Source organism: Brumimicrobium aurantiacum, assembly GCF_003402975.1.
GTDB classification, from domain to species: domain Bacteria; phylum Bacteroidota; class Bacteroidia; order Flavobacteriales_D; family Crocinitomicaceae; genus Brumimicrobium; species Brumimicrobium aurantiacum.
The window spans coordinates 222,732-280,402 of record NZ_QURB01000002.1; the positions used below are offsets into that span (position 1 = coordinate 222,732).

Consider the following 57,671-nt stretch of genomic DNA (forward strand, 5'->3'; position numbering starts at 1 on the left):
ACAGTTTTAAAATTTCGCTCAGGATAATCATGTTTTGTATTTGAGGAAATCCCCCAAACCTGAATGTTTTTTCCCGCTTTGACCTGCTCTGTAGCCATGTTATAAACCACTTTATTCACGCCATTTAAACGATTTGGATTCACTTTTCCTAAAACGATATGAATGATTTCCATAAGTGTATTTTTTTCTTTTGTAATATGATTGTCCAGTAGGTGATCAAAAGTATTTGAGAGATCGAAAGTCCTAGAATTGCACCCATCAATCCATAAGATGATAATAGTGTATGTGCAAATATTAAGGAAAAACTCAAACTGATTAAATAACCATAGAAAAAGTGATTATTGAGTAACATCGCTCGAATGAATAAACGAATAGGTTGACTTAAAAAGATGATGAAATATAAAATAGTCATACCTTTCAACGTAAATGCATAGCTAGCGTATTCAGACCCTCCAGCAAGTACAATTAAGGGTTCTGCAAAAAGAAATACCACAACCAAGACAGGTATAAAAAGTAAGCCAGCTTTTCTACTTATTCCAACAACATAGTTTAAACCTTCTTCGGGATGGTCATTAAGCTTTTTAGCTGTGAGAGGTAAAATATAATTTTCAAAAGTTTGTAAAAGAATATTTAAAACTCCCATTAAAGACTGAGCTAATCTTAATGCGCCAAGTGCTGCTGTTCCAAGATATATGCCTGAAGCCACAACAAATAAATTACTTGCCCACCATTGAGAAATTACAGTAAAGAAATACCATTTTCCTTCACGCCAATGTTTTAATAATCCTTGAAATACAAAGCTTTGTGTAAGCATCGATGGACGTATAATATTAATCAATAGGATGAAAGAACTTAGGTAGGAAAAAGAGAGTACAGCAAATAAGCTATCAAGATTTTGAACTGATAATGAACTAAATAAATATATCGCGATTAGTGATAATAAGGCCGAAACACCATCGAATAGGAGAGTAGCCATTGGTTTATTGAGTACTAATAATAATCGTCTTCCGAAGTCATGAATTAGAAAACCAGTTCCGTAAGCGATAAGGAAAATAGGGAATAATGAAGGGAAAATTAAATGAATGCAAAATGACAATAAAGCCACGCAAGTAATAGCTAAAATTTGAAACCAAAATACAAAAGTGGTGTATTGTTGATGATTATTTTCTTTCGCAAATAGGACTTGAAAAGGTTGGATGATAAAAGCACCAATACCACTTACTAATAGATGTATTCCTAGAATAAACATAGCAAACTGACCAAAATTTTCCATGCTAAGTATCTGTGCCAATAAAATTGTCAAAATAAAGCTAGTTCCACTAAAAATAGCTTGATCAAGTAAAATGACAACTTTTGAGTTTTTAAGAAGCTTCATCATCACTTTTTCAATTTGAATTTTTTGAGTCTTCTGCTGATGCATTTTATAGCTTCTTGAATAAAGTTTGGATTGTAGCCAACACGATTCAATGCAAAAAACATGTTGGGAAGTTGATATTCTTGTTGTAAGATGTTTACTTCATTAATATGTTTTGCAGGTGTTAAACGTGTGTCTAAACAAATAATATTTAAGTCAGAAGCCGCCATTCCCGCTAAGGTATGTGAATCACCAAATACACTATTAATTAAAAATGTGAAATCGTATTGTTGTGCCTTTTCATTTAATAATTCTTGCCATTTCCTAGTGGTTAAGGATTTTATTTGATGTCTTGAGACTTTTATGATATCCGTTGAATCATTGAATGGTCGAACAATAATCTCGTGATTTTTATGAATAGATGAAGTTTCGTCAAATTCAATTAAAAGTGTCTTTCGGTTTTGAATTGACATTACATTATTCATTTCATTGGCGATAAATCGTATACCGTGATTTTGATTAAAACCTGTTAAACAAAGTATGCTCTTTTCTTTAATAAGTCCTTTTACTTCCCATTCACTTAGCGTTTTTATGAAGAATTGTTCCTTTTCTGTGTATGATTTTAGCTTAGGAATTGTCGTTAAAATTGGAATCATACTTTGTGATTCAAGGGTGGATACATTGTTTACTCTTCCTTTTAAAGCATGAACAATGAAAATAAGAATAATCGCTCCCATCATTCCTAATAGTGCAGAAACGACTTTAATAATTATTCGATTCGGTGAAACAGGTTGCTTACTTATAGAAGCAGGAGTGATAATACGGTGAAAGGCTATTTTAGCAGCTTTGGCAATTTCAGCTTCAATTTTTTTCTGATTAAGGAAATTGTAAGATTGTTGGAAAATCTCAAATTCACGATTTAATATCGTCATCATTCTTTCTTTCTCCGGAACATCAATAAATACTTTTTCCGCTTGTTCAATGTCAGCTTCTAATTTCTCATATTTAGTTTGTAAATTTTTACGTGTATTTGAAATACTTTCAATTAAATATGACGTTAAATCATTCAATTTTGCGTCGATCACCTTCACTTTTTCATCGTTTTCGGTATATTCTAGTAAAAGGTCTTTTCTTTCTGCCTGAAGTTGCTTAATATTTTTAATGATTTCTGTGGAAAGTAAATCTGTAAAGGCTTCAAAATTTGGAGCAAGGTCTAAAAAGTTGTCTTTTCCTGATTGCACATAATTTTCTAAATTACGGATAGCTTCTAAACTCATCTCTAGATTGGTAAGCTGAATTTTTAACTGTGATATTTTTCTTAATTCTGTTTCTGTTTCCTGCCTAATATTCGTGATGCTTTTTTGATCGCGATATTTCAAAATCATTTGCTCTGATTTATTCAGCTTTTTACTGATTTCAGCTATGCGCTCATTCAGAAATTCAACCGTAATATTTGCAGCACCGTATTTGTTTTCGATGTAATCATCAATATAGGCTTCCGCCAATGCATTTGGAAATAATGCCGCTTTTCCTGGGTGACTAGATTTATAACTAATACGAATAACCGGGACATCTTTATCCACAGCGATAATGTCAATTTGACTGTTGATTAGACTGATTTGTTTAGTTTCACTTAAAACAGAAAAAAGATAATTATCTGTGATTTTAAGGTCTTCTTTTTTGGCTATAAAAGCGTCGTTCAATTCAAATACGGTAAGGGCATTTTCGATTAAAATAGTATCTCCTAAACTCCCTTTAAAGATTTTTCCATCTTGACTTTTCACCGCAAATGATTTATCCTTAAAAACTTGAAGAGAAAAAGTTTTATCCTTTAAATTTTCTGGCCAATTGATTGGTGAAATTAATATTGGTTTATCATCAAATAATTCTGTTTTTCGTAGGTTCCCTTCACGGTACATTTGAACATCAAATGGAACTTTCTCAAGGGCTTTTGAAATCAGTGTATGTGATTTGAGCAATTCAATCTCAGCATTTATTTTTTGAGTTGTCGCAAATACATCTAAATCACTAAATAAATTACTATTGGGAACACCTTCATTCATATCTGCTAGCCTTAATTTAGCAGTGCTTTCATACATTGGAGTCACATAATTAAGGTATTTACTAGCAACTAAGAAGGCGATAATCATTGCTCCAATGATGATAGGCCAACCACGTAAATAAGGTCTAAGAAAATTCAAAGTATCAGACATAGAATTAGAATTAAAATGCTCCCATAAAAATGGCCGCTGCTGTAAGTGTTGTTGTAAATGGAATTATGGTAGAAATTCTTCTGTCAAATTCCTTATATTTTTTCGAAGGAACAATTACTACATCTCCTGGATATAAGTTGATATTTTTCATCAGGTGATTCTCTTTTTCTTCTAGGTTAATATTGGCTACATAAACATCTTCATTTACTTGACGTAAAACTTTAATGTATTTTAAGTTGGCGTAAGCATCGAAGCCTTTACATCTTGCTACCATATCTAATAAAGTATTACGTTCTTTATCTATATTGATGACTTGAGGATTGATGACTTCTCCCAAAACTGTTATTTCTCTGTTCAAAACTTTAATGTCAATCACTGGGTTTTTAATCCATTCTTCGTAACGTTCTTTTAGAGTATCTTTTAATGAAATAATTGTCATTTTTTCAACATTGAAAGTACCTATTTTAGGGATTTCAATATTTCCATTTGCATCAACCATGAGCCACTTTCCATATACTTCATTTGAGTTGTAAATACCATATGTTGAACCTACACTCAATTCATCCTGTCCCCAAAGACTGATTGTGATTTTATCATCCTTACGAATGTGATATTCATAATCATTGTTATTGTAAAATACACTGTCCAAATCTTCAATTGAATTACTCGCTTTTTTATCGATAAAAAGATTAGATGTTCTACAAGATGTCAACATCAATAAACTGGTCATTACGAAAAGGAATAGCTTCTTCATGATTTCCTATTTTTTAAAAAGTGACTTTATACCGAATGATTTTCTCTTCTTTAATACTTGTTTAACTTCAGTAATTTTTTGCATCACTTCAAGAACTTTATGTTCCAAATTTTCATCTTTTTGAAGGTAGTCAAATGCTCCGTATTTAAGGGCATCAATGGCTGTTTGCATTTCTTCTTGTGCCGAAACCATAACCACAAAAATATTAGGATTATGTCTTTTGATTTTCTTCAATGTTTCAAATCCTGTGTAAATATCCATTTGGTGATCGAGAAATACAATTTTTGGATTTTGGTGAATTTCTAATAAACACTCCATGCCATTTTCAAAGGTGATTACTTCTTCATCTCCATTTGAATTTAATATTTGTTGCATTGCTCCTAAGTGGAATAGATCATCATCTACTACGAAAATTTTATTGTTCAATGTATTCATAATTATAATTTTTAGTAATTACGAACAAACCAAAGCTGTGCCGTAAGCTAAACCTCTTGTTTTACAGGGTTTTGAGTTTTTGGCCTCAAAAGAATAATTCCAAAAATCAGTCTAATTCCAAAATATGGAAATAAAAAAGGGATAAAATTTTACATTTATCCCTGCTATTGATTCTCCTTATTGTTTTAATTGAAGAATTACTCTTCGAGTTCATTCACAATTCTTGATAAAGTAGCGGAAAGTTGATTCACCATGTCTTTTACCTCTTGTTGACTAATTTGTAAGTTTTCTATTTTCTCTAGTTTTCTCACTACGTCTTTCAATGAAGTAATTCCCATTTGATCTATACTTGGTTTTATTTTATGCGCTGTTTTTTCAATTGTTAATACATCATTTTCTTCAAGTGCTTTCTTCAGGATTTCAGTATTTTCTTTAGCAATTGAGATGAAAATAGTAATCATTTTCTTAACAAATTCTTGATTTCCTCGACTCATTTTTTCAATGGTACTCAAATCATATAATTGTGGAGTAGATTCCCTAAAAGTACTTGAATTTTTCTCAAGGTTTTTTCTATTGCTAAATTTATTAGTAAAGGCTAAGTTTAGCACATGTTCGATCTTAATAAAAAAATCTTTCTCATCATAAGGTTTAGTAATGAAGTCATTCATACCTTTACTTAGATATAATTCAATATCGTGTTTAAATGCATTCGCCGTTAATGCTATGATAGGAGTGTCAATTTTTAATTCCTCTCGAATATAAGTTGTAGCTTCAACACCATCCATTATCGGCATTTGAATATCCATCAAAACCAAATCAAAGTTTTCATTTTTAATTTTATCAATGGCGATTTGTCCGTTTTCAGCTTCTGTTGTTTCAAAACCAAGATAATCTAAACTTTGCATTGCAATAAAACGATTCATTTCATTGTCTTCAACCAACAATGCTTTCATTCCTTTAAAGGAATTAGCTTCAATTTGTTTACTTTTTGATACTAAAAGTTCTTGATTTCCAATAGGTAAGGAGAGGGTGAAACTACAAGTCGTACCTACATTTTTAGTACTTTGAACTTCCATTTTTCCACCCATTAATTTTATCAAGTCATTGGAAATAGCCATCCCTAATCCTGTACCTTCATATCGTCTTACTGCCGTATTCTGTTCTTGTGAGAATTTATCAAATATTCTTGTGACAAAATCCTCTGACATTCCAATTCCTGTATCTGTAATGTCGAATTTTAAACTTTGTGTGTTTTCATTTTCTTCAATTAAATCCACAGAAAGAACAATGCTTCCTTTGTCGGTAAACTTAATTGCATTCCCCAATAAGTTAATCAGGACTTGTCTTAAGCGTGTTTCATCTCCTTCTAAAACTGGTTTTATAGCTGAATTAATATTAATTTTAAAATCTAGGTTCTTTTCAATGGCTTGAGAATACATGATAGAGTGGACGTTGTATGCCAGTGCACTTGGACTAAATGGATTTTTCACAATTTCCATGTCTCCAGATTCTATCTTTGCTATATCGAGTACATTATTTAAAATAGTGAGAAGGTGTTTTGCCGAACTTTCAGATTGCTTGACATAAAAGATTTGCTCAATGGTTAAATTTTCTTTTGCCAATTGTCGAATCATTCCTATGATCACATTTAATGGAGTTCTGATTTCATGACTCATATTTGCTAAGAAAAGTTCTTTCGCTTTTGCAGCAGCTTCAGCAAAATTCTTGGCTTTGGCTAATTCTTGTTCGAGAACTTTTTGTTCTGTAATATCAAGATGAATCCCAATATTTCCAACCATTTGACCTTTATCATTGTAGTTTGGTGCCCCAGAAACAAACCACCAATGTGGATTTCCATTTTTAGCAGTAACCTCAACTTCATAGCTATCATATAAAGTAAGGCCTTTATTCTCTCTATTCGCTTTAAGAATCTTTTGTTGCTTTTCATTTAAGAATACAGCTTGTGCTCTTCTTCCCTTTAATTCATCAAGTGTGTAACCAGACATGTCACAAAAACTTTGATTTGCATAAATGATTACTCCATCTAAATCTACCTCTAACAAACCTAAGTTCATATTTGTGATAATATTCCTATATTTTTCTTCTTGAATTCTAAGCTTATTTTCCCATTTCTGTCGGTTGCGAATATTGATAAGCATTTCTCCGAATAATTGAAGTAATCGTTGTTCTTTGTCGCTGTAATTATGTAATTTTTTTACAGAATCGAAACCAACAAAACCAACGAGTTCTTGATCGTCAAACATCGGAATAGCTATTAGACTTTTAATTCCTTGAGAATCTAAAATTTCTTTCAAACCTCGGTCTTTTTCCTCTGTCAGATCCTTGACATTTGGTACATAAAAGGCTTCTCCTTGTTGGTGCGATTCAACCCATTGAGGAAAAAATTCAATAGGCATTTCTTGTAAATTTTCAATTTCAGGATCTACTCCATCGTTACACCATTCATAGGTGTTGGAGGTCGTTTTCTTAATAAAATCATAATCAAAAATATAGGCTCTATCTGCTGAAACAAAAAGTCCCATTTTCTTCAAGGAATTATTGATTGTATTTTCAACATCCTTTGGATCTAAATTAATGTAGGTTGAAGCTATATCAATTAAGGATTCTTGTAAGGCTAATTCTTGATCGAGCGTTTCCATTGTTAAACTTTGCTGTGTTCTATCAATTATAACACCATCTATTCGACAGGGATTATTGTTTTCATCCCTTATGATTTTCCCTTTGTTTCTTAAACACTTTTCTTCTCCGCTTGAGGTTGTAATTTTATAATTAACATTGAAACTTCCGGTTTTTTCAATTTGATCGTAAATGTAACTTACTAATTTTTCATCTTTAGGAAGAATCACTTTCTTCCAATATTCCTTTTTATCTAAATTGGACTTAAAATCATTTTCATAGAAAGATTTATAGGAAGGAGTGATGAATATTAGTTCATAGTCTGGTAGGTTAATAGACCATACCACGTCAGTCATTTCGTTAAAAATACTTTCTAACTTTTGGTTGGAAACATTAAGCGCTTTCTCTTGTTTAATGCTTTTACTTATGTCGCGGATATTCGCAATCACAAAACCTTTAGAATTAACCTCTGTATAATTCACTGTAGCTTCAACAGGGTATTTTTTACCGTTAATCTGATTAACATTTTCCCCTCTGATTATCACTTGGCCTTTGTTCTTTAATTCATTAACATGGTTTTGCCATTTTATTGGATCTTTTAAGGAGGCCTCAAAATCACTGACATAATAGTCCCTGACATTTCGAGGGTCAATTCCTAATCTATCACTCGCCACTTGATTGAGGTAATACATTCTACCATCTTCCTCTGCTATTTGAATGGCGTCTGAATATTGGTCAATCATTTGTTGCTGTAACTGAAGACGACTTTCTTCTTGAATGTGATAAATTTCCCTTCCCAGTTGATAAACAACCTTATTTAATTCAAAAAACATCTCTTTGTTAAGTTGCTTTTTCCTTACTAAAACCAACCATCCGTAATTGTCTAATGAGTAACCATAGCAATGTATATCATCAACGCATTTATATATTGGGTCATTTTTTTTAGGATCGATTGTATTCGAAAATGAATCTAAACTTGACATCCAATCTGTCCTTGATTTGAAATCTTTCGGTACAACAAAAGGCCATTCCTCATCTCTATAAATTGCAACACCGAAACAGTCGAGCTTGCTTAAATACAAATTTAAAACTGAGGGTAGACTATTCGCTAAATTCTTTTCAATTTTCTGATTAAGTGAGATCTCTAATAAAACCTGTATTTCTAATTTCTCTTTTTCCATTGTCCTGCAACTATTGTATATATCAAGCACTGAATTGTTTTGAATTGATTCAATCCTTTGACGGAGTAAATTTTTATCCGTTAAATATCGTGTTTCTATTTACGATTAATCTCTCCACTTTTAATAAGGTTATATATTTTCGATTTTCCTATATCGAGTTTTTCTGCAACTACAAGCACATTATCGTCGTATTTCTCTAGATAATGCGAGATAATTTCAACTTCGTAGGCTTTTAGTGTTTTTTCTTTATCAGAATAAGGGGAGGAATTAGTGACTTCATAAAAGGTTAAATCTTTTTCTTCAATAATGTTTTCATCAGCCATCACACAGGCTAAATCAAGGGCAGCCTTCAATTCTCTTACATTTCCAGGCCATTCGTATTTTTGTAATTTTGTTTTCGCTTCGCTGCTTAATTTTATTGGTTTAACCTTGTTGATTGAAACATATTCATCGATGAAATACTTTGCCAAAATAATAATATCCTGATCTCTCTTTCTTAATGGGGGAAGTTCAATGGGTAAACCTACTGTCCTAAAAAACAAATCTTCTCTAAAATTTCCTTCTTTAACTTCTTCAGGTAAGTTTCTATGGGTTGCTGAAATCAGTCGAATATCAACTTTTATAGGTTTATTTCCACCTACACGAACAACTTCTCTTTCTTGTAAAACCCTAAGTAATTTACTCTGTAGCGTTAAGTCCATTTCGCCAATTTCATCTAAGAATAGCGTACCGCCCTGTGCTTGTTCAAATTTTCCAATTTTAGTTCCTGTAGCTCCAGTAAATGCTCCTTTTTCATGACCAAATAATTCAGACTCAGCAAGTTCTTTTGGAATTGCTCCCATATTCACTGCTACAAATGGCTTTTTCTTTCGATTACTATTGAAATGAATGGCTTTGGCGTAAACTTCTTTCCCCGTTCCTGTTTCACCAGAAATGGAAACATTTATGTTAGAGTTAATGGCTTTTTGAAGTAATTTAAAAGTCTTTTTAATGGCATCACTTTGGCCTATTATGGTATTCTCAAAACTGTATTTTTGACCTAACTGTTCTTTAAGTTCCTCAACTTCTTGGCGTAAATTTAAATTCTCACGAATGTTTATGATTGATTTCCAGAGTATTTCTTTCGTGTTATCATTCTTTATAATATAATCTTTTGCACCTGCTTTGAGTAATTCTACAGCAACACTTATTTCTTCTTGGGCACTAATTACAATAACGGGAATGTTGTTGTTAAATGCATTTATTTCCTTAATTAGTTTGTTACCACTAATATCAGGTAAACCAAAATCCATACAGATCAAATCAGGTTTTTTATATAGATTACGAATGAGATCCTTCCCTGAAGTATAAAGTTCAAGATCGTAATCTGGGTTCATACTTAGGTGGTGTTGTAGAATTTGACCATACCAAGGGTCATCTTCTACAATGTATATTTTGAAATTTTGTTTCATAAAGTAGGTGTATTTCAATTTGTAAGACAGTTTTTAGATCTATTCTTAAAACTGCTTAAAAATTCTATGGTTAAAGATAATAAAAATTGTAGTTGAAGTCTACTTTTTCTCAAACTAATCCATTCAATAGGTCATCATAAATGGACAATAGTAGTGTTTTACAGTTACAAGTTTTAAATATTTTGATTTCAAATAATTGTATATCTGCCCAAAATAAGGTATTGCTTTATAAAATTTGCGATCACCTTTTATTTTTATTCAGTGATGTGTGAGAAGAGCCCCAATTATATGAATGAGTGCAATGATCATTTAAATGAAATCATCAAATTTGAGAGTAATGCCAAAACACTTTTAATGCTATTACTTAAAGTTATTGTATCACAACTCGTAATTAAAATATTCGTGAATATTTATTTTACCTTAAACTCACTTGTCTTATGGAAAGTGATTTCAGGATAATCTCTCTCCGCCATTTCAAGTAAGAAAGAAGTTTCGGCTAAGAAAACTAAATTCCCGTCTTTATCTTTGGCGATGTTCCCGACTTTTGCTTTTTGGAATTTTTCAAGTTCAGCTGGAATGTCTGAAGTTATCCAACATGCTTTGTGGTAATTCATTGGAGTGAATGAACACTTTGCACCATATTCGTGGAGTAAACGGTATAAAATGACATCAAACTGTAGTTGACCTACCGTACCAATTATCTTACGACTACCAGGTTCTTGAATAAACATTTGCGCAACTCCTTCATCCATCAACTGACGAATTCCTTTGTCTAATTGCTTAGATTTCATAGGGTCGTTATTTCGCAGTTCTTGGAAGAACTCAGGAGAGAAAGAAGGAATACCTACAAAGTTAAAGTCTTTTCCTTCTGTTAATGTATCTCCAATTTTGAAATTACCTGTATCGTATAAACCAATAACATCTCCTGGATAAGCCTCGTCAACAATACTCTTATCCTGGGCCATAAATGAGGTAGGATTGGCAAATTTTATCTTTTTAGAATTTCTTACGTGTTTGTAAAAAGTATTTCTTTGGAATTTACCAGAAACGATTCTTAAAAAGGCAATTCTATCTCTGTGGTTAGGATCTAAATTGGCATGTATTTTAAATACAAATCCTGAAAATTTAGAATTTTCTGGTTCTATGAATTGATCATCAGTATCACGTCCACGTGGAGAAGGGGAGATCTCAACAAAGGCTTCTAAAAGTTCCCTAACTCCAAAGTTGTTTACCGCACTTCCAAAGAATACTGGAGCAACTTTTCCACTTAAATAATCCTCTTGATTGAATGAATCGTAAACACCATCAACTAATTCAACTTCTTCACGTAATTCATTGGCCGATTTATCTCCGATAATCTCATCTAATTCTGGATCACTTAAATCTTTAAATTTCACCAACTCTTCACTAATTCCTGTTTTGTTGGCGTTGAATAAACTCAATTCATTTTGGTACATATTATACACCCCTTTGAATTCATCTCCCATCCCGATTGGCCAAGCTAGAGGTCGAACTTTGATGTCTAGTTTTTCTTCTATTTCATCTAAAACGTCAAAGGCATCCATACCATATCGGTCCATTTTATTAATGAATACAATAACTGGAGTGTTTCTCATTCGACAAACTTCCATTAGTTTCTCCGTTTGACTTTCCACACCGCTTGCATTGTCAATTACCAAAATGACACTATCAACAGCCGTTAATGTTCTGTAGGTATCTTCAGCAAAATCCTTGTGACCAGGAGTATCCAGAATATTTATGTGTTTTTCGCGGTAATCAAAAGCCATAACAGAAGTCGCAACAGAAATACCACGTTGCTTTTCAATTTCCATAAAATCGGAAGTAGCAGTTTTCTTAATCTTGTTACTCTTTACAGCACCTGCTGTTTGAATCGCTCCACCAAAAAGTAATAGTTTTTCAGTCAAAGTGGTCTTACCCGCATCAGGGTGAGCAATAATTCCAAACGTTCGTCTTTTTTCTATTTCTTTTTGATTTGTCATAAATATCGGGGCATTAGTCGAATAGCTGAAAATACTATCCAATTTCTTGGGCAAATGTAGTGACAATTTCTTATTTTTGCCCCGCTATGCTCAATAAAATACCCCTTCAATTTATAGTATTGCTTAGTGCTGTTGTACTATTATTTGGATTTACAAATGAAAAGCACAATAAAATTGTTAGTTCGTCATTCTTGCATTCAGAAGAATTGAAAGATACCATGACAGTCAAAAACATGGGTGGTGGAGATCATAATTGGGAGCAAAGTATCTATGAAAATTACCAAAGCTTGAACGATACAACACTCGATTTTAATGCTTTTTATTATGGTCTAAAAGGATTTTATCGTTTAAAAGAACAAGAAGACTTCTATAATGACTCTATTTTAACCATTGTAGATTTTACCCAACATTCATCTCAAAAACGCATGTATATTATCAATGTCAATACTTTTGAGTTGAAATTAAAAACCCTTTGTGCACATGGAAAGAATACTGGAGGAGCTATGGCAAGAAAGTTTTCTAATATAAGCGGTAGTTTACAGAGTAGTCTAGGATTTTTTAGAACTGCTGAAACATATAGAGGTAAATTCGATTATGCGTTAAGGTTAGACGGTTTAGAAGAGTCTAATTCAAAAGCACGTGCTAGGGGAATAGTTATTCATGGAGCTGATTATGCAACAGAGGATTTTATTCAAAGAAACAATGGTGTTCTTGGTCGTAGTTTTGGATGTCCAGCTTTACCAAAGGAAAGTGCTTCAACTATTATTGATATCATCAAGAATGGTTCTTGTTTCTTTATTTATTCAGATAACCTAAATTATTTAGGAAGTTCGGAGCTCATCAATAATGAAGACAGTCTAAATGGATAGTCAATTAATTGATTTTAGAGATGTAAGTTTTACATTTTTCATCCAAAATCTATATTTTTCTTCAAAACCTGTGTGTACATAGTATTCATCGGTGAGCCAATGAGAATAGGGGGTGGATCGTTTTATTACTGAAAATCAATATGAAGAGAGTGTTAATTTATTCTCTATATCGGAATTAAATAGATGTATTCCTTGCATAGTAGAAAGTCTAGATGTATATTTGTACTTTATTTTTAATTATTTATTATGCCACAAGGAACAGTTAAGTTTTTTAACACAGAGAAAGGGTTCGGATTTATCGTACCAGAAGAAGGAAATGATGTATTCGTACACGCAAACGGTCTAATTGACGAAATTCGTGAAGACGATAAAGTTGAATTCGACGTTGAAGAGGGAAGAAAAGGATTAAACGCTGTTAACGTTAAAGTTATCGGTTAGTATATAATTTATTTTAAGTACTCTAAAAGGCTATCGTTTTACGGTAGCCTTTTATTTTTGTCTAAACTTTAATATTACGGTCAATAGTTTTTAACTTTTTATTTAAAATCATTCTAATTAAGAAGAATAATATCTTATATTTGCCCCTATGAAAGTAATCATAGCAGATAGTAATGATATTGTTCGTGCAGGATTGAACGCTATTCTTTCTTCCGATCCATTGATACAAGTTGTTGATGAAGCAGTAAGTGGAGAAGAATTGCTTAAAGATTTGAAAGCGAAAAGTGCTGATGTGATTTTACTTGATTATACAGCACCTAACTTTTCAATTGATATTATTCCAAAGATTCTTTCTTCAGATAAACGATTAAAGATTGTTGCCATTACTCCAGAACAAAATCCATCTGTTATTTTAGATGCACTGAAATCAGGTGTGATGAGTTATATTAAGAAAGACTGTGATATTCCAGAAATATTGTCTTCTGTTAAAGAGACTTCTAATGGGAATAAGTTTTTCTGTGGTCAAATTTTAGATTCTATTCGCAAAGCATCTATTGACGTTGATGACCTTAATCATGAAGGTTTTTCTTGTGAACCAGTTTTACTTTCAGAAAGAGAATTGGAAATCATTAAGTATATCGCAGAAGGGAATACCAATGCTCAAATTGCTGATGTACTGTGTTTGAGTCCGCATACCATTACGACACACCGTAAAAACATTATGGCAAAATTAGGGACTAAAAATACTGCCGGTATTGTGATGTATGCAGTGAAATCGAACTTGGTGAGTCCAAATAAGTTCTTGTTTACAAGAGATGTTTAACGAATCATTCCCTTTTTTCATTGCTTTTCAATTTTTGTATTTGATTAGTTATGTCTTCATTATATTTACTTCTAGGTTTTAAATTTTTGATAATATTGAGTCATGAAGATTTTACTTATTTTTATTCTAGTGACAATAAATGTAATGGCACAAAAAGCTGGTTCACACCCGTATTATGAATTACCAGAATACTCAGAATCATTTACTGCTGGAACTGTTGCTTCTCGGCTAATTGATGGATTAAGAAAAGAAGACTTGGAATATAGACCAACTCTAGAATCACGTAGTGTAGCAGAAACAATTGACCACATTCATGGAATGACATCAATGGTGTTGAAGTCGGTGTGTAAAATCGATATAAATCCAACAGAGGATCACAACTTTGAAGAAAAAAGAGCTAAAATTTTAATGAATTTAAAATCTGTTAGTGCTATTTTAAAAACAGCAAAAGCAGAGGAGTTTGAAAATTTCAATATAAACTTGAGAAACCATGAATCTGTTCCTTTTTGGTTTTTTATCAATGGTCAAATCACAGATAGTATCTGGCACTGCGGACAAATATCATCATTTAGAAGAATTACGGGAAACCCAATTAGTTCTAAAGTGAGCTTTTTTAGAGGAGAGGTGAAGGATTAAAAAATTGATAATTCATAATTATTTAACTAGAAAGATTTCTCAGTCACTGCGTTCCATCGAAATGACATTTTTATTCGGATCATATCGTCGCGCGTAGCGCGACGACTAATCACCTAAAGCCACGTCATTCCGATGGAGTAGAACGACGAGGAATCTCGATTGCCTAACTCAACCCTGTTGTTTTTAGTGTGAAACGGAAATACCCAGTCACAACATTTCAAACAACCTGCAATGCTGGAGAAATCTGAGGGCTTTAAAAAAGAATCCAAACGTTACTCTTCTTGGATGCGCATAAGAAAACCACGTTTGTGCCCCACATGGCTTCATCCTTTCTGAAAAAAGATTTCTCAGTCACTGCGTTTCATCGAAATGACATTTTTATTCGGATCATATCGTCGCGCTTCACGCGACGACTAAACATCCCAAACGGCGGTCATTCCGATGGAGTAGAACGACGAGGAAACTCTATTGACCAACTCAACCCTGTTGTTTTTAGTGTGAAACGGAAATTCCCAGTCACAACATTTCAAACAACCTGCAATGCTGGAGAAATCTGAGGGCTTTAAAAAAGAATCCAAACGTTACTCTTTTTGGATGCGCATGGCTTCAGTCTTTTTGCGGCAACCGACCGAAGGGAGCTCATGAATACAAATAAAACAGACAAGGATGAATAATGGGGAAAAGTAAATAGAACACTTTAAAAAGTTAGACCTTAAAAGAAAAGTTTGTGTGATTTCGCTTTTCCTTCAGCAAACAGAGAAACAGCGGAAGAAAAAGCAGTACTGTAAAAGAGTTTAGAGTATTAAAACTTTGAAAATGAAAAATACATTAATTTTTCATTTTTCATTATTCTTTTTTCACTTCTCATATTCTACTTACAATTCATTATAATCAATTCCATCGAAATTTCCAGAGCTCATCATTAGTAATACCATATTATCCGTACTTTCTTGTTCGATGAAATCTAAAACATTTTGAGTTTCTGTTTCCACTTGAACATTTTCCCCAAAGGCCTCAAAAACATCTTTCTTGGTTATTGGATCTAGCTTTTTATGTGCTACAACTTTTGGACTGAAATAAACCAATGCTTTATCTGCCGTTTCCATGGCATTTAAATAATGTGGCAAAAATTCCTTCTTTAACGATGAAAAGGTGTGTAACTCCATGCAAGCCACTAGTTTTCTGTCAGGATATTGCTCCTTAACAGCAGCGGTTGTCGCTTTTAATTTACTCGGAGAATGTGCAAAATCTTTGTAAAGTACACGTTCTGGTGTTTCACTGACTTTCTCTAATCTTTTTCCTGCGCCTGTGAAATCTTTCATAGCGTTTAAGAAATCAGTAGGAGTGATGCCTAATGCCTCAACAACTTTTAGAGCTCCATGTAAATTCTGTAAATTATGTGCTCCAAAAATCTTTAAATGAAATTCTTGACCGTCATAGTGAAACAGTGTTCCGTTTTCCTGAACTTCATATTTAGGCGTATTGTAAGATTTTAATTGGAGTCTTTTACTTTGCTTCAAGGCTACTTTTTGAACATCTTCATCTTCTTCATTGTAAACCAAAACACCATTTTCTTCAATGATGTTACAGAATTGATCAAACTGACCAACATAATTATCGTAAGTCGGAAAAACATTAATGTGATCCCAGGCAATTCCTGTAATCATGGCTATATGTGGTTTATATAAATGAAATTTTGGTCTTCGGTCAATTGGCGAACTTAAATATTCATCACCTTCAAGAATGATGACATCGTTTTCTTCGGTTAATTTAACCATGCAATCATAACCTTCTAATTGCGCACCTACCATATAATCTACAGGGAAATCGAGAATTTGCAAAGCATGTAAAATCATAGAGGTCGTTGTGGTTTTACCATGTGAACCACCAATTACAACACGCTTTTTGTTTTTGGATTGCTCATAAATGTATTCAGGATAAGAGAAAATCTCTAATCCTAATTCTTTTGCCTTAGCTAATTCAGGATTATCTGGTCTGGCATGCATTCCCAAAATCACAGCATCTAAATCCGAGGTGATGTTGCTTACATTCCATCCAATGTTTTCTGGCAAAATTCCTTCTTTTTTCAATCGCCCTTTTGAAGGTTCAAAAATTTCATCATCAGACCCCGTAACTTCGAATCCTTTTCTTGATAATGCAATGGCTAAATTATGCATAGCGCTTCCTCCAATGGCGATAAAATGAACTTTCATGAATTGTATATTTTTGGTTTGATAAAATTACTTAAGTTTCATCACAGATTGAATGGGTAAACACTTTTCTATTAACTTTTAAGTGTTGATAGGTAGGGAACGAAGTATAAATAAAATGGTTAAACAAAAGAGGTCAAATTAACTCCAACCTCTTTTTATGATTGTAAAATCTATCTTTTTATCATTTTCTTTGTATTTACAGCTTTGCCATCAGCTATCAAAGTATAGGTATAAAGACCTGAAGATAAATCAGCACCGTAAACAGTTAAACTTCCTTTTCCACGGTCTATAATTTCAACCGATTTAATCAGTTTACCCATATTATTATAGAAATGTAATTGTGCCTTTTGAACAGATTCTGGTATTGAAAAATCGATAACCGTTTTTTCAGCAAAAGGGTTAGGCACATTTTGATCAAGAATGATTGTCTCTCGATTGTTCAAAATAACAGATAATTGAGATTCTAATTCATTTTGGTCTTCTTCACTATTCGTATTTATGGCTTGTTGATTTAGTTGACATAGAATAGGTAGGATATTACTCAAACAACTTTCAAGATGAGTTAAACGATTGTTTAAGTCATATAACAAAGAATCCTTAGAATTTATTACTTCATTTAAACTATCAATTTCTGTTTGTTGTTCTTGGAAGCCTTTAGTAAGAATAGGGATAAAAGACTGATAGTTTAATGATTTAAAATTAACTTGTTGATTAATTACGTTTCCTAGAGAATCATACGAGGCAGGGAAAATAGATTCCGATACTATATCTGGTAGGATTTGTTCAACATCTTGGGCAATAAAACCATATTGAGTACCATCTGCCAAATTCATTTGAGGAAAGGCAGTATGTTTAAATTCAAAATTAACAGGGTTTAATTGATTGATAACCTGTGTTGCATTGGTTATGTTATGAATGTTATCTTTTAATATAGAGTCTGATGAAAAGTTATCGCTACCAGTTCTAACTACATCACCATCGAAAAAGCCAGCATAACTTGTTGCTGAACCACCAAAGCTATTTGCTGAACCATAGACACCATAATTAACACCAGTAGAATTAGATGCGATTGCACGAATTCCGTAATTTTGACTACCGCCAACAGCTAATGCATCAACACCATAATTTACATCTCCATAACCAGCTGAAACATCAATACCATAATTTGTCAAACCTACATTTACTCCGTCAAATAAGGTAGAAGAATGGAACCTTCCTCCAAAATTGTTTGAAGCATTTTCTCCAATACCCCAAACACCGATGTTTTCTCTATTATCCTTTAGAGATTCACTATGAACACCTACTCCAATACCTAAGTAAGGCTGTGAAAAACCAATATCAGTATTGACAACCTGTAACCCCATTACTAGTAATGGATTGTTAATCCCCAATTCTCTATAAACATTTAATTTTGCTGGAGCTTGAGCATTGCAATCTCGTCCAATAACTACTCTATTTTCATCTTGATCCAATGAGGTTGAAGGATCTGAAAAATAGAAATTATGACTTTCTAGTGGAATTTCATAATTATTAGCTAATGGGTTCTGCGTTGTACCACAGTTATTACCTAAGTTTCCCCCAGCAGTTCCTCCATCAACATAGATTACATCTCCATTATTATCTACAGACAAAACACCGTTTCCTGGATTTAAAATAGGTTGTTGAGAAGATGTTAAGTTTGTAAATCGAAGTCCGCTTGATCCCCCAGGTGCTCCCCAATAAGGTGAGCCAGACGATGACATTATTTCTAGTGTATTACTTGGAATAGTTCCTGCTGAATTAAAATCACCAATACCCATTCTACCATTATCTTGACCGTCTGCCCACATTCTAGCAATTTCAAAACCATTCTGTGTAGATGCAATACCGTTATTTGGAGCAGCAGTAAAAACAAATCTAAGGTTATCCCCATTTGCTGGATTTGAAGAGGGGTTATTACCAAAGTTTATTATCGCTTCATTTCTGTCATTTGCTATTTCTCTGAGACCAATATACATATTATCAAAACCTCCATCACTACCGTAGAAAGTTCCAATATCCATCCATTGTCTCCATCCGGCTCCAGATGCTCCATCATCACCAATATGTAACATTGTTAAAGGATGAGCAGTACCGATTCCTACGTTTCCTGCTCGTGCTGTTGCAAACCAAGGCCCAGTCATACTTAGGTTATGATCTTGACCTAGAATACGCATGCGTTCATTATTGCCACCTGCGTTAAAAATCATATCGCGTTGAGAAGCTTGTAATGTTATGTTTTGATTACTAACTTCTTGTCCATTGGCTATAGGGCTATTTAAGGTCGTAAATATTTGAAATTTTTCGGTTGATGTTCCTGAAGTTGCCCCTGTAAATAATTGCCATCGGTTTACTATATTATTTGCCCCATCCGTTCTAATTAAATTTCCACGTTGGTAGTCAATAGGAGCACCTAACAAGAAATCATGTAGATGAATCCGGGCAAGTGGGGTAACTCCCGTTGCAGTATTGAAGTTTCCAAATCCCCAACTCTTCCAGTCGTTGTTGCCGATGCCGTTTGTGCCTACTCCGTAGAGATTATTAAGATTGCCTTGTTGATGCCATTGTGATTGTCCATAACTTACACTTGTTAACGCAACATTTAAAAAAAAGTGTTATTGATAATTTTAAATTTTTCATTGTTCTAGATATTATCACCTAAACAAATGAATAAACCCGTGTTTTGGTTCACCATTGATATATGCTTTATAAAAATACACCCCTTCTGTGCATGGTTTTCCTTTACAGTTGCCGTCCCACTTGGGGCTGTTTTTGTTTAATTCTGTCACTTTATTTCCCCATCGGTTGAGTATTAAAACATAGTCTGAAGCGTTTTTAAAATCGATACTCCAAAAGTCATTACTTCCATCGTTGTTGGGGGTGAAGGTATTTGGAAAAACAATAGTTTTATCTACTTCCTCCCCTTTACAAGGACAATTCTTACTGCCAAGCCTAGCAACCCAAACATCATCTATAAAATAATAAGCAGTATATGAATTGCTGTCCAACACAGTGCTGTTTTGGTTACTATAAAAACTACCTATGGTGAGAAATTTTTCACCTCCCTTGGCTACATATTCTACATTAATTTCAGTCCAATTATTTGTATCTGAAATAAAATTAGCAACAGGGTTTTCAACTGATGGAGTTGTATAATAACCAAAATTTTGAATTAGACTATCTTTTGTAAAAAGAAAATGTAGATTAGAAGTGGCTGTACCAATTGTATTTGTAGTTTTATTCACAACATACATACTGACACAATAAGTAGAATCTTTTAAAAGAGAATCATTCAATTCCACTTCAATTCTTTCTCTACTGGATGAGGATTGCCAAAATCCAATCCCCGCATATCCTTTTCCAGTTCTTGCAAATTGATAACCTGCCCAGCTTAAAGGTACTCCAGATTCACCTTGTGGAGCACACTCATGAAATAAATCAGAGCTGCTACTTGTTTCAAAATCGGTAGAATCCCAAAACCAAGGAGTCGGTTGAAACCAAGGTTTTGCAAGATGTATTTGTCCCGGGTCAGGCATTTCAGGACACTGAACTATTTCTTCAAAACTAGGATTTGGAACTAAATTTTGTGCATTTAATATATCGATGTAAAAGTTTGATATAAATAAAACTATGTATAAAACGAGTTTATTCAAAATGAATAGTTGTTTTTTAATATTTAATTAATTACTCCATCACGCAGGAGTTCAGCGTGTAGTTGGCTACAATACTATTTCTTGCTTCCAAAACCGTCATGGGGGATGAGCGAAAATTAATGATTGTTTCATAAGTTCTGAATTGTTTTAATAACTATTGATTTTAGATTACTTGTTTATTTAAAGAGATGGAAAAAACCACTCTTGTTTTCCTTTTTTTTATTTGGATGGGTTAACTCTATTTTATAATAGTAAACTCCATCTGTAACAGTTTTTCCTTTATAATTCCCATCCCATAAAGGAACTTTCTTAACCTCATTGTTATTTACAGAAAGAGTATCAGTATTTATTTCATTGCCCCACCTATTAAAAATCGAATAACATATCTTTTAGTAGCCATATATATTGACAGTAAAAACATCATTATCTCCATCATTGTTTGGGGTGAATACATTCGGAATTCTTACAGAAGGCTCTATTACATATTCATTTGGATTGTTTTCACACCCATCACCCTCATTAAAAATATAATCCATAAAGTTTGGTAAACTTTCTCCTGATAAATTTCCGTCCAAGTCTATAGTATGATAACTAAGATAGGCATCTCCATTTTCTTCGTTTGGATTTTCAATAACACTTATTGAAGGATGAGTCATATAACTCGCACCAATATAAATTTTGCCGTCATTACCTAGTTGTAAACCCTTAAGTGCAGAATTATCAGTTCCTTGATCATCAATCATTTTAAAGCTACTTTGAATAGTCAAAGTATCGGAACTGCATAAATCGTATTGATAGAGCTGGTATCCGCTTGAAGTAAAGTATATTTTTGAGCTATTTGGAGAAAAACTAAAATACAACCCACCGTAAGCGTTATCCAAAAAACAAAAATGATCTATATTTCCTGTAGAATTATCAAAGGAAAACAATTCTGAATATAAAAAAGTATATGTTGAATCGTAAATATGATTGGCTAAACTCATATATTTTGAATTGGGAGAGATTTTCACACTACTATTATATCTATCTAGAGGATAACCAACATGTTGAATGTCAGGTGTAGTATTTAACCCATTGTTATTTAAACTATATACCCTAAAATTGCTATTATCAAATTCGTGTGTTACAATCCAAAAGTCATTTCCGTTGGCGTGAATAGTTGCTGTTTGTGCCTCTGTTGAAGGAGCAAAAAGTAATACTCTTTTTTGCCCATTTACAACATCTCCATACCCTCCATTCAAGGACATGTCAATAAGATTATAGCGATATCCATCTGCTCCAAAGTTTTCTGCGCAATCAGTGGTGAAAAGATAATATTGGTCATTATCACCTGGGTGCGGAACGATTAATGCCCCTTGTGTGCTGCTGTTTTGCCCAAGACCTGTGGCACAAGCGGTTGAGGCTAAACCTGTTCCGTTGGGCATTGGATTATGGTTTCTGTCCCATATAGTATCACCATCAGTATAAAAGAGTAGGTTCCCATTGATATCACTCATAGTGGCACAGCCTTCTTTAGCGTGAAGTTGTCCATCATTAATTGCAACAAGATTTCCACTGCTAAAATCTAACCCAGCACCATGTCCAAAGTACCATTTATCGGCACGTTTAGCTTCTGGATTTTGTTGTCCGAATAGTAAAAAGCTACTTCCTAAAATAATAAGTAGAAATGCTAATTTATTCATTATGAATGTTTTTAATTAATCTAAATTACTAAATTTAAGTTAAATTGTAAAATTTGTTAAGAGTTTAACATCTAATGTACTGTTTAGCCTCTAATGTACTGGTTTAAGTATTGAAACGGTCTTTTTGGACATTTAAAACCGATAATTTAGTAATTTTGCGGCATGAAAAAGCGATTATTTTTTCGATGTGCCTATGACGGTACTCATTATTCTGGATGGCAAAAGCAACCCAATGCAAAAACAATTCAAGGAGAAATAGAGGAGAAGCTCTCTCGTTTGTTTGGAAATCAAAGTGTTGATATTGTTGGTTGCGGAAGAACTGATGCTGGGGTACATGCGAGTCAGTCTTATTTTCATGCTGATTTACCAACAAATTTTGCCCCTGATCAACTTAGATACAAGTTGAATAATATGTTACCTCTGGATATCGCAATTAACGAAATTGTTGAAGTTGCAGAAGATGCGCATGCAAGATTCGATGCAACACGTAGAACTTATTATTATTTCTTGCATCAACATAAATTGCCTTTTCACCAAAATGATAGCTGGTATTATCCTCGAAAATTGGATGTAGAGAAGATGAATGAAGCCACCCAATTTTTATTGGGAAGACAAGATTTTACTTCTTTTTCAAAATTACATACTGATGTCAATAATAATTTTTGTGATATTTCTTTTGCAGAATGGAAGCATGTAGGTGATCAATTACGCTTTGAAATAAGAGCCAATCGTTTTTTAAGAAATATGGTTCGTGCCATAGTAGGAACTTTGTTGGAAGTTGGAAATGGCAGTATTGCTCCAGAAGAAGTGAGGAATATCATAGCAAAAGAAGATAGGGGAGCTGCCGGTTGTTCTGTTCCTGCTAAAGGATTGTTTTTACAGAAAATAAAGTATCCTTATTTATAACTGGGTTTTGGTTGAGGACTCTTGTTTAGGAATATTTTTTTAAGCAAAGGAGAAGAAGTACTGGTATTCGTATTTAAAAATATTTATTCCCTTTGAATGGGTATTTCTAAATTGAACCTATTATATTCGTTCCATATTAGTATTTATTCATAAATTCAATTGATGAAATCACTACTTATAACCGTATTAACATTTGTCAGTATTTGTTCATTAAATGCACAAGGCTGGCTTTCTCAAGGAGCTCGAGTTGGAGCAATGGCCAATAATGGTGTAACATTAATTGATGCTTTTTCTTACCATCACAATCCAGGAGCTTTAGGTTTTATTGAAAATGCAAGTGTTGGGGTATCATACGAAAGCAGATACGCTTTGAAAGAATTGCAAACGCAAAGTGTGGCCGCTGCTGTTCCACTTAAAACCGGGGTGATTTCAGCAGGTGGGCAGTTTTATGGATATGACACTTATCGCACAACAAGAGCGGGTTTAGGATACAGCATGAAATTATCTGATAGAATAGCTGCTGGTGTTCAAATCAACTATTTAAGTACAAGACTAGATCCAGCTTATGGTGTTAAACACGGAATTAGTGCTGAATTTGGTGCTTTAGCTAAGTTAAATGATCGTTTAAATATTGGTTTTTCTGTTGTGAATATCGGTCGTACTGAGATTTCTGAATATAAAAATGACCGTTATGGTACAATTTTAAGATTGGGACTTTCTTACCAAATCTCTGAAATGTTATTATTGGTTGGTGAGATTGAACAAGAGATTAATTTTGATACGAGACTCCGTGCAGGAATTGAATATCACCCGATTGATTTATTGTATATACGTGCTGGTGTTCAAGGAGCACCAATGGATTTTGCTTTTGGTTTTGGTTTAGCATTTGAAAGAATTAAGTTGGATTTGGCAACTCAATACAATCAGTATCTAGGTTGGACTCCAGCTGCTTCATTTGTATTTGATTTTAATAAAAAGAAGTAGAAATGAAGTATTTATTACTGTTTTCATTCTTGATTTTTGCATTGCTTGGACTAAGTCAATCCAAAAATGAAGTCATCCAACAAAGAATTGAATTTATTGCTCAAGACCTTGACGCTGAAGAAGTTTCTTTAGAAGATATTTTCGATGTTTTAAATGCTTACTACGACAATCCATTAAATTTAAATATTGCTACCAAAGAAGATTTGCAAGAAATCATGTTGTTGAATGATTTTCAAATAAATGCCTTGTTAGCGAAAAGAGATGAAGTTGGTGCGTTCAGTACTTTGTTTGAATTAAAGGATATTGAATATTGGGATTTATTGACACTTGATAATATCATTCCTTTTGTTCGTGTTTCTAAAGTTGAAGAGAAAAAACAAGGAAATTTAAAAAAATACCTCGCCGAAGGAAATGTGGAAGCTTATTTCCGTTATCAAAGAGTTTTGGAGGATAAAGTTGGGTATAGCGATGTTAGTCCTGAAGAAAAAGAGGAGAGTTCAAAATATTATTGGGGAGATCCAAATAAACTCTATTCTAGGATTCGTTATACACATAAAAATGATTTCAGTATTGGGGTAACCATGGAAAAAGATCCTGGTGAACAGCTTTTTGGGGATAAATCACCGAATGGCTTCGATTTTTATAGTGCTCACGCCTATTATAGCGGTAATAAATTTGTAAGAAAAGCAGTAATTGGAGATTATCAAGTTCAGATTGGGCAAGGTTTGGCCATGTGGACCGGTTATGGCTTTAGTAAAACAGCAGATGCTACATCAGCAAAGAAAAATGCACGTGGATTAAAGCCTTATGCTTCAACTGATGAAACACGGTTTATGCGTGGTGCAGGAGTAGAACTTGGTGTTGGAGACTTTTCTTTAACTACTTGGGGTTCTTACAAAGGTGTGGATGGCTCTTTGGAAATGTTGGATACCTTAGATTCTGAAGAAGCAAGATTAGCTTCCTCAATTAATTTGAGTGGATATCACCGAACAAGCTCTGAAATTGATCGTAAAAACAGTCTGATGGAAATGATTTACGGTGCCAACGTAAAATATGAACGCCGTAATTTCCAGATTGGAGTTTCTGCTATTCAACAAGCTTATGATGCTTTTTATCAGCGTTCAGATAATTTGATGAATAAATATCAGTTCGCTGGAAAAGAATTGACCAGTTTAAGTGCTGATTATTCTTTTATTGTTAGAAATTTAAGCGTGTACGGTGAAGTGGCTCAAAGTCGAAGTTCAAATGCTATTGCCGTTTTACAAGGTCTAACAATGGCTTTGGGTAGAAAAGCTTCTCTGACAGCCTTATATAGAAACTATCCAAAAGATTATCATACTTTTTATGCGCAAGGATTTGGAGATGGAAGCAATACCAATAACGAGTCTGGACTTTATTTGGGAGGATCATTCAAACTGAATAGACAATGGCGTTTAAATACTTATGTAGACTTTTTCAAATCTCCATGGTTGAAATACCGTGTAGATGCTCCTAGTGATGGACATGAGGTGTTAAGTCAGTTAACTTATCGACCAAGTTCAAAGTTTGAAACTTATATCCGTGTCCGTGAAAAAGATAAAATGATTAACGTTAGTGAATTTGAAGGAAATATTCGTCCTGTGGAGCGCTATAAACAAAGGAAGTATCAATTGGGGTTAACTGCTGATTTAGGTTCAGGATGGAAGTGGAGGTCACGAATTGATTATGTAACGGACCAACGTGATAGTGAAGGAAAGCAAGATGGTTTTGCATTAACTCAAGATTTATTATATCGTAGCAAGCAATTTCCGATTGAATTGACTTTAAGATATGCTATTTTTAATACAGATAGTTACGATACAAGGGTTTATTCTTACGAATACAACTTGGAAAATGTCTTCAGTATTCCTGCTTATTTTAATAAAGGAAGTCGAACTTACGTAATGTTGAGGTATACTTTCTGGAACGAAACCTGCGATTTATGGTTGAGATATGCAGCATTTGTATACAATCAAGAAGATGTCTTGAGTAGTGGTTCTGAAGAGATTGAAGGAAATGTTAAAAGTGAAGTAGGAGTTCAGTTGAGAGTGAGGTTTTAATAATTAGAATTAAATACTTTGGCTAAAATCCCCAATAAATTTCTGCATAAGTTGAACTTTTATTCAGTAATGATTTGATAAAATCTCTCAAATCAGAAAAAGTCAGAATTCATCCTAACAAAGTCAGAACCACAAACCGATTAACACAATATTTTGACTATTTTTGTCCATTGAAAATACCGAAATTAAAGAAGAATGAAAATTTCCTATAACTGGTTAAAAAATTACGTAAAAACGGAGCATACTCCACAACGTTTAAGTGAGATTCTAACGGATACTGGCTTAGAAGTTGAAGGTTTAGAAAAAGTTGAAGCCATAAAAGGTGGACTTAAAGGTGTTGTTGTTGGACAAGTGACCAGTTGTGTTCCTCATGAAAATGCTGATAAATTAAACGTTACAACTGTTAATGTTGGCGCGGAAGAAGAATTACAGATTGTTTGTGGAGCACCAAATGTAGCAGAAGGTCAAAAAGTAATTGTTGCAACCGTTGGAGCAACGCTTTATCCAACACCAGAAGAGCCTTTCAAAATTAAGAAAGCTAAAATTAGAGGTGTTGAATCTTTTGGGATGATTTGTGCCGAGGATGAATTAGGTTTAGGTATTTCTCACGATGGTATTTTAGTTTTACCAGAAGAAACCAAAGTAGGTCAGGAAGCTGCAGAATATTTTAATTTATCTGATGATTATCAAATTGAAATAGGATTAACACCGAATAGAAGTGATGCTTTAGGTCATTTAGGTGTAGCCCGTGATATTGTGGCTTTTAACAAAGTTCATAAAGAAGAAAAGACTGGACTTCAAATGCCTGATATTAGTGCGTATGAAGTTGTTGAAAATAGCGATAAAGTAAAGATTAATGTTGAAGCTCCTGAAGCGTGTACTCGTTATGAAGGGTGTGTAATTTCAAATGTTAAGATTCAAGCTTCTCCAGATTGGTTGAAGAACTATTTGTTAGCTATTGGCTTAACTCCAATCAATAATGTCGTAGATGTTACAAATTTCGTGATGCACGAATTGGGAACACCGTTACACGCTTTCGATTTAAGTAAAGTAGGAGAGCAAATTATTGTGAAAAACGCTCAAGAAGGTGAGAAATTCACAACTTTGGATGGTGTTGAACGAACATTATCTGAACATGATTTGATGATTACTAATGGAAAGAAAAACCTTGCTATTGCAGGAGTTATGGGAGGTCTGAAATCAGGGGTAATTGAAGATACGACTTCCATTTTCCTTGAAGCGGCTTACTTTAATCCTGTAAGTGTGCGTAAAACAGCAAAAAGACATGGTTTAAATACTGATGCTTCTTTCCGTTTTGAGAGAGGAGTGGATATTTGCATGGTTCCTTTTGCAATGAAAAGAGCTGCAACATTGATTGCTCAACTGGGAGAAGGAAATATTTCTCATGAACCAATTCCTTATTATCCTAAACGCGTTGAACCAAATGAGGTGATGTTCAGTTATTCTCGTTGTAATCAATTGATTGGTAAAGAAATTGACGTAGAAAAAATAGGTGAGATTTTAAATGCATTAGATATTCAAATATTGCACAACAATGGAGATCAAGTAAAACTTAAAATACCTACTTATCGCGTTGATGTTACCCGTGAAGCTGATGTAATTGAAGAAGTTCTTCGTATTTATGGTTTCAATAATATTGAATTACCAAAGAAATGGAATATTAGTTTGTCTGATCAAAACTTGAGAAGTGAGGAAAAACGTTTAAATACAATCGCTGACTTACTTGTTTCACAGGGTTATTTTGAGATGATGAATAATTCATTGACTTCAAGTAAATATATTGAAGAGCATGGTGGAGAGACTTTTTCTGTAGACAATGCAGTTAAAATGTTGAATCCTTTAAGTTTGGATTTAGATGTAATGCGTCAATCTTTAATTTTTCAAGGATTAACGACTGTTGCTCACAATAAAAATCGTCAAAATGCTGATTTGGGATTGTTTGAGTTTGGTAAAGTATATCAGAACTTCAATAATGAATTTTCTGAAAACAAACGATTATCAATATTCTTAACTGGTAAAAAAGAACCAGAACAATGGAATGCAAACCAAGAAGAGGTGTCATTCTTTACCTTGAAAGGTATTGTTTCAACTATTTTAGATCGTCTAGGATTGGGAAGTATTGTTTCAATGAAAGCATTGAAAAAATCTATTCTTGAGGATGGAATGCAGTTGTATATTCAGAAAAATAAGATTGGTGAAATAGGGTGGACTAGCTCAAAATTAAATAAAAGTCTTGGTTTAAAGCAGCGTGTTTATATCGCTGATTTAGATTGGGATATGATTTTGAGTTTAGGGAATAGAAATAAAGTTCAATTCTCTCCTTTACCTAAAACTTTTGCCATGAGACGTGATTTTTCATTGTTAATGGATAAAGCAGTTACTTTCCAAGAAATCGAAGAAATCGCTCGTAAAACAGATAAGAAATTACTGAAGGAGGTTAATCTTTTTGATGTTTATGAAGGAGATAAATTAGAAGAAGGAAAGAAATCATACGCTGTAAGTTTCTACTTCCAAGATGCTGAAAAAACACTAAAAGATGATCAGATTGAGAAAATCATGGAGAAGATCCGTCTTCAATTAGAAAAGCAGCTTTATATTGAATTGAGAAAATAGAATTTTAAATCGCAAAGGTGTACAGATGTGCATCTTTGCGTATTTTATAGTTCTTGAATAATCTATCTTAAAATAACCTCCCATCAAAAAAGTATGCTTCATTTCTAACAAGTTTCACTTTTTCTTCAAATAGTGGGTGATTGGTATTAATGATGTAGTTAAATTCCTTTTCAATTACAGCTGAAGGTACTTTGAGAATTAACGATCGATTATTTCTGTACCATTCTGAGCCAATTTCCTGGAGTTTATAATACATGTTGAACTTTCTCCAATTTTTCGGAAGGTCCTTTATTAAGATTTGTTCATATAATTCTTCATCATCGGGGAGTGAGATATTCATCACTTCATAGTTTGGATTTGGACTGATTGAATTACGATGAACCACTAATTCAAGCGTAGATAATGATCTTGAAGCACTTGTGTAAATAACAAATTCATTTTTTTTATTCCATCTGTTGGCAGCCCCAGAACTTGTTAATTTTTTGGAGTGTTTTTGATGAGAGATTCTAAAGACTTCCATGTTTATGCGTTATCACCGTATTCTATACCTGTGAGGCGATCTTCAATGTATCTGATACCTGATATGGTTTTAAAAAAATCGACAGGTGCTTCATTGTTGAAGTGGAAATTGGGAGTGTCTAACCATGAATTAAAAGCTTCTTTGGAACCAAAAACTATTTCTCCTTTTTTGTATAAAGCAACGATAAGCAAAAATTTTTCTTTAAAAGGTAGGGTGATGTCAGTTTTTAAACTTTTATAATTCTGATAGGTTTTCTCACTGATATTAAACCAATCTGAGATTATTTTATCCGTTTTTTGAGCTAATTTCTTTAAGAATTGAAATTCCTTTGTTGCGATATTCACAGTGTTCATGTAGTAAATCATTTCTACGTCAGAAACTGTAGATGGAGTGTCTTCTATTTTGTATTGTTGCTCTTTATTTTTCATCTGCTCATTTTTACCAAAAATACGTATTATTACCTTTGTTTGAAAGTAAAATTACTTTTTTTATAATTTTTTTATGTTTTTCGCCTCTTTTGAATAATGTTTTCAATTCAATAGAGATGTTACTTTTAATAAAAAAAGTGTGTTGCAAAATTGTTTATTGACTTGGATTCAGAGTAGAATCTTTAGGTGGTATTGCCCTAACAATACTCTTTTTTATTTATCTTAGCGATTCAATAAAAGATATAAAAAAATGGCAATAAAAGATTATAATCACAAGGTAGCAGAGCGTTTAATGCGCTATGTGCAAATCGATACAACAGCAGATCCAAATTCAACTTCTTTTCCATCAACGGAGATTCAAAAAGACCTAGGTAAAGTACTTGTTCAAGAATTACTTGATCTTGGTGTTGAAGATGCGGAAATGGATGAATGGGGATATGTTTTTGGAACTGTTAAGGGGAATACTTCAAATGATGTTCCAACGATTTGTTTCTGCGCACATATGGATACAGCTCCAGATGTTACAGGAAAGAACGTGAAGCCGATTTTACATAAAAACTATGATGGTAATCCTATTACTTTGCCAGACGATAATAATCAGGTAATTACCACAGATAAACACCCATATTTGAAAGAGAAAATTGGTGATGATTTAATTACTGCAAGTGGTTTAACTTTACTTGGAGCGGATGATAAAGCAGGTGTTGCTTGTATCATGGATTTCGTGGAATACCTAATGGGGAATCCTGGAATTAAACATGGTGATATTCGAATTTTATTTACACCTGATGAAGAAGTTGGTCGTGGTGTAGATCATTTAGATATGGAAAAATTGAATGCCGACTATGGATATACACTTGATGGTGGTGTTCAAGGTTCAATTGAAGACGAGAGTTTTTCTGCTGATGCTGTGAAATTAACTGTTCATGGTGTTAGTGCGCATCCTGGTTATGCTAAAGGGAAGTTAATTAACGCGCTAAAATTAGGAGGAAAGATTCTTGCTGCTCTTCCTAATGATAGCTGGTCTCCAGAAACAACAGAAGGTAGAGAAGGATTTGTTCATCCTACATCTTTTGATGGAATTCAAGAAAAAGCAACTTTAGGATTTATTATTCGTGATCACGAAACAAGTAAATTAGCTGAATATGAAGCACGTTTGAAAGAAATTGCAAAAAGTGTTATTGATCAGTATCCTGGTGCAAGTTTCGAATTTGAAGTATCGGAACAATACAGAAACATGAAGGAAATATTGAAAGAAGTTCCTTTTGTTACTGAATACGTGATTGACGCAATGAAAAAAGCAGATGTTACTCCACGCCCTGTAATTATTCGTGGTGGAACAGATGGTTCTCGTTTATCTTTCATGGGACTTCCTTGTCCAAACTTGTTTACCGGAGAAATGGCTATTCACTCTAAACATGAGTACGTAAGTGTGCAAGACATGCAAAAAGCGGTGCAAACAATGGGTGAGTTGGTTCAAATTTGGGAACAACATAAGTAGACCAATATTTTAATAGATTAGAAAGAGACGTTCAATAATGGACGTCTCTTTTTGGTTTTAACGGACATTATTCACTCTTTATATGTCTAAAAAGGATTTTCTTGATTTTATTGTGTTTCTGAACAAACACTAACTATCTTTGAACAAAAATTATACAATGTCTGAATTATTCATAAAACTTGGAGTTAATCCTGAAATTCAAAAGGTACTTAACGCTAAAAACATCTTACAACCAACAGAAATTCAATCACAAGTCATTCCTTTGTTTTTAAAGCAATCAAATGATATTGTTGCAACAGCAAAAACGGGAACTGGTAAAACAGCTGCTTTTGGATTGCCTTTATTGCAATTAGTTGACGTTCAAAATTCAAATATTCAGGCACTTATTTTGGCACCAACAAGAGAGTTAGCGCAGCAAATTCATACACAGCTTATTGATTTTGGTGCTGCTATTGACGGCTTAAAAGTGAGTTTGTTGACGGGAGGAAGTTCTTTAAAAAGTCAACAAGAGGAATTGAATACTACACCTCAGATTGTGATTGCTACACCAGGACGTTTGATGGATTTAATGGAGCGTAATGCCTTATCGTTAAAATCTGTTCAACATTTGGTGCTTGATGAAGCCGATGAAATGTTTCAGGCTTTTAAAGAAGAATTGCAGACAATTACCAAAGCGCTTCCTCAAACAAAGAAATCTTATTTGTTCAGTGCAACAATGCCAAGTCAGGTAAAAGACTATGTGCATAATTTTATGTCAAAAGATGTTTTAACTGTGGCTGCTGAAATGGAAGTAAAGGCACATGCGGACATTGAACATCAATATACAGTTGTTGAGCCAATAGAAAAATTAGATGTTTTACTTCATTTTTTAAGTTCACAAGAAGGAAACAGAGGAATTATCTTTTGTAGAACAAAGGCTGCAGTAAATAAATTAGCGAAGAACCTTGCTAAACGAAAAATCTCATCAGGTGCAATTCACGGGAGTTTAACACAGAAAATCCGTGATCGCATCATGGAGCAGTTTAGAGAAGGACACATCAATATTCTAGTGGCAACAGATCTTGTCGCACGTGGAATTGATGTGAAAGAATTGGCTTATGTGGTAAATTATCACCTTCCAGATACTGTTGAAAACTATGTTCACCGTAGCGGTAGAACTGGTCGTGCTGGAGAAAAAGGTCTTTCAATGACTATTTTACAAACCGAAGAAGTAGCTGAAATCCGGAGATTTGAAGAAGAATTAGAGATTCAGTTTAATGTGGTTGGAAAAGCAGATACTGAAGACCTAGAATCAAATAAAATGATTGTTTGGGCCAATAAAGTGTTGAAATCAAAATTAGACAAATCTATTCCAAACGAAGCCAAAGAGGAAGTGAGAAATGTGTTTAACCGCCTTTCAAAAGATGAATTGATTGATAAAATTGTTTCTAATTATTGGAAGGAAAATAAAGGAAAACACAATTCTTAATTTTTATTTACATTTATTGAAAATAATGATAGAATGTTAGATTTTGAAAACAATACGCTTAACATAGAAGATTTACCTAAGTTTGAAGAGGTAGAGAAGAGTCCTGTTTCTATACGTTACTTAAAAGTACTGCGTTTGCTTTATTTGATCTTTTTATTTGTGTTTTTAGGAGGATTAACAGCATTGTTTTTTATTCCAAAATTTCCCATTGTATTGTTTTTGATCATAGCTAGTGTGGTTGTTACAATATTTGGAATCCTTATTTTAGAAGTTGAAAAAGGTTTTCCAAAACGAAAATTCGCTTTAAGAGAAAAGGATATTCTTTTTCAAAAAGGCTTCATTATCTTTAGAGAAACGATTGTTCCTTATAAAAGGATTCAGCATGTAGAGGTGAAGCAAGGTCTGTTGTTTAAAGCGTTTAATATTGTAATAATTAAAGTATTTACTGCTGGTTCCTCAAGTGGCGACCTTAGTTTATTTGGACTTGACCCTGAAGATGCAGATAAAATGAAAGCACAAATTTTAAAAATTGCAGATTTAGATGAAGACTGATTTTTCTTTTCCAAATCGGCAAAATTTACGTGGTATTCTTGTGCTATTCTTTATGAATATCATAAAAGGTATCAAACACAATTTTTATGTTTTGCTACCACTTTTAAGTAGTGATTTCCGTGAAAAATACCTGTTTACAATTTTAATCGTTGCTGCAGTTGTTATCGTGGTTTTATTACTTTATTCTTATAAAAGTTACCGTAATTTTGTTTTCCATATAGAAGAACAACGTTTTTTTCTAAAACATGGTGTACTTCGTTTTTCCAAGACAGAAATTCCTTTCGATCGTATTCAAAATATCAACATCAAGCAAAATTTAATTCAACAAGTACTGAATGTAGTTGGATTGGAGATAGAAACAGCTGGTCAAAATTCCGCTGAAATTCAAATTAGAGCTTTAAAAAGAGATGTCGCAGATGAATTGAAATCGATTTTATTACAAAAAGCAGCGCAACAAACTAAAGTTGAAAAGGAAGATGGAAGTGCTGAAAACATTGCCGAAGAAAAAGAAATAGCTGTTGAAACAAAAAGTCCACAACGTGTATTTTCGCTTGATTTCCTTCAGTTGATTAAAGTAGGGATGAGTTCCAACTATTTGAAAGGCTTTGGTATTATGCTTGCATTTTTTGGTACTATTTTTCAAATTATCGAAAAACAGTTCGAGGAATATTTAGATGCGACTTTTGAAAATATGGATGCAAGTGTTATGGAAGGCTTTAATAGCTTTTTTGCAGGTTTGTTTGTGTTCATTATAGTTGTTTCTTTCCTTGTCACAGTCATTAGTGTGGTGATAAAATATTTTGACTTGAAATTGACCAAAACAGGTGATGATTATGAAGTGGAATACGGTTTAGTTAAACGCGTAAGTCAAGTTATTAAGAAGAACAAAACACAAGTTTTTGAAGTAGAGGAGAACCCCATAAAGGACTTGCTTAAAATCAAAAATATTTTTGTTAGTCAAGCTTCCGCACAAGAGTTAAGTAAGAAAAAAAAGATTGGAATTGTAGGTGTTTCCGATGAAAACCTAAGTCAATTATTTGAGTCTTTATTTGATTTGCCCTATCCGCAACATTTCATAACTGCAAAAAGTAGTTACCGATTACTTTTTAGAGTCCTCATCAAATATATTGTGCTTTCGTTGCTCATTGGGATCATTTTGTATAACTGGCAAGGATTGATGTTTAGTACAATGATAACATCTTTCATCTTTGTTATATTCTTTTATGTAGCGTATAAGAAAGTACAAAAAAGCTACATTGGAGTGAATGATGATGTTTTGCAAGTGCATGGAGGATCAATTCATACCATAAATAAATACGTGTCCACCTATAAAATTCAATCAATTGTAATGAAAAGGAATTTGTTTCAGCGCAGAAACGGACATGCCGACATCATTATTTATACGGCTTCTGGGCAATTGCGTATAGCTTACCTAAAGTATGCTGAAGCGAAAAAAGTGATAAACTACTTAACTTATAAAGTGGAGTCGAGCAATCAAAGTTGGATTTAATCTATTATCGATCAATTACTTGCGTATCGCTATCTTCATAAATATCTCCTTTTTTAAATTTAAAAGGTAAACTATTTTTTAAATAAACGTAATGCTCGATTTTAACCAATTCATTTTCGCCAACATCTGATCTCGAATAGAAAAATGATCTTTTTGTTAAAAGATTACTTTCATTGTATACATTTTCAATTCGGTAGGAGTGTGGTGGATAACTCGTATTTCCATGCATTTTGTTTCGTGTATTATTCAGATAATAAAATATTGCATTCCCAAATTGATCTAATTCAGCCTTCATTTCTACGACTGTGTCTTTTTTATGATCGAGTTGTATATAACTCACCATTCTATTGAATTTAGAAAGTACTTTATGCTCTTCAAGGTTATATAATGTATCAGCGCGGAAGGTTTTGATTTGAGTAATTAAAGTGTCTTCTTTTTCGGTATAGGTATATTTTACTTCACGAGAAGCTGTTTTAGCATGTGAAATCCTACCTTTTTGATCAAACGCATTGATGCGATCTTTATTTGCTGAATTTGAATAATTTAAATGCGTTTCAATTAATTTGTTTCGCTTCCACGTATAATGGTAACTCAAAACTGTATCTCCATCATATTTAATTGTATAGTCGCTTTTATTTCCTTCTTCGTCATAGTTGAAAATGTTCTCTTCAATATTTCGATAATTCTCTTTGTAATCAAGAATTAAGTTTTGTTGCTCATCATAGGTGTTAAGGTGAATATAGCTCCCTCTACCATAAGCGATAAATGGTAGATTTCCACGGTTATTACTTCTTAACCAATATACAACTTGTCCATTTTTATTGAATTCGTATTCTTCTAATTTCCCACTGTAACTACCTCTTTCGTTGATTGGGTCTTCATTCAATTCTGCGTAAATTTGCAGTGACTTAAATCCAGCCTGACTGATGGCCTCAGCATTTAAACAAGGAGTTAAACTTTCCTCTAAATTAACTTGTCCATTGATAGATAATAAAGGAGAAGTCGCGAATAGTAACGCAATTAAAAATTGATTGAAATACATTTATATCGGTTTAATGTTAGATGATCATCTATCTTGTTTATTTAACTTCAATACCATTCCAAAAGGCGATAAAGTGTTTAATATGAGCTGCTTTTTCCTTAGGCTTTGGATAATACCAAGCGGCAACTTCGTTTACTTTATTATCTACTTTAATGTCGTAGTAACTGGCATCACCTTTCCATGGACAAAATGTTGTTTTGGGACTATTAATAAAAAACTCTTTATTAATAGCGTGTGGTGGAAAGTAGGCATTTCCTTCTATTTCTATTGTTTCATCTGATTCTGCGATGATCTCTCCGTTCCAAATTGCTTTTTTCATATTGTATTTTTATTCAATATACACTAAACACCACTGCTGTAGTCCCGATAATTTTCGGGATTAACCAACAGCAATCAATGATTCAAAATAATATTTGAAAAACCTTGTGTTCTCTCCCTTTAAGATAGTATCGTATAAAATAGTACTTAATTGATGAATATCAATAAATTACTTTTCTTCTTTTAGCCGATCAGCAATTTTTTGTGCATCTTGACAAAATTTGTCGTTTCCAGCCAATTTCCATTCACCCGTTTTATTGATGTAAAATTGCACAGTTTTTTCAACTACTTTATCATAACCACCATATGATTCTAACATGTTTTGAACTTCTTCTAGGTAAACTTCTTTGGTTGTTCCTCCTGAGGCAACTTGTGTCCACAACTTATTGATTCTTTTAGATTTCTCTTTATAGTTTTGGTTTGTACTTTTATGTGCCATCAAGAAAAGTGATAATGCTTTAGCTTCTGGAGATGGTTTATCTGTATTTTTTGACATTGTGTCTTTATAAATGATTAATAAGGTAAATATAGTTTAAAAGGGTTACCCATTTAAATCTCGTACTCTAAATTTGCAATTTTCTACAAATAAATTTTGTAAAACTTTTGATATGTAGATGTTTGTGTTGTGGACTTTAATATTAAAAGGAAATCATTAAATGATCAATTATTAGGAAAATGTATGTTTATGGGGACGCGCTTTATGTTTTTTTGAAGTTGAAGCGTGCTGAAAGTCGCTAATAATGGCGGCAGCTTCTCAGCTCGTCTGAGGAGATCACCGATACTACGGTAAACTCAGCACAGCGCATTATCGACTTACAGGAGTGGAGACAAGAACCGCAGCGTAGCAAGCTCATGAAAACAATTGAAAAATATAAAAGATTGAATAAAAAACATCAGGCGCTAGCTCTTTTTATCCTTACAGTTTCGGCACTAACGCTTCTTACTGTTTCGTCTTCAAAAACTTCGTTTTCTCTCTATTTGGAGCAACCGACCAAAGGGAGTTCATGAACACGATAAAAAATAAACAAAAGTGAACTAAAAAGAAAATAAGCAATTTCTTTCTATAGAGCTTATTTGAAAGTGGATTTGGGTTAACAAGTGTATATGATTTGATTGTTATTTAAATGGGTAACTCAATAGTTCAATAAAGTCAATTCCTATTTAAAATAAGGGAAGCTTGTATAAAATTCCTGTGAAAAATCATATTTATTTTTCAATTTCTGTAGTGATCGAAATTGAGAATTTAGAATTTGGGTCAAGGGACTTGTAAGTTGATTTCTTCGGAAGTGCTAACGCCTCTTCTTCACTATCAGGAAGGCCCAACCACGGTTCAATACAAACATAATCTGCGCTAGGTTTTGACCATATCGCGAGGTTTGGATAACCAGTAAAGCGGACAATCACGCCTTTTGCTTCATTCACTTTTCTTAATCTTACCCAATCAAAATCAATGTTCGAAAATATGAGTGCATCTTCGTTGAACAAGGTATCGGAAAGCTGTAGTGATCTATTTTCAATTGAAATTTCCTTTTCTTCATTTGAAAGTAAACCAGTTGGACCTAATTTTCGGGATTTTAAGTTGTTTTTGATAGGGAATTCTATCACATAATCAGATAACTTTACATTTTCGTCTATTGGACAAGCGTATGCTGTATGGCCTCCACAAGCAAAATACATTGGAACAGTACCATTATTCTCAATGTGATAATCCATTTTCAATTTATTTCCAATTATTGAATATTCAACTGTAAACGAAAAGTCAAATGGATATTTTTCTAATGTCTTTTCTGAGCTATTCAATGTAAAAGCGCAGCTAGAACGGCTTAATTGTTTGAAAATTAATTGGTCGTTGTTTCGAATGATACCATGTTTGGTCATGGCGAATTCTTTTCCTTCAAATAGCTGTTTTCCGTCTTTAATGTTTCCAATCGCTGGAAATAGAACAGGGGAGCTACTTCCCCAAACAGATTCGTCGATTTGCCAAATGTATTCTTTACCTTTATTCTTATCTATAAGTGAACGAATTTCAGCCCCATTAGATTCAATGGTGCATTTAAGGTGTTCATTTTCTATTGTATGTAACATAAGCTTCTTCTGAAAGTCTAAATATAGGAAGTAGAAGTTAAGAAATAAAAAAAACTTGTCGATTTTGTAAGTAAATCAATTTGTAGTTGGCTTTATTACTGAAAAACATTAAGTATTAACACAAGATACCACTAGATCCGACAGTTGTGCGGATAGGCATAACCTTCTCGTGGCCTTGGGTTCCATACACAATAGTGCTATTGGTTATTACGTAAAAAAAATGAAATAGAATTGTGGTGGTAGGTATTTGAAAATATTTGTAATTTTAATCTTAGTATTAGCTAGAATTCTAACTACCACGAGAAGAATCTCGCGGTAGCAAAGGATAGTACTACAGGGAACGGAGTAAAAATAAGAGTTAAAACAGAATGTATAGAAAAAAAATAAATTGATGAGATTATTCAGACTTCAAATAGCAAGTTTTTTAATTGTTTTATTTTCATACTCGTGTGAAGGTAAAGTAAAAGAGAAACTGGAGTGTGTTCAAAATGAATCTTATTCAATGGAAATCAATAAATATATTCCTTGTTTTAATTTACTTTTTGAGGAAACATTTAATAAAATATCGTATTCAATTCCAGACAATTTGGATACAGTGTTTTATAATGATATAGATAATTATTATTCTTTTTTTGTGAAATTAGAAAATGAAAATTTATTTCTCTATTTATATGTAGATACATTTAATACAAGGCAAAGAGGTATAAAATTTCATCAATTAAACTCTATTGAAGAGAAGTTATATATAAATCAAAATGAAAGTTTAGTTTGTTTTTACCCTTTTTTTGAAAAATGTAAGTGTGATAGTTCGAACGTTAATAAGTTGGAACTAAAATCAGTAATTAACACCTATGACACACATTTATTGGGATCATGGAAAAGTAATGAAGGTATAAAAATAAGTTTTGAAGAAGATTATATTATACATGATTCTGATACTAGTTTTTATCATAAACTTGGTAGCTATTTGGTAGATAAATCTACTCGCAAAGATACTTTAGCTACTATCCAAGCAATTTCTATGAATAAATTAATTTTAAAATGTGACTTTATTAGTAAAGAGAAAATGATATATTTTAACAAGTCAATTATACATCCATTAAGTAGAAAAGACCCCGCGTCTACTTTGAGATAAAAGGGAAAAGAACCCTTCGTCGTACTGCGTCCGACTTTTGGCGTGAACGAAGTGTGTTGAAAGACAAGGTGTTACTTGATGTAGAAGGATGGCAATAAAATTGAAGAAAAGATGTTCCCAAGCTGCCGCGAGATTTAGCGCAGCTTCTCGTGGCCTTGGGTCTCCAAACATATATCTCAGTCAAAAAAGCTCACAAAAACATCATTCCATAAACCTTTATTGAATAATTTTCACTAACTTATTTAGTATTAACCCAATAAACCTAAATCAAATGAGTAGAAATTATCGGTTTCACAACCCTGAAGCACCTTATTTTGTAAGTTTTTCAGTTGTAGAATGGTTAGATGTATTTACAAGAAATGAATACAAAGACATTTTAATTGACAGTTTACATTATTGTCAAGAAAAAAAAGGAATGGAAATTTACGCATGGTGTATAATGTCAAATCATGTCCATTTAGTTTTTAGAAGTACTGAAGGAATACCACCAGGTCAGTTACTCGGAAGTTTTAAACGACATACCAGCATGACAGTAGTAAAAACAATAAAAGAAAATGACAGGGAAAGTCGAAAAGAAAATTTGTTGGAAACTTTTAAACGCAATGGAAGTAAAAAATCTAATGTAACGTATAATCAATTCTGGCGACAAGACAATAAACCAATCGAATTATGGAGTAATCATGTAATTAGTAAAAAAATAAAATACATTCATAATAATCCTGTAAATCAAGGATTGGTTTTTAGACCAGAAGATTATCCATACAGCAGTGCTGTTGATTATAGCGGAGAGAAAGGAATTTTAAATGGAGTAGTGGTAGTAGGTATTTGAAAATATTTGTATTTTTAAAGTTGGTGATAGTTAGGATTCAGACTACCACGAGATATATCCGTACAGTTGTCGGATCTCGCGGTAGCGAGGGGGAAAACGCTGGAATAATAAGAAAGAAATTTCCGAAAAGGACATGAAACCATTAGAATCATTTTCAGAATGGGGCTGGTTTGAAAATCATGCTGCTGTATATTTTGGTAAAGATAACGCTGGAAAAAGTTATTATGTTACAAAAAATGGAAAAGCAAATAATACACCAACTGTTATGAGTTATGATCAGTTGGATGATGTTTATAATTTTTGGTCCAGTCCTTATAAATACGCACCTAAGTAAAAAATATGAAAAGATTATTTTATAGAATATTTATTGTTTTAATCACAACATTATTTGGTTTCTATTTTTATAGAATAACAAATCCCATAAGAGATGACATATTTTGGTGGCAAGATTTTATTAGGGATTCAACTATGTATATAATAATAAGATGGGGGATTTTAATAATTATTTTTGCTTTATTAATCAACGAGTATTTCTATTTTAGATTTCATAAAGTTTTATCTACAATATTAATTCTGTTTTTTGCGTTAAGCGTATTTTTTATGGTGAAAAGGTATGTCTATTCGTTTGAAGGTAGCTTTTTAATGAATTCAATAATAATTTTATGTTATATGTCTTTTTTGTGTATAACCCACGAGAAGAATCTCGCGGTAGCAAAGGTATTCCAGTTTTTACGGTCCAAATACAGCAAGAGAAATTGATCCAAAGTACATTAATGATTAAATTAAAAAGATGAAGAAAATACTTTTTTTGATACTATGCTTAATAACTGTTTTCTACTCATGTGATAATAATCATGAAAAGAAAGCTAGTGAAAAGATGAGGATTAAAGACTATACAGATACCACTATTAACTACAAAGATACTTCTATTATTATAATAGATAGTAATTATCAAGATAATTTAATTGAGTATAAGAATATTACGAGCTTCGAAGAATCAATATGGGAAACGCTATATTTTAAAAAAGGTATTGGGCTTCTAAATACAAAAATGAAGTTTGATAAATTTAAAACTGATGGCCCTGTATATTTCTTTTCAGATAAAGGAAGATTAAAAAGAAAGGCATATTATACTACTGATTCACTACGTGATAACTCTTTAGTTGAGAACATTGAATACAAAGAAAATGGAGAAATAAATTATGATAAATCCTTATTTTTAAGTGTTGTTCCAACACCTCTATCTGACACAATTCATGTTTTTAACAAATCCAATCTTAATTTAGAAATCACACCCCATTATTGGGGAGCAACAAAAGTTAAAATGACTATCTATCTAAATAAAAAAAAACGGGGTTATGTAGAAACAGAAAACCACCAAAAGGCTAATTATCGATTGAATGGATTACGGAAAGGTGTAAATGAACTGAAAATTGTAGTTCACGCTTCAAAAGAACGTGATGTCACGCAAGAAATGATGAGTATTAGATTTGTAAAGGTTTATTAAAATGTACGCTCCAAGATTTCTATCACTACTCTCCCAGCTCGTGCGAGATCCGAGAGAATAATCTCGCGGTAGCCAGGGGAATGTTCTAGCAGTGATAACAGATAGAAAAATTCCTGAACCAAATCTTGCACAGGATGAAATTTTGTACTACTTTGAAGACGTGATTAGTTATTCAGATTATTATCCGTTTGGAATGCAGATGCCGGGTAGGAACGGAAGTACTGGGGAATATCGTTATGGCTTCCAAGGTCAGGAAGTTGATAATGAGGTAAAAGGCCCTGGAAACTCCATCAATTACAAGTATAGAATGCACGACCCACGTATTGGTAGGTTCTTTGCGGTGGACCCGTTGGCTTCAGAGTATCCGCATAACTCACCGTATGCATTTAGTGAGAATAGAGTGATTGATGGTATTGAATTAGAGGGGTTAGAGTTTTTAGAAAGTGACCAGTATCTTTACTATTTTTCATCTGGTAAAACGTACATTGCTTTACAGAATTGGTGGTTTTTAGAAAATGAGAAACAGGTAAGTAATCCTGGGTTAGGTAATGGTTATAATAATGAATGTATCGGTTGTTACCCAGCAGGAGGTAGCAACTTTCAAATGAAAACAGAACTTAAAAAGCAACCTCGACCGGCCGGACCATTTAATAACAAAACTCACGATCCAAATTTTGTACCCCCTGGTGCTAGAATGTCATATGGAGTGGCGAAAGGACTGTTGGCTGTTGATGCTATAGTAGCGGGATTTACTGGTTATTATAATACTGTTAATAGTAATAATGGAAGAGAGGTTAAAAATCAAATTAATTCAACTTTTGAGGATGTATACGATGTCTTGACAATTGCAATTGGTTTGGATTTAATTGAGAAAAAGTATCAGAATATTCAAGACTTATCAAAAATCGCGAATGTACTTTTGTTTGGACAAACTCATCCTGATCCTGATGTGACACAGGATCAGGATCTAATCGATTTAGGATTGTCACTTTACAACTTAATTGCAACGTCAACACATTATTCTCTTAATCCTAATGATTCTGATAATCGAAATATTGATAATACCGTTGCTCCGCAAATATATAAAGAGTTTAAAATACCTTCTCTATTGCAACAATATCAGGAATTTAAAAAAGAAGAAGAAGAAAAAGAGAAAAAATGAATGTAATGATGAAGTATTCTATTTTAATTGTGATCTTGTCATTTTCAATTGGCTCGTGTTCTGATTATAAAAAAATCAAAAATAAGCTGATATCGTACAATTTATGGTCCATTGATACAATAAAAAGAAAAGAAAAATATGAATTTATTTTTCCAAGCAGTAATCATTTTGGGTCTAATCTAATGGCCTTCCGTGAAAATGGAGTAATAAGGCTTCCTATTCCAATAGGTCAATTATATAATAATAATGGAAGATGGGATATAACTGTAAGCAATGATAGCCTATTTTTGGAAGTTTGGGACTCAAGTTTTGAAGAATTTAATAATGTATATTATATTGAAAGTGAAGTGAAAGATGGTTTAATATTTTTAACCTTAACTTCAGATATATATGTTTTTACCTGTAAAACGGCTATATAAAACGCAGATGCCGGGTAGAAAATTTCAGCCTGAGGATTATCGTTATGGCTTCCAAGGGCAAGAGAAGGATGATGAAATTAAAGGTCCTGGAAACTCTGTAAATTATAAGTACAGAATGCACGATCCGAGAGTCGGAAGGTTCTTTGCGGTGGATCCGTTGGCGGCTGAATATCCGCATAACTCTCCTTATGCGTTTAGTGAGAATAGTACAATTGCTTTTGTTGAGCTTGAAGGATTGGAACGTATTTATTATTTATGGGGACATGATGAAAAAGGTGAATTAAAAAAGATTTTTTGGAAAACAGTTTTAGGTTATACTACAGAGGGAGGAGAGTTTAAAACGTACGAGGAAGAATTCATTTTGAGACGATATGATGGTCCATTTTCAAAGGATTGGTTGTTTACTGATAGAGAAGAATTTATTGAATTTGATGGGGGCTATTTTGATGTTCTTTGGCATCCAAGTGATGGGTTAATTAGAAGTGAAATAATAGATGCTCACGCAGATGCTGCCGGAACTCAAGGAGAGCGTTATAAAATTGCTGAAGGCATACTTGAGATACTAGACCGTCGCGAATGGAGGAGTTATAAACTTAGACATAAAGCAAGTGTAATTGTTGCTGATTTTCAGAGCAAAGAAAGCGCAATTGAATATTCAAAGGAGTTATTATCAAAGTTTTCTAAAGATGGGTTTGAACTCTCGGTTATACCAACCGAAGATGGGTATAGCGTATCAACAGGGAGTTTTGATATTGGTAGCATGCAAGAGGCCGTTGATCAAAGAAATGAATTACGAGGCGAAGGCTACGTGCGTACAGAAGTTAAAGTAATAGAAACAGAGGTATTGCAAAAAGCAGAAAAAGTTAAGTTATGAAATTAATGTTAATTACTTGTTTAACCATCATATTAATTGCATGTTCTGAACCATACAGTTCAAAACCACCTAGTGAACTATATAATAGATGGTATATGATTGAATTGTTGGATGAAAATGGAGAAATTCAAAACCTTGAGAAATGCACGCATTATTTGGAGTTTTTTGCAGACGGAAATTATAATTCAGGGGGGTACGTAAAGGACAGTGGTAGATGGAACTTTGATCCAAAAAACAAAAGCATCACATTGAAAGATAAATTAAAATTTGAAATACTAATGTTAAGGCATGACACCTTGAAGTATACTGCCCGAAGAGGTAATAAAAGTATGACTTCAATTAATGTTACTCATGAGCATTGTGATGATATAATTAAAAAATAGGATCCGTCGCTACATGGGTATCCAAATGCGCACTCTACATCATTCCCCCCGCTCGTGCGAGATTCCATCTCGTTCGCGGGGTATTGATTTGTATGCCCGCACATTCCACGTAATACCGCCGCTACTCCCGAGACAAAAGCGAATAACCTACTTCGTTGTAACGAAGTAGGTTAAGAAACAAAGGGTTATGGGTTAGTAAATTCTAATCGACTATTTGATAAAGTTTTGTTCTTTGAAATATAAAAGTTGAGCTAAAGATTTAGTTGTAATGGAGTAAGAGATTATATGCACAGAAGGGTTCTAAACCAAGATGAGTAATATTATCTACTTACAAATATCAATCTCGCAGTTCACTGATTTGTTTTGTTGGATTCTATTCTTCTTCGCTTCGAGTTTTTGCTGTTTAAAATCAAGATTTACTTCTTCAGAAGAATAGCATTCCATTGGGGTGAGACCAGATAAAGAACCATGTGGTCGGATAGTGTTATAATCATTGATAATTTCTTCCAGACATTGAATTAGCTTATCAAGTGTGTGTGGCAGTTTTTTCCGTAAATACCGTTTAATAATTTTGTTAACCGCTTCTACAGCTGAGTTGGAGAACCTTACTTCTTTTAAAGCAAGTAATTTAATGATTTCTGGTGTTTCTAAGTTGTAGAGGAAATCCTCCACCAAAATATTATTGTTTTCTCCACCACCATCAGTTATGAGAGAAGTTGTTTGTAAATTTGGGTGGTGTTTTTGAATATTTACAACAGCATTTTGAAGTGCAGCTTTTGCATTTTTACCATCTTTTCTAAGAGATACATTCCAACCGAGTATGGCTTTAGAAAAATTATCACAAACAAGAATTATGGCTGCTTTGATTCCATTAGATAACGGCCAGAATGTTGTGTCTATATGAATAAATTCATTAGGCTTTGTTGTAATAATTGGGTTGTAATATTCTTCAGATGACTTTCTCCATTTGCGCTTTAAACTCAGTAAATTAGTGTATTTGTAGAATGTACTCAATGAAATAAAAAGACGGTTATTTCTTATTGCATGGTAGTAAATAGAAGCAGCAGGCCAACATTCAAAACTCTGATTCTTGTATAAAGATTTTATGGTTTCAATTTCATTTATTGCTAATTGTAGAGGATGTCTTTTGAAACAAAGACTTGATGGAGAGATACCACACTTTACCTTTTCTTTGTTTGACCAACTATAAAAAGTATTTGGAGAAATAGACAGAAGTTTGAAGACTGTTTTTCTAGGAAATGATTGAAACATCTGCTGTAAGCAATTCATTGTTATTTGTTTGTGTTCTTCAGTCTTTGTTAGAACTGGTGTAACTATGCATGATAACTGGATCCAAATTTTAGTAATTACGAACACCAATTGTTTTAGTCTTTTATGTTCTTGGAAGATTTCAAATTGTTCTATTGCATCTCTTTGAAGCAGGCCGACCTCATGTCCCCAAGCTGGCGCGAGATCCGACAGCTGTACGGATTAGCGCAGCTTCTCGTGGTCTTGGGACAAAACAGTTCCTCCACTTAGTAGTAGCAGTAGTAGTGATGTAGGTATTTGAAAATATGCAATTCTATTATCTGGTGTGGATGGACGTTTTATAAAACTTACGTACCAGATAAATTGCTTTTGCTTAAGAGCAAAAGAGGTGAAAGGAGAAACACTTCAACTCTGATTCTTGTTCAAGCTTTCAATCTTTTTATCTTTATTCTTTTTAAAAAGCGAATTCTTCATGAAAATTATCAATGCCCATCAAAACAATCTGAAAAACATCAGTTTAGAAATTCCAGAACATCAACTTATTGCTGTGACAGGTTTGTCGGGTTCGGGAAAATCTTCTTTGGCGATGAATTGCATAGCAAATGAAGGATATCGCTACTTTTTGGAAAGTTTGCCGGCTTATAGTCAGCAGAATCACTTGCGAATTCCAACGGCTGAAATGGATGACATTACTCATCTTCCGCCAGTTATTAAGGTCGAACAAACCAAACGTTTTCAATCGGTGAATACTACTTTCGGGACTTTATCGGAGTTGACTGCTGTTTTTAGAATTCTATTTGCTCGTTATTCTTCTCATGAAAAAATGAGTAAATCTTTGTTTTCTTTTAATCATCCACGAGGCGCTTGCGAAGTATGTAATGGAATTGGAGAAGAGGAATTTATTGATGTAAATAAATTGATTGGAGATGAAAAATTAACGTTAAGAGAAGGAGCGATAGTTACCACTTTACCAAATGGTTATATTGTTTATTCTCAAGTAACTGTTGAAGAGTTAAATCGTTTGTGTGAAGCACATGGATTTAATGTCGATATTCCTTGGAAAGATTTAACCGAGGAACAACAAAACGTTGTTTTGTCAGGTAGCGATCGCATTAAAGTGTATTACGGTAAACACAGTATTGAGTCGCGATTAAGGTGGCAAGGACTCAAAGCAAAACCACGTGAAGAAGGTTTTTACAAAGGTGTTTTACCCATTATGAGTGATATCCTCAAAAGAGATAGGAATCCGAATATTTTAAAATTTGTGAGTTCACGTGAATGCCCAAGTTGTCATGGAGCTCGTATAAAAGCTGAACATCTCAAATTTAAATGGAAAGGGCATAACTTTAATTCTTGGATGAATTTTAGTTTAAATGAATTGTGTGAAAAACTTGAAAATCAAGACTTAAACGTAGGAGAGGAGGTGCTCGTGGAACAACTAAAAACCAAACTCTATGATTTAATACGCCTTGGTATGGAAGGGTATAGTCTTAACTCTCCGAGTATTGAAATTTCTTCTGGTGATGCACAAAGAATTAAATTAATCAACCAAGTAAACACCCATTTACAAGGTATTCTCTATGTGTTTGATGAACCGTCTATTGGACTTTCTAGGCGTTATCAAAGTTATTTGCTTTATATCTTCAAACGGTTGATTTCAAAAGGAAATACGGTCATGGTGGTGGAACATGATTTGGATTTTATTCAAACCGCCGATTGGATTGTTGAATTGGGACCAGCTGCTGGAGTCAATGGTGGAGAAATCGTTTACAATGGTACCTCAACTAATTTCCTTAAATCCAAAAACTTAAATAGTCCAACCCTAAAAGCAATTCAAGCAGACAAAATACCTGCAACACATTCACCTCAAATTCAAAAAGCCAATTCATTTAAACCTGAATTACAAAAATTGCATGTAATTGTTAGGAAAACAACCCATTTAATGGATAGAATTGAAAGCTTTTGTAGTGAAAATAACTTCAATTATATCACAGTTACTGATCAACCCATTGGAAAAACACCTAGAAGTAATCCTTCTACTTATACGGGTTTAGCAGATAAAATAAGGGATTTAATGGCTAAAACTCCTCAAGCTAAGTCACTAAAATTGAAAAAAGGCGACTTTTCATTCAATAACAAATCTGGTCGATGTGAAGCATGTGAAGGAGCGGGTGTTATTACACTGTCGATGAATGTGCTGGGGAATATCAATCAAATCTGTCCGACTTGTAACGGTAAGCGTTTTAAATCACATGTTTTGCAGGTTGAATGGAAGGAAAAGAACATTGCGGATATTTATGATTTGACGATTGAAGAAGCACTTGAGTTTTTTGATGCTGAAAAGAAAATTATTGCAATTCTCACCTTAATGATTCAACTTGGATTAGGGTATATCAAATTAGGTCAGCCTTCAAATACCTTGTCTGGAGGTGAGGCGCAACGTATAAAGTTGACAAAGTATTTTGCAAAAAAGTCTACCAAAACGATACTTATCCTGGATGAACCGAGTATAGGATTACATTATCAAAATGCGCAACAATTAATCTCTGCTTTACATGCGTTAAAAAGTAGTACAGCTGGAATAGTTTGTTTTGAAAATCATCAACTTTTTCAAAAAGAATGTGATCTCTTATTGGATAATTCCCTAGCATTTAAGCCAATTGAACTTGAGAAAATCACGCATCAAAAACGTGATGAAATCATCATTAAAGGTGCAAAAACACATCAATTAAAAGACCTTAACCTGAACATTCCTAAACATAAATTAACGGTGGTGACCGGAATTTCTGGTTCGGGTAAGTCTTCATTAGTGATTGATACACTACATGGTTATGGAATGCAAGAAATGAGTAAACAATTTTCGAGTTATCAGCAATCGAGGGTTGGAGCAAATTACCAATTCGACGTTGAAAGTATTTCTGGATTAACACCAACGATTTGTATCACAAGGAAAGATGCTAATTTTGGATTACGCACAGATATTGCCAAACAAACGGGAATTGATCGGGTTTTAAGGTTTGTTTTTTCACGAAAAGCGATGTTTGAAGGGGAAGAATTGACCGCAAGTCATTTTTCTAATGCACATGAATTGGGCCGATGTCCTGTTTGTGAAGGAGTCGGTGAGGAGTTGTTACCAGATTTAAATAAAATTGTGTTAAACGAAAAATTAAGCATCACAACTGGTCTTTTCGAACATAACAAAGCATTGGATTATTATGGGAATTCTGGTAGTCAGTATATGGCCATTTTAAAAGAAGTTGGAAAAGAAAATGGGCTTTCATTAGAAACTAAATTTGCAGATTTAACGGAGAAACAAGTTGATTTAATTTTAAATGGAACAGGCACAAAAGAATGGAGTACATCTTGGGAGTTTAAAACCAAAACGAGAACAGGAAGTCAGGAGATTACAATGACTTATGATGGGATTTTCAACTATCTAAAGGAGGAATATTACAAAACACGGAAGAATAAGAATATTAAAAATCTACGTGCTTTGTTGACTTTTAAAAAATGTTCGACTTGCGAAGGAAGTGGATTATTAAAAGACCGTTTAAATGTAAAATTCGCAGGTAAATCAATTCATGAGGTAAAATCTTTGAATTTCAGTCAATTGAAAGAGTGGCTATTGATGAAAACGGATGATTTAGAAGCCATTGACCATAAATTAAAAGAACATTTATATTCAAAAGTTGAATTAACATTAAAACGAGCAAAGCAACTTCATATTGATCATTTGCAATTGAATAGAAAATCGGCTACGCTTTCTGGTGGAGAGAATCAACGTGTTGAATTAATCAAACAGTTGAATAGTCCACTCACTGGAATAACTTACTTGTTGGATGAACCTTCTGCTGGACTTTCGAACGATAATATTCCAGATTTAATTTCGATTTTAAATGACTTAATTGCCAAAGGAAATACGGTGGTTGTAATTGAGCATAACAAAGAAATTATGTTTGCCGCATCACATTTAATCGAGTTAGGACCCAAAGCAGGAAAGTTTGGAGGAATAATAACTTACGAAGGTTCGCCATTAGGTATACTTCAACAAGAAAATTGCCATCCTTTCTTAAAAAGTTCTGACAAGAAAATAAGTTCAAAAGAATCAAAAACGCACATTTCCTTTCAGGATATTTCACGTTATACTTTGGTAAAGTCAAGTATATCAATTCCAGTAGGAGGAATTACAGCCATTACAGGTAAATCGGGAGTTGGAAAAACAACTTTGGTTAAAGAAGTCTTGATGCCGAGCATTTTGAGTGGAAAACCGGTTTATTGTAGCGCCTTTGAATCGCCTAAACAATATGAAGGCGTACATTTTTTTGAAACAAAGAAATTAAGAACACATTCCGCGACATTATTGGTTGATTATTTGGGCTTTTTAACTGATGTCACAAAGGTTTTTGCTAAGAAAAGCACCTTAAAAGTAAAGGACTTCTCCTATAAAACAAAAACGAGTCAATGTCCGATATGTAAAGGAAAAGGCTATACTGAAACCAGTTTGGACGTTGCCTCAAATGCCATAGAAATATGTGAAGAGTGCGAAGGTAAACGCTATCAACCATTTGTTCTAGAATATGAAGTTGAAGGGATGAACATAGCCGAAGTTTTAGACTTGAATCTAAATGAAATTCATACCTGGTTAGCCAACCATAAAGTGAAATCGAAAGTCATAAAATCCTTGGATCAATTGGCAGCAATAGGTTTGGATCATCTTTCCTTAGCGCAAAGCGTACAATCCTTATCATCAGGTGAAAAACAAAGGTTACTGCTGTTAAATTGGTTGCAAGACGCACCTAAAGATCAGTTGTTTATTTTAGACGAACCGAGTATTGGTCTACATTATGCTGATATTGATTTGTTGTTAAACATCCTCGAAAAATTAGCGATAGAGAATGATGTTTTGGTTATAGAGCATAATTTGTATTTGTTGGAGAAAATAGGGAGACAATTACGAATTGAGAATTGAAAATTACGAATTTCAGGACAGAGGAGATAGCTTAAAGATTAGCACTCTAAATAGTTATAAAGTTTAAATAATAAAAAGCAATGTTAAATATACCAAGCTACCGAGAGCTTTTAGCTCGTGTTCTTGGTATATTTAAGTCTCTCAGCAAGAGACATTTTTATCAAAATAGTTATCTGCATATCAACTTTTTTACTATCTTAATATAACCAAACTAAATCACCATGAGTAGGAATTATAGATTTCATAACCCAAACGCACCTTATTTTGTAAGCTTTGCAGTTGTAGAATGGTTAAGAATTTTCGATCAAGATAAATATAAGGATATTCTCGTTGATAATTTAAACTATTGTCAGCAGAATAAAGGAATGGAAATTTACGCTTGGGTAATAATGCCAACTCACGTTCATTTGGTGTTTCGTAGTACAACTGAAGTAACTCCAGGAAAATTGCTTGGAGAATTTAAAACACATACTAGTAAGAAAATTGTTAAGTTGATAAATAAAGATAATGGTGAGCAAAATAGAAAATTATTTATGGACACTTTTAAACGTCACGGCGAATATCGATCAAACGTGAAATATTTTCAATTTTGGCAGCAAAACAATATGCCCATTGAACTATGGAGCAACAAAGTGATAACTCAAAAGATAAATTATATTCATAATAATCCTATAAAGAAAGGAATGGTTTTAAATCCAGAAGATTATAAATATAGTAGTGCTGTAGATTATTCAGGAGAAAAAGGGTTGATAAATGATGTAGTGGTGGTGCCGTTGTTATAAATTTGTTTTGGGATTGATGGGCTAAACTTAATGGATTCTATTTATAGCACTGCCACGAGCTTCAAGCTCGCGGCAGCGCTATAAATAGAATTGTACCTTAAAAAATCGAGATTAATATTTAATGCTTTTCGATTCGGTAGTGGTAGATTTTTGAAATATAGTACTTTTATGATTTGAAGAATGAAACCAAATTCCTGCATTGTTGAAACTAAGAGTTGTTTTGTTTTCAAGCTACTATTTAGTATAATTTAAGTAAACCATAGAAATTAAGGAAACAATTATTGAAATGAAAAACAAAATCTACTTAGCAATTTTAATTATAATTTTTTCTCAAAAAATCTTAGGTCAAATAGATATTGATGATAGTTTTAAAGAGAATTACTTTGATACTTTAATCCAACAGGAATCTTATTCAAAAAAACTCTTAATTGATACCTCATTTTGGAAAGAGCAATATGTACAAAAACCAGGATTTTGGAGTTATAAATCAGATCCTTTAGGATTACATATGGATATCTTTTTTATTCAAAAGAAAGATGAGATTGATGGTGAAAAAGTAAAAAAAAGTTCTAGTAGTATTGAGTATTTTGAATCAATAATAGGTACTTCTTTTAAAAAACTTTTTATTTCAACAGATTATGAGGTATCAAAACTATTCGAAGAAGACAGGGAAATGACTTATAATTTCAATGATAACTCCTTAATATTACATCATATCATGAAAAACGGTATGGCAACTAAGAACTTATACCTTTTTCATTGAAGGAGAACATTCTTTTTGTCTTTTAATTAGGTCAAGTATTGGATCAAAAAACGACTTAATCAGAAATATTGAATCAACCATAATCTGGTAATATATAACATCTCGAGAGAATAATAATTATTCATAAACCTTTTCACCTTTCTTTAACCAAACGCCCCAAGTTTTAGAGTAAGCATGAACTTTCATCGTTTCTTCGCCTTCGAGGTTATAAACAGGTTTTCCTTGGTTTACCCATTCAAATATACTTCCGTACATGTTGCTTACGTCGGTATAGCCGGCTTCGATGAGTTGTCGGGTAACATTTTCGCTTCGTGCTCCAACAGAACAATAAGCAATGATTTTTGTGTCTTTGTCGATAGATTTTACGCGGGATAAATCAAAATCATCGTAACCTACCCAAACCGCATTTTCGAGGTGACTCACTTCGTATTCTTTTTGTTCTCGAGTGTCAATAAAAACAACCTTAGGATTATTATTTTTAATGCTGTCTGCTTCGTCAACTGTAAGTTCTGGAACATCATTCTTTAACATCGATTTCAACATCGTGTTGTAGGCTGGACTTTGTACTTTTTGGGCAGCACAAGAAGTAACAAAAAACGATATTACAATAAAAAATAATAACTTTTTCATGATTTAAAATTAATTGTTTTTATTCGTTTGGACGGGGTTTTTGGAAGAATCAATCGCACAGTTTCCCGATGCACATCCAATCGAAAACAAGCCCATAATAACAAAATACGCTCCAATTAAAACACCTAACCATTCTCTATTCATAGCGGTTTGAACAAGAATCATTGTTCCTAAAATCACATAAACAACGCGAATGATAGACCAGTTTTTAAGAATTCTATTTTTCATCATTACAATTTATTGGTGAAATTAGAAAATAGCATATTTGTAAAGTGCAACATTTGTAACTTAGGTTTGCATAGATTTTATTGTTTTTTCAATTTTTGATTTAAGGTTTCAATCAATTCCTTTTGTTTCCCTATTTCACTTATTTCTCCTTCAAATGTAGCTAAATTTCTCATGCTAGGAAAAGAAAGTTTTTGATGAACAAACGAATTAGATACCAATAAATTGAAATAATTATAGAACAAAATGAATTTTTGAATATTGTCAGTAGAAACCTTTTTAAATCCAAATCGCTTCAGTGTTTTAGCATTAACAAAATAGGTCGTTCCTTTGATTTTTATCTTGTCTTGATTTTCAAAAGTTTCAATCAAAGTCAAAAGTCCTTCTAAATATTGTTGCAAAATGTAACTTTTACGTTTTTGAGGTGACCATGATTTTTCTAAAGTAAAAACATAGTCAAACAAAGTTCCACCATGTACTTTAATGATTCCGTCTTTCTCTTTTTCAGCCAAAAATAGATTTGAATAGTAGATAAACTTTCCTGATTTTTTCAATTGGGGAACATCTATAAATGGAGCAATTAAGGTTAAAGAAATTACTAAGAATATAAAAAACAGAAAATACAAACCTGTGATAATGGCAATAAAAAAAGCGACTGCATTAAAAAATAAAGCTAAAAACGCAATGTGTAACTGGGTCTTTACTTGGTCTTTGTCTGACTTTAAATAAAAGCGATGTGCCATTTGAAGTGCTATAATGGTTTTAAAAGGAAAAGCTTATAATTTTATCAACTCTTGTAAATAATCTCCAAGCAAATCCTCCAAGTTTTCGGCATCTTGCAGTTGATCGTAGCGAATATCCAAAGTATAAAGCTGCATACGTTGATGTTCTGACAATTGAATATTGAACACAAATGATTTAAAAGCATGATCTAACAAGCCAATTTGATTGACAATATCTAGAGAGTCTACAACGATTCGAGCCGATTCATTGGCTTTAATTTCATTAAAAACATGAATAATTTCAGGAGCGAATATGCCCAATGATGATTCATAGAAGTTACTAAATCCTCCTGAAGTTACCGCTTGATTCAATTTTACAATGATATAAACCATTTTCTCTGGAACAGTGAGTTCTTGAACCGTAGAGTAGGAGTGCTCCCAATTATTTTCGTCTAAATTTGCCATTGCTACATGGTCTTCAGCCGATTTAAATAAACGACTAATCAATGCTCTGTTTGAAATATTTTCCATTCCCACAAAGTTAGCTTGAATTTATTAGAAGTTACACTGTTAATGACGTGGTTTTAAAAATCTTCTTGGATTATATTTCATCATTTCTTTATCTGTCAATTCTGCAATACGTGTTGCTTCTGCTGTTGCATCTTGCATTCTATTTGAAGTTCTAGACAATAAAATCTTTTTTCGATGGGAATTGGTCAGCAAATAAACTCCAAGATGCTCATTTGTAGAAATTGTTTTATTCAATCCAGTGATGTCAGAAGCTTTATTTGATTTGTTTGCTTTTAATACGGTAAGAAAAGGGTAGTCGTCTAATGATTTCCATTCTCCAAATTTTATTCCTGCCACTTGGTTATATTCTTTAAATAACTTCTGTTTATAATCAATATCTATTCCTGAATTTCCGGTGAGCATATACAAACCAAATACAAGCATTATTGCGCCAAAAACAACAGCAATAATATTAAAAGATAAAAGGACAATTGCTCCTAAAACAGTAAAAATCAACCCAATTAGACGTGCTATGGATTTAAAAAACCAACCGTGTTTAAATGATTCTTCGGTATTTCCTTGCATTTATTTGTATTTAAAATTTAAAAAAAACACCCAAACTCTTGTCTTGAGCATAATACGTTAAAGATAAAATTAATTTGTTAGTCATTAATTTTCCACGCTAACCATAAAATCAATACAACAAGGAGAAGTGTACCTAAGGAAATTCCACCAATAAGAAATTTAATTGCTCCAATGATAAAAGTCAACACTCCAATTATGATTGCAGCAATAACCAATAAACTAATTACTATAATTTTTTTCATGTGATGTATAAATTGATTTGTGATATTAATTTGTCCTTTTAAGGTAATAAAAATTCACCATCAACATCTTGTTTTAACGATTTTTGGAAGTTTCACATCTCACCACTCACACCTAATCCAAACAAAGAAAAATTGTAGTTACAAGGGTCATTTTCATTACTTTAAAAAAAATAACATGAATTCACTATAATTGTTAATTACTTAAAATACAATGGATTAATGATACAAAGGGTCATTTTAGATTATTCTGTTATTTCTCCGTTTTTAATCAAATTTCTCAACGCATGCTTTATAATCCATTTGCGCTCTTTACTCATATTTTCTTCTTTCCAACTTTCAATTAATTGAATCCCAACTTCTTTATTGTCCTTTAAAATGTCATTAATACAGTTGGCCACAGATTTTTGAACATATTTGGATTTATCGTCTTTTAAACTGTTTAAAATCGGTAGCAGAGGAGATGGGTCTTTAATGAATGGATCTAGTTTTGTTGCCCAAGGAAGTCTGGGTCTGCCACCTTCACTGGATAATCGCCGGATGTGTTTATTCTGGTTTGTTGACCAATCTTCCATTTTTTGCATTGTTTTTTCAGGATGAGCCTGAATAAATGGTCGAATAGCATATTCTCCAGTGTTTCGTTTTGTAATCTCCTCAATCAAGCCCATGGAAGGCTCAAAATGATTTAATCCATATTTCTCAACGTATTTGGCAATAGGCATAATCCAATAGAAATTGGTAAACATTCCTACTTCTTCTTCGTTTTCTGGTCCTAAAATTTGAATTAGAACTCTTGCATTCGTTTCGTAATCTGTTGATAAATGACTACTTAATTCATCAGCAATTATTTCGACTCTATCTTTTAATTCAAGTTTTGGAACTTTTTGATCAATTGTTTTTATAAAGGAAGACTTATTAAAATCAGGATAAAACCGAATAATTTTGTCAGCTAACAACTCAGCTAATTCTTTATCAAACCACAGTTTTAGTTTTTTATAAGCCATATTAGATCTTTTGTCCTCATGAATATTTGTTCACTTTTTAAACTTGCGTTATAATTCCCCGCTAACCCCCAGTCCAAACAATGCAAAATCATATTTACAAGGATCATTATCATCCATTTTACGTAAATTCTCAATTAATTCTTCGAGCGCTTTCCAATCGTCTTGTTTTCTTGTAATTAAACCGAGTTTTCTTGCTACATTTCCGGTATGGACATCGAGTGGAAGGAAAAGTTCATTCATTTGAATGTCTTTCCAAATCCCAAAATCAACGCCATTTTCGTCTTTTCGGACCATCCATCTTAAAAACATGTTGATGCGTTTGGCTGCCGAACCTTTTCCTGGATTTGCAATATGTTTTTCACTGCGTTTTTCGTGAGGAGTTGCTAAAAAATGATTTCTAAAATTAATGATGCGTTGTTTTACTCCTTTTTCTCCGTCCTTCAGTTGAAACCAAGCTTCTAATGAATCGTTTTCTTGATAGCAGCGCTTTAATGAACGAAAAACAAAATCTAAATCATCCGTATTAAAAGTACGATGCGTAAAGGCTTTTTCAGGAAGCATTCCTTTTTCATAGTCTAAAATATACTCAAATGGAGCGTGATTCATGAGTTTAATCAACTTTTCACCATTATTGATAATCATCTTGCGTTTTCCCCAAGCAATAAGGGCAACAATAAATCCAATGATTTCAATATCCTGTTTTCTCTTGAATTGATGAGGGAGTAGAATAGGGTCGTCCTGAATAAAATCAACCGCATTAAACTGTTTAACCTTTACTTCAAGTAAATCTTTTATTTCTTTGTTATTCAGATTAAATAAATCTTCCATCAGCCATTTCTAATTTTCGATCTGAGATATCTGCCAATTGGGTGTTATGCGTCACAATGATAAACGTTTGACCAAAATTTTCACGTAGACTAAAGAACAATTGATGCAATTCTTCAGAGTTTTTTGTATCTAAATTCCCAGATGGTTCATCTGCTAAAATCACTTTTGGTGAGTTCATCAATGCTCTTGCCACAGCTACTCTTTGTTGTTCACCACCGGAAAGGGCAGAAGGTTTATGCGAATCTCTATTCTTTAAATTCAAGAAAGAAAACAATTCTTTTGCTCTTTTTTCGGCATCACTTTTCTGATCACCACGAATAAGCGCAGGTAAAATAGCGTTTTCAATGGCTGTAAACTCTGGCAATAACTGATGAAATTGAAATACAAAACCAACATACTCATTTCTAAACTTCGCTAATTGTTTCTGCGACAGTTCAAATGGTGTTCGATCAT

Annotated in this window: 52 protein-coding genes (2 of these 52 cut by a window edge); 23 read left to right on the forward strand and 29 right to left on the reverse strand. The window is 33.1% G+C overall.

The features are described from left to right. The 8 genes from DXU93_RS04270 to DXU93_RS04305 all read right to left on the reverse strand — a co-directional run. Window positions 1–173, reverse strand: the start of a protein-coding gene (locus DXU93_RS04270) for a glycosyltransferase (protein WP_116880021.1). It extends 925 nt beyond the left edge of the window; only the first 173 of its 1,098 coding nucleotides appear in the window; it begins with the start codon at window positions 171–173; its stop codon lies off the left edge, out of view. Then, window positions 149–1,420, reverse strand: coding sequence for a lipopolysaccharide biosynthesis protein (locus DXU93_RS04275; RefSeq protein WP_116880022.1), 1,272 nt, complete (start codon window positions 1,418–1,420; stop codon window positions 149–151). The genes DXU93_RS04270 and DXU93_RS04275 overlap by 25 nt, the downstream gene beginning before the upstream one ends. Further along, window positions 1,378–3,567 carry a GumC family protein gene (locus tag DXU93_RS04280; protein WP_116880023.1) on the reverse strand — a complete coding sequence of 730 codons (2,190 nt, stop codon included), beginning with the start codon at window positions 3,565–3,567 and terminating at the stop codon, window positions 1,378–1,380. Before DXU93_RS04280 ends, DXU93_RS04275 begins: the two co-directional genes overlap by 43 nt. Window positions 3,568–3,577: 10 nt before the next feature. Then, the gene (locus DXU93_RS04285) at window positions 3,578–4,321 is read right to left on the reverse strand and encodes a polysaccharide biosynthesis/export family protein (protein ID WP_116880024.1); all 744 of its coding nucleotides are present in this window, start codon (window positions 4,319–4,321) and stop codon (window positions 3,578–3,580) included. Window positions 4,322–4,327: 6 nt separating this feature from the next. Beyond that, on the reverse strand, window positions 4,328–4,756 hold the full coding sequence (locus tag DXU93_RS04290; RefSeq protein WP_240623421.1) for a response regulator: 429 nt from the start codon (window positions 4,754–4,756) through the stop codon (window positions 4,328–4,330). Window positions 4,757–4,953: 197 nt separating this feature from the next. Further along, complete coding sequence (locus DXU93_RS04295; protein WP_116880026.1) at window positions 4,954–8,574, reverse strand: PAS domain S-box protein; 3,621 nt, start codon at window positions 8,572–8,574, stop codon at window positions 4,954–4,956. 95 nt (window positions 8,575–8,669) lie between these two features. Continuing rightward, the gene (locus tag DXU93_RS04300) at window positions 8,670–10,025 is read right to left on the reverse strand and encodes a sigma-54-dependent transcriptional regulator (protein ID WP_116880027.1); all 1,356 of its coding nucleotides are present in this window, start codon (window positions 10,023–10,025) and stop codon (window positions 8,670–8,672) included. Window positions 10,026–10,435: 410 nt separating this feature from the next. Then, window positions 10,436–12,025, reverse strand: a complete 1,590-nt coding sequence (locus tag DXU93_RS04305) for a peptide chain release factor 3 (protein WP_116880028.1) — start codon at window positions 12,023–12,025, stop codon at window positions 10,436–10,438. An 86-nt stretch (window positions 12,026–12,111) separates the two neighbouring features. On the opposite strand from DXU93_RS04305, the gene DXU93_RS04310 reads away from it, so the two are divergent. The 4 genes from DXU93_RS04310 to DXU93_RS04325 all read left to right on the forward strand — a co-directional run bounded on the left by DXU93_RS04310 (window position 12,112) and on the right by DXU93_RS04325 (window position 14,791). After that, window positions 12,112–12,894 (forward strand): murein L,D-transpeptidase catalytic domain family protein, encoded by a 783-nt coding sequence (locus DXU93_RS04310; RefSeq protein WP_116880029.1) that lies wholly within the window; start codon window positions 12,112–12,114, stop codon window positions 12,892–12,894. Window positions 12,895–13,140: 246 nt separating this feature from the next. After that, the gene (locus DXU93_RS04315; protein WP_116880030.1) at window positions 13,141–13,332 is read left to right on the forward strand and encodes a cold-shock protein; all 192 of its coding nucleotides are present in this window, start codon (window positions 13,141–13,143) and stop codon (window positions 13,330–13,332) included. Window positions 13,333–13,480: 148 nt separating this feature from the next. Further along, entirely contained in the window at window positions 13,481–14,155 is a 675-nt protein-coding gene (locus tag DXU93_RS04320; protein WP_116880031.1) for a response regulator transcription factor, read from the forward strand. Between the two features lie 102 nt (window positions 14,156–14,257). Continuing rightward, complete coding sequence (locus DXU93_RS04325) at window positions 14,258–14,791, forward strand: hypothetical protein (protein WP_123776039.1); 534 nt, start codon at window positions 14,258–14,260, stop codon at window positions 14,789–14,791. A gap of 875 nt (window positions 14,792–15,666) precedes the next feature. Here the strand turns inward: DXU93_RS04325 and DXU93_RS04330 are convergent. The 5 genes from DXU93_RS04330 to DXU93_RS04350 form a co-directional block, all read right to left on the reverse strand. Continuing rightward, entirely contained in the window at window positions 15,667–17,004 is a 1,338-nt protein-coding gene (locus DXU93_RS04330; protein WP_116880033.1) for a UDP-N-acetylmuramate--L-alanine ligase, read from the reverse strand. A 170-nt stretch (window positions 17,005–17,174) separates the two neighbouring features. Further along, on the reverse strand, window positions 17,175–19,442 hold the full coding sequence (locus tag DXU93_RS04335; RefSeq protein WP_116880034.1) for a tail fiber domain-containing protein: 2,268 nt from the start codon (window positions 19,440–19,442) through the stop codon (window positions 17,175–17,177). Between the two features lie 234 nt (window positions 19,443–19,676). After that, window positions 19,677–20,675 carry a T9SS type B sorting domain-containing protein gene (locus DXU93_RS04340; RefSeq protein WP_123776040.1) on the reverse strand — a complete coding sequence of 333 codons (999 nt, stop codon included), beginning with the start codon at window positions 20,673–20,675 and terminating at the stop codon, window positions 19,677–19,679. 176 nt (window positions 20,676–20,851) lie between these two features. Then, entirely contained in the window at window positions 20,852–21,061 is a 210-nt protein-coding gene (locus tag DXU93_RS15340; protein WP_116880329.1) for a T9SS type B sorting domain-containing protein, read from the reverse strand. A 3-nt stretch (window positions 21,062–21,064) separates the two neighbouring features. Continuing rightward, window positions 21,065–22,357, reverse strand: coding sequence for a hypothetical protein (locus DXU93_RS04350; protein ID WP_116880036.1), 1,293 nt, complete (start codon window positions 22,355–22,357; stop codon window positions 21,065–21,067). A 162-nt stretch (window positions 22,358–22,519) separates the two neighbouring features. On the opposite strand from DXU93_RS04350, the gene truA reads away from it, so the two are divergent. The 4 genes from truA to pheT all read left to right on the forward strand — a co-directional run bounded on the left by truA (window position 22,520) and on the right by pheT (window position 28,959). Then, window positions 22,520–23,263 carry a tRNA pseudouridine(38-40) synthase TruA gene (gene truA, locus DXU93_RS04355; protein WP_116880037.1) on the forward strand — a complete coding sequence of 248 codons (744 nt, stop codon included), beginning with the start codon at window positions 22,520–22,522 and terminating at the stop codon, window positions 23,261–23,263. 162 nt (window positions 23,264–23,425) lie between these two features. Next, complete coding sequence (locus DXU93_RS04360; RefSeq protein WP_116880038.1) at window positions 23,426–24,247, forward strand: PorV/PorQ family protein; 822 nt, start codon at window positions 23,426–23,428, stop codon at window positions 24,245–24,247. A 2-nt stretch (window positions 24,248–24,249) separates the two neighbouring features. Then, entirely contained in the window at window positions 24,250–26,325 is a 2,076-nt protein-coding gene (locus DXU93_RS04365) for a helix-hairpin-helix domain-containing protein (RefSeq protein WP_116880039.1), read from the forward strand. Window positions 26,326–26,520: 195 nt separating this feature from the next. Next, entirely contained in the window at window positions 26,521–28,959 is a 2,439-nt protein-coding gene (pheT, locus tag DXU93_RS04370) for a phenylalanine--tRNA ligase subunit beta (RefSeq protein WP_116880040.1), read from the forward strand. Between the two features lie 67 nt (window positions 28,960–29,026). Here pheT and DXU93_RS04375 read toward each other — a convergent pair whose 3' ends face one another. Both DXU93_RS04375 and DXU93_RS04380 read right to left on the reverse strand, forming a co-directional pair. Beyond that, window positions 29,027–29,479, reverse strand: coding sequence for an RES family NAD+ phosphorylase (locus DXU93_RS04375; protein WP_116880041.1), 453 nt, complete (start codon window positions 29,477–29,479; stop codon window positions 29,027–29,029). A gap of 2 nt (window positions 29,480–29,481) precedes the next feature. Continuing rightward, a complete protein-coding gene (locus tag DXU93_RS04380; RefSeq protein WP_116880042.1) occupies window positions 29,482–29,907 on the reverse strand; it encodes an antitoxin Xre/MbcA/ParS toxin-binding domain-containing protein in 426 nt (141 codons plus the stop codon). Between the two features lie 250 nt (window positions 29,908–30,157). Here DXU93_RS04380 and pepT point away from each other — a divergent pair, with 250 nt between their 5' ends. The 4 genes from pepT (at window position 30,158) to DXU93_RS04400 (ending at window position 34,938) form a co-directional block, all read left to right on the forward strand. Next, complete coding sequence (gene pepT, locus DXU93_RS04385; RefSeq protein WP_116880043.1) at window positions 30,158–31,408, forward strand: peptidase T; 1,251 nt, start codon at window positions 30,158–30,160, stop codon at window positions 31,406–31,408. 157 nt (window positions 31,409–31,565) lie between these two features. Beyond that, the gene (locus DXU93_RS04390; RefSeq protein WP_116880044.1) at window positions 31,566–32,876 is read left to right on the forward strand and encodes a DEAD/DEAH box helicase; all 1,311 of its coding nucleotides are present in this window, start codon (window positions 31,566–31,568) and stop codon (window positions 32,874–32,876) included. Between the two features lie 33 nt (window positions 32,877–32,909). Beyond that, window positions 32,910–33,428: a PH domain-containing protein gene (locus DXU93_RS04395; RefSeq protein WP_116880045.1), complete on the forward strand. Its 519-nt coding sequence runs from the start codon at window positions 32,910–32,912 to the stop codon at window positions 33,426–33,428. After that, window positions 33,418–34,938: a PH domain-containing protein gene (locus DXU93_RS04400; RefSeq protein ID WP_116880046.1), complete on the forward strand. Its 1,521-nt coding sequence runs from the start codon at window positions 33,418–33,420 to the stop codon at window positions 34,936–34,938. The genes DXU93_RS04395 and DXU93_RS04400 overlap by 11 nt, the downstream gene beginning before the upstream one ends. Before the next feature lie 4 nt (window positions 34,939–34,942). Here the strand turns inward: DXU93_RS04400 and DXU93_RS04405 are convergent, their stop codons facing one another. From DXU93_RS04405 to DXU93_RS04420, 4 genes are all read right to left on the reverse strand, one after another. Further along, window positions 34,943–35,980: a hypothetical protein gene (locus tag DXU93_RS04405; RefSeq protein WP_116880047.1), complete on the reverse strand. Its 1,038-nt coding sequence runs from the start codon at window positions 35,978–35,980 to the stop codon at window positions 34,943–34,945. Window positions 35,981–36,017: 37 nt separating this feature from the next. Continuing rightward, window positions 36,018–36,299, reverse strand: a complete 282-nt coding sequence (locus tag DXU93_RS04410) for a DUF427 domain-containing protein (RefSeq protein ID WP_116880048.1) — start codon at window positions 36,297–36,299, stop codon at window positions 36,018–36,020. Window positions 36,300–36,467: 168 nt separating this feature from the next. Beyond that, window positions 36,468–36,794 (reverse strand): hypothetical protein, encoded by a 327-nt coding sequence (locus tag DXU93_RS04415; protein WP_116880049.1) that lies wholly within the window; start codon window positions 36,792–36,794, stop codon window positions 36,468–36,470. 710 nt (window positions 36,795–37,504) lie between these two features. Further along, window positions 37,505–38,383, reverse strand: a complete 879-nt coding sequence (locus tag DXU93_RS04420; protein WP_116880050.1) for an aldose 1-epimerase family protein — start codon at window positions 38,381–38,383, stop codon at window positions 37,505–37,507. Between the two features lie 391 nt (window positions 38,384–38,774). On the opposite strand from DXU93_RS04420, the gene DXU93_RS04425 reads away from it, so the two are divergent. The 8 genes from DXU93_RS04425 to DXU93_RS04460 all read left to right on the forward strand — a co-directional run bounded on the left by DXU93_RS04425 (window position 38,775) and on the right by DXU93_RS04460 (window position 44,692). Next, a complete protein-coding gene (locus DXU93_RS04425; RefSeq protein ID WP_116880051.1) occupies window positions 38,775–39,518 on the forward strand; it encodes a hypothetical protein in 744 nt (247 codons plus the stop codon). A 271-nt stretch (window positions 39,519–39,789) separates the two neighbouring features. Then, window positions 39,790–40,347, forward strand: coding sequence for an REP-associated tyrosine transposase (locus DXU93_RS04430; RefSeq protein WP_116880052.1), 558 nt, complete (start codon window positions 39,790–39,792; stop codon window positions 40,345–40,347). Between the two features lie 133 nt (window positions 40,348–40,480). Then, the gene (locus DXU93_RS04435; RefSeq protein ID WP_116880053.1) at window positions 40,481–40,681 is read left to right on the forward strand and encodes a hypothetical protein; all 201 of its coding nucleotides are present in this window, start codon (window positions 40,481–40,483) and stop codon (window positions 40,679–40,681) included. Between the two features lie 456 nt (window positions 40,682–41,137). Then, entirely contained in the window at window positions 41,138–41,854 is a 717-nt protein-coding gene (locus DXU93_RS04440; RefSeq protein ID WP_116880054.1) for a hypothetical protein, read from the forward strand. Window positions 41,855–41,945: 91 nt separating this feature from the next. Then, complete coding sequence (locus DXU93_RS04445; RefSeq protein WP_240623422.1) at window positions 41,946–43,016, forward strand: RHS repeat domain-containing protein; 1,071 nt, start codon at window positions 41,946–41,948, stop codon at window positions 43,014–43,016. Window positions 43,017–43,021: 5 nt separating this feature from the next. After that, window positions 43,022–43,435, forward strand: a complete 414-nt coding sequence (locus DXU93_RS04450; RefSeq protein WP_123776041.1) for a hypothetical protein — start codon at window positions 43,022–43,024, stop codon at window positions 43,433–43,435. Between the two features lie 7 nt (window positions 43,436–43,442). Beyond that, window positions 43,443–44,309, forward strand: coding sequence for an RHS repeat domain-containing protein (locus DXU93_RS04455; protein ID WP_165851332.1), 867 nt, complete (start codon window positions 43,443–43,445; stop codon window positions 44,307–44,309). Continuing rightward, window positions 44,306–44,692 carry a hypothetical protein gene (locus tag DXU93_RS04460; RefSeq protein WP_116880057.1) on the forward strand — a complete coding sequence of 129 codons (387 nt, stop codon included), beginning with the start codon at window positions 44,306–44,308 and terminating at the stop codon, window positions 44,690–44,692. The genes DXU93_RS04455 and DXU93_RS04460 overlap by 4 nt, the downstream gene beginning before the upstream one ends. Window positions 44,693–45,016: 324 nt before the next feature. Here DXU93_RS04460 and DXU93_RS04465 read toward each other — a convergent pair whose 3' ends face one another. Beyond that, the gene (locus DXU93_RS04465; protein WP_123776042.1) at window positions 45,017–45,982 is read right to left on the reverse strand and encodes an integrase core domain-containing protein; all 966 of its coding nucleotides are present in this window, start codon (window positions 45,980–45,982) and stop codon (window positions 45,017–45,019) included. Window positions 45,983–46,433: 451 nt separating this feature from the next. Between DXU93_RS04465 and DXU93_RS04470 the strand changes: the two genes are divergently transcribed. The 3 genes from DXU93_RS04470 (at window position 46,434) to DXU93_RS04480 (ending at window position 52,475) form a co-directional block, all read left to right on the forward strand. Beyond that, window positions 46,434–50,930: an ATP-binding cassette domain-containing protein gene (locus tag DXU93_RS04470; protein ID WP_116880059.1), complete on the forward strand. Its 4,497-nt coding sequence runs from the start codon at window positions 46,434–46,436 to the stop codon at window positions 50,928–50,930. A gap of 221 nt (window positions 50,931–51,151) precedes the next feature. Continuing rightward, on the forward strand, window positions 51,152–51,712 hold the full coding sequence (locus DXU93_RS04475) for an REP-associated tyrosine transposase (protein ID WP_116880060.1): 561 nt from the start codon (window positions 51,152–51,154) through the stop codon (window positions 51,710–51,712). Between the two features lie 286 nt (window positions 51,713–51,998). Beyond that, entirely contained in the window at window positions 51,999–52,475 is a 477-nt protein-coding gene (locus DXU93_RS04480) for a hypothetical protein (RefSeq protein WP_116880061.1), read from the forward strand. Window positions 52,476–52,592: 117 nt separating this feature from the next. Here the strand turns inward: DXU93_RS04480 and DXU93_RS04485 are convergent, their stop codons facing one another. The 9 genes from DXU93_RS04485 to DXU93_RS04520 form a co-directional block, all read right to left on the reverse strand. After that, on the reverse strand, window positions 52,593–53,105 hold the full coding sequence (locus DXU93_RS04485) for a rhodanese-like domain-containing protein (protein ID WP_116880062.1): 513 nt from the start codon (window positions 53,103–53,105) through the stop codon (window positions 52,593–52,595). A gap of 9 nt (window positions 53,106–53,114) precedes the next feature. Then, window positions 53,115–53,333, reverse strand: a complete 219-nt coding sequence (locus tag DXU93_RS04490) for a hypothetical protein (protein ID WP_123776043.1) — start codon at window positions 53,331–53,333, stop codon at window positions 53,115–53,117. 77 nt (window positions 53,334–53,410) lie between these two features. Further along, window positions 53,411–54,073, reverse strand: coding sequence for a hypothetical protein (locus DXU93_RS04495; RefSeq protein ID WP_116880064.1), 663 nt, complete (start codon window positions 54,071–54,073; stop codon window positions 53,411–53,413). Window positions 54,074–54,106: 33 nt separating this feature from the next. Further along, window positions 54,107–54,583 carry a DMP19 family protein gene (locus DXU93_RS04500; protein WP_116880065.1) on the reverse strand — a complete coding sequence of 159 codons (477 nt, stop codon included), beginning with the start codon at window positions 54,581–54,583 and terminating at the stop codon, window positions 54,107–54,109. A 39-nt stretch (window positions 54,584–54,622) separates the two neighbouring features. After that, the gene (locus tag DXU93_RS04505; RefSeq protein WP_116880066.1) at window positions 54,623–55,147 is read right to left on the reverse strand and encodes a DUF308 domain-containing protein; all 525 of its coding nucleotides are present in this window, start codon (window positions 55,145–55,147) and stop codon (window positions 54,623–54,625) included. 77 nt (window positions 55,148–55,224) lie between these two features. Continuing rightward, window positions 55,225–55,389, reverse strand: a complete 165-nt coding sequence (locus tag DXU93_RS15005) for a hypothetical protein (RefSeq protein ID WP_165851333.1) — start codon at window positions 55,387–55,389, stop codon at window positions 55,225–55,227. Between the two features lie 242 nt (window positions 55,390–55,631). Continuing rightward, window positions 55,632–56,390 carry a DNA alkylation repair protein gene (locus DXU93_RS04510; RefSeq protein WP_116880067.1) on the reverse strand — a complete coding sequence of 253 codons (759 nt, stop codon included), beginning with the start codon at window positions 56,388–56,390 and terminating at the stop codon, window positions 55,632–55,634. A gap of 48 nt (window positions 56,391–56,438) precedes the next feature. Then, window positions 56,439–57,218 carry a TIGR02757 family protein gene (locus DXU93_RS04515; protein ID WP_240623423.1) on the reverse strand — a complete coding sequence of 260 codons (780 nt, stop codon included), beginning with the start codon at window positions 57,216–57,218 and terminating at the stop codon, window positions 56,439–56,441. Continuing rightward, window positions 57,202–57,671: the 3' portion of an ABC transporter ATP-binding protein gene (locus DXU93_RS04520; RefSeq protein WP_116880068.1), read on the reverse strand. The gene runs 181 nt beyond the window's last position; 470 of the gene's 651 nt are visible here — the last part of the coding sequence; its start codon lies off the right edge, out of view; it ends in the stop codon at window positions 57,202–57,204. The genes DXU93_RS04515 and DXU93_RS04520 overlap by 17 nt, the downstream gene beginning before the upstream one ends.

What these genes read in the sequence shown, in the direction of transcription:
- DXU93_RS04275 (WP_116880022.1), bottom strand. Translation starts at nt 1,420, where the DNA reads ATGCATCAGCAGAAGACTCAAAAAATTCAAATTGAAAAAGTGATGATG.
- DXU93_RS04280 (WP_116880023.1), bottom strand. Translation starts at nt 3,567, where the DNA reads ATGTCTGATACTTTGAATTTTCTTAGACCTTATTTACGTGGTTGGCCT.
- DXU93_RS04285 (WP_116880024.1), bottom strand. Translation starts at nt 4,321, where the DNA reads ATGAAGAAGCTATTCCTTTTCGTAATGACCAGTTTATTGATGTTGACA.
- DXU93_RS04290 (WP_240623421.1), bottom strand. Translation starts at nt 4,756, where the DNA reads ATGAATACATTGAACAATAAAATTTTCGTAGTAGATGATGATCTATTC.
- DXU93_RS04295 (WP_116880026.1), bottom strand. Translation starts at nt 8,574, where the DNA reads ATGGAAAAAGAGAAATTAGAAATACAGGTTTTATTAGAGATCTCACTT.
- DXU93_RS04300 (WP_116880027.1), bottom strand. Translation starts at nt 10,025, where the DNA reads ATGAAACAAAATTTCAAAATATACATTGTAGAAGATGACCCTTGGTAT.
- DXU93_RS04305 (WP_116880028.1), bottom strand. Translation starts at nt 12,025, where the DNA reads ATGACAAATCAAAAAGAAATAGAAAAAAGACGAACGTTTGGAATTATT.
- DXU93_RS04310 (WP_116880029.1), top strand. Translation starts at nt 12,112, where the DNA reads ATGCTCAATAAAATACCCCTTCAATTTATAGTATTGCTTAGTGCTGTT.
- DXU93_RS04315 (WP_116880030.1), top strand. Translation starts at nt 13,141, where the DNA reads ATGCCACAAGGAACAGTTAAGTTTTTTAACACAGAGAAAGGGTTCGGA.
- DXU93_RS04320 (WP_116880031.1), top strand. Translation starts at nt 13,481, where the DNA reads ATGAAAGTAATCATAGCAGATAGTAATGATATTGTTCGTGCAGGATTG.
- DXU93_RS04325 (WP_123776039.1), top strand. Translation starts at nt 14,258, where the DNA reads ATGAAGATTTTACTTATTTTTATTCTAGTGACAATAAATGTAATGGCA.
- DXU93_RS04330 (WP_116880033.1), bottom strand. Translation starts at nt 17,004, where the DNA reads ATGAAAGTTCATTTTATCGCCATTGGAGGAAGCGCTATGCATAATTTA.
- DXU93_RS04350 (WP_116880036.1), bottom strand. Translation starts at nt 22,357, where the DNA reads ATGAATAAATTAGCATTTCTACTTATTATTTTAGGAAGTAGCTTTTTA.
- truA (WP_116880037.1), top strand. Translation starts at nt 22,520, where the DNA reads ATGAAAAAGCGATTATTTTTTCGATGTGCCTATGACGGTACTCATTAT.
- DXU93_RS04360 (WP_116880038.1), top strand. Translation starts at nt 23,426, where the DNA reads ATGAAATCACTACTTATAACCGTATTAACATTTGTCAGTATTTGTTCA.
- DXU93_RS04365 (WP_116880039.1), top strand. Translation starts at nt 24,250, where the DNA reads ATGAAGTATTTATTACTGTTTTCATTCTTGATTTTTGCATTGCTTGGA.
- pheT (WP_116880040.1), top strand. Translation starts at nt 26,521, where the DNA reads ATGAAAATTTCCTATAACTGGTTAAAAAATTACGTAAAAACGGAGCAT.
- DXU93_RS04375 (WP_116880041.1), bottom strand. Translation starts at nt 29,479, where the DNA reads ATGGAAGTCTTTAGAATCTCTCATCAAAAACACTCCAAAAAATTAACA.
- DXU93_RS04380 (WP_116880042.1), bottom strand. Translation starts at nt 29,907, where the DNA reads ATGAAAAATAAAGAGCAACAATACAAAATAGAAGACACTCCATCTACA.
- pepT (WP_116880043.1), top strand. Translation starts at nt 30,158, where the DNA reads ATGGCAATAAAAGATTATAATCACAAGGTAGCAGAGCGTTTAATGCGC.
- DXU93_RS04390 (WP_116880044.1), top strand. Translation starts at nt 31,566, where the DNA reads ATGTCTGAATTATTCATAAAACTTGGAGTTAATCCTGAAATTCAAAAG.
- DXU93_RS04395 (WP_116880045.1), top strand. Translation starts at nt 32,910, where the DNA reads ATGTTAGATTTTGAAAACAATACGCTTAACATAGAAGATTTACCTAAG.
- DXU93_RS04400 (WP_116880046.1), top strand. Translation starts at nt 33,418, where the DNA reads ATGAAGACTGATTTTTCTTTTCCAAATCGGCAAAATTTACGTGGTATT.
- DXU93_RS04405 (WP_116880047.1), bottom strand. Translation starts at nt 35,980, where the DNA reads ATGTATTTCAATCAATTTTTAATTGCGTTACTATTCGCGACTTCTCCT.
- DXU93_RS04410 (WP_116880048.1), bottom strand. Translation starts at nt 36,299, where the DNA reads ATGAAAAAAGCAATTTGGAACGGAGAGATCATCGCAGAATCAGATGAA.
- DXU93_RS04415 (WP_116880049.1), bottom strand. Translation starts at nt 36,794, where the DNA reads ATGTCAAAAAATACAGATAAACCATCTCCAGAAGCTAAAGCATTATCA.
- DXU93_RS04420 (WP_116880050.1), bottom strand. Translation starts at nt 38,383, where the DNA reads ATGTTACATACAATAGAAAATGAACACCTTAAATGCACCATTGAATCT.
- DXU93_RS04425 (WP_116880051.1), top strand. Translation starts at nt 38,775, where the DNA reads ATGAGATTATTCAGACTTCAAATAGCAAGTTTTTTAATTGTTTTATTT.
- DXU93_RS04430 (WP_116880052.1), top strand. Translation starts at nt 39,790, where the DNA reads ATGAGTAGAAATTATCGGTTTCACAACCCTGAAGCACCTTATTTTGTA.
- DXU93_RS04435 (WP_116880053.1), top strand. Translation starts at nt 40,481, where the DNA reads ATGAAACCATTAGAATCATTTTCAGAATGGGGCTGGTTTGAAAATCAT.
- DXU93_RS04440 (WP_116880054.1), top strand. Translation starts at nt 41,138, where the DNA reads ATGAAGAAAATACTTTTTTTGATACTATGCTTAATAACTGTTTTCTAC.
- DXU93_RS04450 (WP_123776041.1), top strand. Translation starts at nt 43,022, where the DNA reads ATGATGAAGTATTCTATTTTAATTGTGATCTTGTCATTTTCAATTGGC.
- DXU93_RS04455 (WP_165851332.1), top strand. Translation starts at nt 43,443, where the DNA reads ATGCCGGGTAGAAAATTTCAGCCTGAGGATTATCGTTATGGCTTCCAA.
- DXU93_RS04460 (WP_116880057.1), top strand. Translation starts at nt 44,306, where the DNA reads ATGAAATTAATGTTAATTACTTGTTTAACCATCATATTAATTGCATGT.
- DXU93_RS04465 (WP_123776042.1), bottom strand. Translation starts at nt 45,982, where the DNA reads ATGAATTGCTTACAGCAGATGTTTCAATCATTTCCTAGAAAAACAGTC.
- DXU93_RS04470 (WP_116880059.1), top strand. Translation starts at nt 46,434, where the DNA reads ATGAAAATTATCAATGCCCATCAAAACAATCTGAAAAACATCAGTTTA.
- DXU93_RS04475 (WP_116880060.1), top strand. Translation starts at nt 51,152, where the DNA reads ATGAGTAGGAATTATAGATTTCATAACCCAAACGCACCTTATTTTGTA.
- DXU93_RS04480 (WP_116880061.1), top strand. Translation starts at nt 51,999, where the DNA reads ATGAAAAACAAAATCTACTTAGCAATTTTAATTATAATTTTTTCTCAA.
- DXU93_RS04485 (WP_116880062.1), bottom strand. Translation starts at nt 53,105, where the DNA reads ATGAAAAAGTTATTATTTTTTATTGTAATATCGTTTTTTGTTACTTCT.
- DXU93_RS04490 (WP_123776043.1), bottom strand. Translation starts at nt 53,333, where the DNA reads ATGAAAAATAGAATTCTTAAAAACTGGTCTATCATTCGCGTTGTTTAT.
- DXU93_RS04495 (WP_116880064.1), bottom strand. Translation starts at nt 54,073, where the DNA reads ATGGCACATCGCTTTTATTTAAAGTCAGACAAAGACCAAGTAAAGACC.
- DXU93_RS04500 (WP_116880065.1), bottom strand. Translation starts at nt 54,583, where the DNA reads ATGGAAAATATTTCAAACAGAGCATTGATTAGTCGTTTATTTAAATCG.
- DXU93_RS04505 (WP_116880066.1), bottom strand. Translation starts at nt 55,147, where the DNA reads ATGCAAGGAAATACCGAAGAATCATTTAAACACGGTTGGTTTTTTAAA.
- DXU93_RS15005 (WP_165851333.1), bottom strand. Translation starts at nt 55,389, where the DNA reads ATGAAAAAAATTATAGTAATTAGTTTATTGGTTATTGCTGCAATCATA.
- DXU93_RS04510 (WP_116880067.1), bottom strand. Translation starts at nt 56,390, where the DNA reads ATGGCTTATAAAAAACTAAAACTGTGGTTTGATAAAGAATTAGCTGAG.
- DXU93_RS04515 (WP_240623423.1), bottom strand. Translation starts at nt 57,218, where the DNA reads ATGGAAGATTTATTTAATCTGAATAACAAAGAAATAAAAGATTTACTT.